Annotated in this window: 55 protein-coding genes and 2 pseudogenes; 36 read left to right on the plus strand and 21 right to left on the minus strand. The window is 73.6% G+C overall.

The window, feature by feature from the left end; genetic code table 11:
- Together Ae505Ps2_RS26570 and Ae505Ps2_RS31450 are read right to left on the minus strand one after the other, a co-directional pair.
- Positions 1-215: pseudogene (locus Ae505Ps2_RS26570) on the minus strand (IS701 family transposase); the annotation flags it as partial.
- Positions 216-242: 27 nt separating this feature from the next.
- On the minus strand, positions 243-668 hold the full coding sequence (locus tag Ae505Ps2_RS31450) for a hypothetical protein (protein ID WP_139320215.1): 426 nt from the start codon (positions 666-668) through the stop codon (positions 243-245).
- A gap of 163 nt (positions 669-831) precedes the next feature.
- Here Ae505Ps2_RS31450 and Ae505Ps2_RS26575 point away from each other — a divergent pair, with 163 nt between their 5' ends.
- Positions 832-1281 (plus strand): hypothetical protein, encoded by a 450-nt coding sequence (locus Ae505Ps2_RS26575; RefSeq protein ID WP_075311234.1) that lies wholly within the window; start codon positions 832-834, stop codon positions 1279-1281.
- A gap of 296 nt (positions 1282-1577) precedes the next feature.
- Here the strand turns inward: Ae505Ps2_RS26575 and Ae505Ps2_RS26580 are convergent, their stop codons facing one another.
- Positions 1578-3218: a long-chain fatty acid--CoA ligase gene (locus Ae505Ps2_RS26580; protein ID WP_075311232.1), complete on the minus strand. Its 1641-nt coding sequence runs from the start codon at positions 3216-3218 to the stop codon at positions 1578-1580.
- A 352-nt stretch (positions 3219-3570) separates the two neighbouring features.
- Here Ae505Ps2_RS26580 and Ae505Ps2_RS33765 point away from each other — a divergent pair, with 352 nt between their 5' ends.
- The 8 genes from Ae505Ps2_RS33765 (at position 3571) to Ae505Ps2_RS26620 (ending at position 10113) form a co-directional block, all read left to right on the plus strand.
- Positions 3571-4254, plus strand: coding sequence for an ANTAR domain-containing protein (locus Ae505Ps2_RS33765; protein ID WP_075313012.1), 684 nt, complete (start codon positions 3571-3573; stop codon positions 4252-4254).
- A gap of 88 nt (positions 4255-4342) precedes the next feature.
- The gene (locus tag Ae505Ps2_RS26590; protein ID WP_075554325.1) at positions 4343-5602 is read left to right on the plus strand and encodes a S8 family serine peptidase; all 1260 of its coding nucleotides are present in this window, start codon (positions 4343-4345) and stop codon (positions 5600-5602) included.
- The gene (locus Ae505Ps2_RS26595; protein WP_020622444.1) at positions 5599-5829 is read left to right on the plus strand and encodes a hypothetical protein; all 231 of its coding nucleotides are present in this window, start codon (positions 5599-5601) and stop codon (positions 5827-5829) included. The genes Ae505Ps2_RS26590 and Ae505Ps2_RS26595 overlap by 4 nt, the downstream gene beginning before the upstream one ends.
- 227 nt (positions 5830-6056) lie before the next feature.
- On the plus strand, positions 6057-6266 hold the full coding sequence (locus tag Ae505Ps2_RS26600; protein ID WP_075554091.1) for a hypothetical protein: 210 nt from the start codon (positions 6057-6059) through the stop codon (positions 6264-6266).
- Positions 6267-6303: 37 nt separating this feature from the next.
- Entirely contained in the window at positions 6304-7509 is a 1206-nt protein-coding gene (locus Ae505Ps2_RS26605; RefSeq protein ID WP_075313008.1) for a CoA transferase, read from the plus strand.
- Between the two features lie 9 nt (positions 7510-7518).
- The gene (locus tag Ae505Ps2_RS26610; RefSeq protein WP_075311230.1) at positions 7519-7968 is read left to right on the plus strand and encodes a VOC family protein; all 450 of its coding nucleotides are present in this window, start codon (positions 7519-7521) and stop codon (positions 7966-7968) included.
- Positions 7969-8083: 115 nt separating this feature from the next.
- Positions 8084-9415 (plus strand): DUF222 domain-containing protein, encoded by a 1332-nt coding sequence (locus Ae505Ps2_RS26615; RefSeq protein WP_075554092.1) that lies wholly within the window; start codon positions 8084-8086, stop codon positions 9413-9415.
- A complete protein-coding gene (locus Ae505Ps2_RS26620) occupies positions 9412-10113 on the plus strand; it encodes a DUF899 family protein (RefSeq protein ID WP_075554093.1) in 702 nt (233 codons plus the stop codon). The genes Ae505Ps2_RS26615 and Ae505Ps2_RS26620 overlap by 4 nt, the downstream gene beginning before the upstream one ends.
- On the opposite strand, the gene Ae505Ps2_RS26625 is transcribed toward Ae505Ps2_RS26620, so the two are convergent.
- Entirely contained in the window at positions 10098-10712 is a 615-nt protein-coding gene (locus Ae505Ps2_RS26625; RefSeq protein WP_020622439.1) for a TetR/AcrR family transcriptional regulator, read from the minus strand. The two genes, Ae505Ps2_RS26620 and Ae505Ps2_RS26625, sit on opposite strands and share 16 nt — an antisense overlap.
- Before the next feature lie 77 nt (positions 10713-10789).
- On the opposite strand from Ae505Ps2_RS26625, the gene Ae505Ps2_RS26630 reads away from it, so the two are divergent.
- Both Ae505Ps2_RS26630 and Ae505Ps2_RS26635 read left to right on the plus strand, forming a co-directional pair.
- Positions 10790-11917 carry a nitronate monooxygenase gene (locus Ae505Ps2_RS26630; RefSeq protein WP_249265357.1) on the plus strand — a complete coding sequence of 376 codons (1128 nt, stop codon included), beginning with the start codon at positions 10790-10792 and terminating at the stop codon, positions 11915-11917.
- Positions 11914-13449 (plus strand): acetyl-CoA acetyltransferase, encoded by a 1536-nt coding sequence (locus Ae505Ps2_RS26635; protein ID WP_075311224.1) that lies wholly within the window; start codon positions 11914-11916, stop codon positions 13447-13449. The genes Ae505Ps2_RS26630 and Ae505Ps2_RS26635 overlap by 4 nt, the downstream gene beginning before the upstream one ends.
- Before the next feature lie 12 nt (positions 13450-13461).
- Here Ae505Ps2_RS26635 and Ae505Ps2_RS26640 read toward each other — a convergent pair whose 3' ends face one another.
- The gene (locus Ae505Ps2_RS26640) at positions 13462-14736 is read right to left on the minus strand and encodes an aspartate aminotransferase family protein (RefSeq protein WP_075313004.1); all 1275 of its coding nucleotides are present in this window, start codon (positions 14734-14736) and stop codon (positions 13462-13464) included.
- A 184-nt stretch (positions 14737-14920) separates the two neighbouring features.
- On the opposite strand from Ae505Ps2_RS26640, the gene Ae505Ps2_RS26645 reads away from it, so the two are divergent.
- Entirely contained in the window at positions 14921-15670 is a 750-nt protein-coding gene (locus Ae505Ps2_RS26645; RefSeq protein WP_075313002.1) for a MerR family transcriptional regulator, read from the plus strand.
- Between the two features lie 10 nt (positions 15671-15680).
- Here the strand turns inward: Ae505Ps2_RS26645 and Ae505Ps2_RS30610 are convergent, their stop codons facing one another.
- The gene (locus Ae505Ps2_RS30610; RefSeq protein ID WP_084786456.1) at positions 15681-18125 is read right to left on the minus strand and encodes an FUSC family protein; all 2445 of its coding nucleotides are present in this window, start codon (positions 18123-18125) and stop codon (positions 15681-15683) included.
- Positions 18126-18216: 91 nt separating this feature from the next.
- Between Ae505Ps2_RS30610 and Ae505Ps2_RS26660 the strand changes: the two genes are divergently transcribed.
- Both Ae505Ps2_RS26660 and Ae505Ps2_RS26665 read left to right on the plus strand, forming a co-directional pair.
- A complete protein-coding gene (locus tag Ae505Ps2_RS26660; RefSeq protein ID WP_075311222.1) occupies positions 18217-19116 on the plus strand; it encodes an NADP-dependent oxidoreductase in 900 nt (299 codons plus the stop codon).
- 170 nt (positions 19117-19286) lie between these two features.
- Positions 19287-20186, plus strand: coding sequence for a zinc-binding dehydrogenase (locus Ae505Ps2_RS26665; protein WP_349289844.1), 900 nt, complete (start codon positions 19287-19289; stop codon positions 20184-20186).
- A gap of 88 nt (positions 20187-20274) precedes the next feature.
- Here Ae505Ps2_RS26665 and Ae505Ps2_RS26670 read toward each other — a convergent pair whose 3' ends face one another.
- The 4 genes from Ae505Ps2_RS26670 to Ae505Ps2_RS26685 are packed head-to-tail and all read right to left on the minus strand — an operon-like array spanning position 20275 to position 24687.
- On the minus strand, positions 20275-22167 hold the full coding sequence (locus Ae505Ps2_RS26670) for a S9 family peptidase (protein ID WP_233147615.1): 1893 nt from the start codon (positions 22165-22167) through the stop codon (positions 20275-20277).
- Positions 22164-22763, minus strand: coding sequence for a hypothetical protein (locus Ae505Ps2_RS26675; protein WP_083695132.1), 600 nt, complete (start codon positions 22761-22763; stop codon positions 22164-22166). The genes Ae505Ps2_RS26670 and Ae505Ps2_RS26675 overlap by 4 nt, the downstream gene beginning before the upstream one ends.
- Positions 22760-24055 carry an MFS transporter gene (locus Ae505Ps2_RS26680; protein ID WP_233147616.1) on the minus strand — a complete coding sequence of 432 codons (1296 nt, stop codon included), beginning with the start codon at positions 24053-24055 and terminating at the stop codon, positions 22760-22762. The genes Ae505Ps2_RS26675 and Ae505Ps2_RS26680 overlap by 4 nt, the downstream gene beginning before the upstream one ends.
- Positions 24052-24687 (minus strand): DUF3159 domain-containing protein, encoded by a 636-nt coding sequence (locus Ae505Ps2_RS26685; RefSeq protein WP_075333646.1) that lies wholly within the window; start codon positions 24685-24687, stop codon positions 24052-24054. Before Ae505Ps2_RS26685 ends, Ae505Ps2_RS26680 begins: the two co-directional genes overlap by 4 nt.
- A gap of 138 nt (positions 24688-24825) precedes the next feature.
- Here Ae505Ps2_RS26685 and Ae505Ps2_RS26690 point away from each other — a divergent pair, with 138 nt between their 5' ends.
- From Ae505Ps2_RS26690 to Ae505Ps2_RS26705, 4 genes are read left to right on the plus strand one after another with little or no spacing between them, the layout of a single operon-like run.
- Positions 24826-25551, plus strand: coding sequence for a MerR family transcriptional regulator (locus Ae505Ps2_RS26690; protein ID WP_075333647.1), 726 nt, complete (start codon positions 24826-24828; stop codon positions 25549-25551).
- 26 nt (positions 25552-25577) lie between these two features.
- Positions 25578-25760 carry a DUF4177 domain-containing protein gene (locus Ae505Ps2_RS26695; RefSeq protein ID WP_020623321.1) on the plus strand — a complete coding sequence of 61 codons (183 nt, stop codon included), beginning with the start codon at positions 25578-25580 and terminating at the stop codon, positions 25758-25760.
- A complete protein-coding gene (locus tag Ae505Ps2_RS30615) occupies positions 25757-26974 on the plus strand; it encodes a DUF1990 family protein (RefSeq protein WP_249265358.1) in 1218 nt (405 codons plus the stop codon). The genes Ae505Ps2_RS26695 and Ae505Ps2_RS30615 overlap by 4 nt, the downstream gene beginning before the upstream one ends.
- Positions 26937-27236 carry a hypothetical protein gene (locus tag Ae505Ps2_RS26705; RefSeq protein ID WP_175581828.1) on the plus strand — a complete coding sequence of 100 codons (300 nt, stop codon included), beginning with the start codon at positions 26937-26939 and terminating at the stop codon, positions 27234-27236. Before Ae505Ps2_RS30615 ends, Ae505Ps2_RS26705 begins: the two co-directional genes overlap by 38 nt.
- A 73-nt stretch (positions 27237-27309) precedes the next feature.
- On the opposite strand, the gene Ae505Ps2_RS26710 is transcribed toward Ae505Ps2_RS26705, so the two are convergent.
- Positions 27310-27777: a hypothetical protein gene (locus tag Ae505Ps2_RS26710; RefSeq protein ID WP_020623323.1), complete on the minus strand. Its 468-nt coding sequence runs from the start codon at positions 27775-27777 to the stop codon at positions 27310-27312.
- A 702-nt stretch (positions 27778-28479) separates the two neighbouring features.
- On the opposite strand from Ae505Ps2_RS26710, the gene Ae505Ps2_RS33770 reads away from it, so the two are divergent.
- Together Ae505Ps2_RS33770 and Ae505Ps2_RS33775 are read left to right on the plus strand one after the other, a co-directional pair.
- A complete protein-coding gene (locus Ae505Ps2_RS33770) occupies positions 28480-28734 on the plus strand; it encodes a hypothetical protein (RefSeq protein ID WP_249265360.1) in 255 nt (84 codons plus the stop codon).
- 86 nt (positions 28735-28820) lie between these two features.
- Complete coding sequence (locus Ae505Ps2_RS33775; RefSeq protein WP_075554327.1) at positions 28821-30191, plus strand: MFS transporter; 1371 nt, start codon at positions 28821-28823, stop codon at positions 30189-30191.
- 8 nt (positions 30192-30199) lie between these two features.
- On the opposite strand, the gene Ae505Ps2_RS26725 is transcribed toward Ae505Ps2_RS33775, so the two are convergent.
- Both Ae505Ps2_RS26725 and Ae505Ps2_RS26730 read right to left on the minus strand, forming a co-directional pair.
- Positions 30200-30796 carry a hypothetical protein gene (locus Ae505Ps2_RS26725; RefSeq protein ID WP_075311210.1) on the minus strand — a complete coding sequence of 199 codons (597 nt, stop codon included), beginning with the start codon at positions 30794-30796 and terminating at the stop codon, positions 30200-30202.
- A 131-nt stretch (positions 30797-30927) separates the two neighbouring features.
- Positions 30928-31362 (minus strand): MarR family transcriptional regulator, encoded by a 435-nt coding sequence (locus Ae505Ps2_RS26730; protein WP_170917091.1) that lies wholly within the window; start codon positions 31360-31362, stop codon positions 30928-30930.
- Positions 31363-31419: 57 nt separating this feature from the next.
- Here Ae505Ps2_RS26730 and Ae505Ps2_RS26735 point away from each other — a divergent pair, with 57 nt between their 5' ends.
- From Ae505Ps2_RS26735 to Ae505Ps2_RS26745, 3 genes are all read left to right on the plus strand, one after another.
- Positions 31420-31917, plus strand: a complete 498-nt coding sequence (locus Ae505Ps2_RS26735) for a phenolic acid decarboxylase (RefSeq protein ID WP_075311208.1) — start codon at positions 31420-31422, stop codon at positions 31915-31917.
- A gap of 10 nt (positions 31918-31927) precedes the next feature.
- The gene (locus Ae505Ps2_RS26740; protein ID WP_075333649.1) at positions 31928-32395 is read left to right on the plus strand and encodes a hypothetical protein; all 468 of its coding nucleotides are present in this window, start codon (positions 31928-31930) and stop codon (positions 32393-32395) included.
- 147 nt (positions 32396-32542) lie between these two features.
- Positions 32543-33034, plus strand: a complete 492-nt coding sequence (locus Ae505Ps2_RS26745) for an inorganic diphosphatase (RefSeq protein ID WP_020622612.1) — start codon at positions 32543-32545, stop codon at positions 33032-33034.
- A 28-nt stretch (positions 33035-33062) separates the two neighbouring features.
- Here Ae505Ps2_RS26745 and Ae505Ps2_RS26750 read toward each other — a convergent pair whose 3' ends face one another.
- Together Ae505Ps2_RS26750 and Ae505Ps2_RS26755 are read right to left on the minus strand one after the other, a co-directional pair.
- Positions 33063-34250, minus strand: coding sequence for an MmpS family transport accessory protein (locus tag Ae505Ps2_RS26750; RefSeq protein WP_139320216.1), 1188 nt, complete (start codon positions 34248-34250; stop codon positions 33063-33065).
- Positions 34251-34535: 285 nt separating this feature from the next.
- A complete protein-coding gene (locus Ae505Ps2_RS26755; RefSeq protein ID WP_063718602.1) occupies positions 34536-35021 on the minus strand; it encodes a MarR family winged helix-turn-helix transcriptional regulator in 486 nt (161 codons plus the stop codon).
- Between the two features lie 57 nt (positions 35022-35078).
- Here Ae505Ps2_RS26755 and Ae505Ps2_RS26760 point away from each other — a divergent pair, with 57 nt between their 5' ends.
- A complete protein-coding gene (locus Ae505Ps2_RS26760; protein WP_075554095.1) occupies positions 35079-35858 on the plus strand; it encodes an SDR family NAD(P)-dependent oxidoreductase in 780 nt (259 codons plus the stop codon).
- 67 nt (positions 35859-35925) lie between these two features.
- On the opposite strand, the gene Ae505Ps2_RS26765 is transcribed toward Ae505Ps2_RS26760, so the two are convergent.
- The gene (locus tag Ae505Ps2_RS26765; protein WP_075311202.1) at positions 35926-36531 is read right to left on the minus strand and encodes a TetR/AcrR family transcriptional regulator; all 606 of its coding nucleotides are present in this window, start codon (positions 36529-36531) and stop codon (positions 35926-35928) included.
- A 47-nt stretch (positions 36532-36578) separates the two neighbouring features.
- Here Ae505Ps2_RS26765 and Ae505Ps2_RS26770 point away from each other — a divergent pair, with 47 nt between their 5' ends.
- Together Ae505Ps2_RS26770 and Ae505Ps2_RS33780 are read left to right on the plus strand one after the other, a co-directional pair.
- Entirely contained in the window at positions 36579-37457 is an 879-nt protein-coding gene (locus tag Ae505Ps2_RS26770) for an SDR family NAD(P)-dependent oxidoreductase (RefSeq protein ID WP_075311200.1), read from the plus strand.
- Between the two features lie 50 nt (positions 37458-37507).
- The gene (locus tag Ae505Ps2_RS33780) at positions 37508-37795 is read left to right on the plus strand and encodes a hypothetical protein (RefSeq protein ID WP_233147618.1); all 288 of its coding nucleotides are present in this window, start codon (positions 37508-37510) and stop codon (positions 37793-37795) included.
- 79 nt (positions 37796-37874) lie between these two features.
- Here the strand turns inward: Ae505Ps2_RS33780 and Ae505Ps2_RS26780 are convergent, their stop codons facing one another.
- On the minus strand, positions 37875-38207 hold the full coding sequence (locus tag Ae505Ps2_RS26780; protein WP_083695133.1) for a Dabb family protein: 333 nt from the start codon (positions 38205-38207) through the stop codon (positions 37875-37877).
- Between the two features lie 122 nt (positions 38208-38329).
- On the opposite strand from Ae505Ps2_RS26780, the gene Ae505Ps2_RS26785 reads away from it, so the two are divergent.
- The 7 genes from Ae505Ps2_RS26785 to Ae505Ps2_RS26815 are packed head-to-tail and all read left to right on the plus strand — an operon-like array spanning position 38330 to position 45978.
- Positions 38330-39304 carry an LLM class flavin-dependent oxidoreductase gene (locus tag Ae505Ps2_RS26785; protein ID WP_075311196.1) on the plus strand — a complete coding sequence of 325 codons (975 nt, stop codon included), beginning with the start codon at positions 38330-38332 and terminating at the stop codon, positions 39302-39304.
- Between the two features lie 14 nt (positions 39305-39318).
- On the plus strand, positions 39319-40092 hold the full coding sequence (locus Ae505Ps2_RS26790; protein ID WP_075311194.1) for an enoyl-CoA hydratase-related protein: 774 nt from the start codon (positions 39319-39321) through the stop codon (positions 40090-40092).
- 2 nt (positions 40093-40094) lie between these two features.
- Positions 40095-41234 carry an acyl-CoA dehydrogenase family protein gene (locus tag Ae505Ps2_RS26795; protein ID WP_212567672.1) on the plus strand — a complete coding sequence of 380 codons (1140 nt, stop codon included), beginning with the start codon at positions 40095-40097 and terminating at the stop codon, positions 41232-41234.
- Positions 41227-42264, plus strand: coding sequence for an acyl-CoA dehydrogenase family protein (locus tag Ae505Ps2_RS26800; protein WP_075554097.1), 1038 nt, complete (start codon positions 41227-41229; stop codon positions 42262-42264). The genes Ae505Ps2_RS26795 and Ae505Ps2_RS26800 overlap by 8 nt, the downstream gene beginning before the upstream one ends.
- The gene (locus Ae505Ps2_RS26805; protein ID WP_075554098.1) at positions 42261-43853 is read left to right on the plus strand and encodes an AMP-binding protein; all 1593 of its coding nucleotides are present in this window, start codon (positions 42261-42263) and stop codon (positions 43851-43853) included. Before Ae505Ps2_RS26800 ends, Ae505Ps2_RS26805 begins: the two co-directional genes overlap by 4 nt.
- 4 nt (positions 43854-43857) lie before the next feature.
- Positions 43858-44718: an SMP-30/gluconolactonase/LRE family protein gene (locus Ae505Ps2_RS26810; RefSeq protein ID WP_075554099.1), complete on the plus strand. Its 861-nt coding sequence runs from the start codon at positions 43858-43860 to the stop codon at positions 44716-44718.
- A 54-nt stretch (positions 44719-44772) separates the two neighbouring features.
- A complete protein-coding gene (locus Ae505Ps2_RS26815; RefSeq protein ID WP_075311183.1) occupies positions 44773-45978 on the plus strand; it encodes a TetR/AcrR family transcriptional regulator in 1206 nt (401 codons plus the stop codon).
- Between the two features lie 190 nt (positions 45979-46168).
- Here Ae505Ps2_RS26815 and Ae505Ps2_RS26820 read toward each other — a convergent pair whose 3' ends face one another.
- Positions 46169-46549 carry a DUF6506 family protein gene (locus Ae505Ps2_RS26820; RefSeq protein WP_075311181.1) on the minus strand — a complete coding sequence of 127 codons (381 nt, stop codon included), beginning with the start codon at positions 46547-46549 and terminating at the stop codon, positions 46169-46171.
- A gap of 126 nt (positions 46550-46675) precedes the next feature.
- On the opposite strand from Ae505Ps2_RS26820, the gene Ae505Ps2_RS26825 reads away from it, so the two are divergent.
- Positions 46676-47149, plus strand: coding sequence for a hypothetical protein (locus Ae505Ps2_RS26825; RefSeq protein ID WP_075311179.1), 474 nt, complete (start codon positions 46676-46678; stop codon positions 47147-47149).
- 358 nt (positions 47150-47507) lie between these two features.
- Here Ae505Ps2_RS26825 and Ae505Ps2_RS26830 read toward each other — a convergent pair whose 3' ends face one another.
- The gene (locus tag Ae505Ps2_RS26830; protein ID WP_075311177.1) at positions 47508-48248 is read right to left on the minus strand and encodes an alpha/beta fold hydrolase; all 741 of its coding nucleotides are present in this window, start codon (positions 48246-48248) and stop codon (positions 47508-47510) included.
- Between the two features lie 51 nt (positions 48249-48299).
- On the opposite strand from Ae505Ps2_RS26830, the gene Ae505Ps2_RS26835 reads away from it, so the two are divergent.
- Entirely contained in the window at positions 48300-48740 is a 441-nt protein-coding gene (locus tag Ae505Ps2_RS26835) for a MarR family winged helix-turn-helix transcriptional regulator (protein ID WP_075554100.1), read from the plus strand.
- Positions 48741-49095: 355 nt separating this feature from the next.
- Here the strand turns inward: Ae505Ps2_RS26835 and Ae505Ps2_RS32195 are convergent, their stop codons facing one another.
- Both Ae505Ps2_RS32195 and Ae505Ps2_RS26840 read right to left on the minus strand, forming a co-directional pair.
- Positions 49096-49263, minus strand: coding sequence for a hypothetical protein (locus Ae505Ps2_RS32195; protein ID WP_170917006.1), 168 nt, complete (start codon positions 49261-49263; stop codon positions 49096-49098).
- Positions 49260-50459, minus strand: coding sequence for an IS701 family transposase (locus Ae505Ps2_RS26840; RefSeq protein WP_075311481.1), 1200 nt, complete (start codon positions 50457-50459; stop codon positions 49260-49262). Before Ae505Ps2_RS26840 ends, Ae505Ps2_RS32195 begins: the two co-directional genes overlap by 4 nt.
- Before the next feature lie 358 nt (positions 50460-50817).
- Between Ae505Ps2_RS26840 and Ae505Ps2_RS26845 the strand changes: the two are divergent.
- Positions 50818-51713 (plus strand): annotated as a pseudogene (locus Ae505Ps2_RS26845) (endonuclease); the annotation flags it as partial.

Below are 51713 nucleotides of genomic sequence, written 5' to 3' on the forward strand. Positions count from 1 at the left end.
TCCCAGTCCGCGGTGCGCAGCAGCCGCTGCATCCCGTCCGGCGACATCGCCCCGGCGTGTTCGGCGAGGGTCCAGCCGTTCTTCCGCTCGAGCCCCGCGAGCAGGCCTCGCAGGTAGGTTCCGACCCGCCGGCGCGGCTCGACCCTGCGGAAACGGCCAGAGATCAGCTCCACCACCGCGTCCAACGAGGCCACCCACCCGGCAAGATCAACCACGCGGTGATCATCACCGCCGAACGGCCGTCAGCCTCTCACCACACGCCGAACTGCCGTTGCAGTACTAACCGGGAGATGCGCGTAGGGGAATCCATCTGGGTCGTGGACTACGATCGTAGACTCATTGATATCCACTGCGACCACATAGTGGTCTGCACCAATCGGCCCTTCAGCACCGGGGTGATATCCGAGCATTCCCATGTCGAGCGGACCCACAATCACCAGGCCCGAGACCAGGAGTTCACGTAGGCGCAGCAGTCCGGATTCGCGCGACTCGAAACTTTCAGTCAGATAATCGAACCCGAGAATCCGAAGCGCCTGACTGATTCCCCTCAACGGGGTCCAGCCTGGAGGATTGAAAAGCGGTCGGTCGTCAACAAGCTCAAATCCAAACGCAGACCCCGATAAGACTTCAACCAGGTCGGGCGATAGCATTTCGTCAGTCGCAGCCATGCATATGGAGTTTGCATAGCAGTACGGACCAGAGCCTACGTACTTGTGCACTCGGCAAGCGTGGCATATTTCCAGAGGTAGCGGAACTAGCGATTAGCCTGCGACGAGCGGGGCCGGGAAAGATGTAGACCAGTGCGGGCTCGGTGAGGCCGTCGCCGGACCGGTGGGTGACCTCGGCGCTGCGCTCGGCTCCGGAGCGGTCGTAGAACCCGACGGCAGCGGCGTCCTTGGCCATGACGACCACGGTCCAGCCGATGAGCTGCGCGTGGTGTCGCAGGGCGAGGATCAGGAAGCCCGCGAGGCCCGCCCCGCGATGCCCCGGGTCCAGGAACAGTCGGGCCATGACGGCGATGTCGGTGACGTGGCCGCCGGTATTCTTGATCCAGGCGGGCGCCGCGTCGTCGTCCGGCTGCGCCTCGGCGACCGTGACCTGCCCGACCTGGACGTCATCGACGACGGCGTTCCAGCTCCAGATCTCCTACGGGTGCGCCAGCCACGCCAGAGGATCAGCGATCCCCTCCACCATGTACCCATCATGGGCGTAGACCCGCTCCAGCACTGCGGCGAGCACAGGAAGATCACTGTCCTGCCGTTCGCGGACGGCGCGCGCTGACTCGGTCATCGGTCCTCCACCGGCATTTCCTAGTCCAGAGCGGCGGAGTCGGCGCGCATCACGAAGCGGGTCATCTCGAACGGCTCCCGGTCGGCGTCGATAAGTGCATCGACGGCGAGCGGGCGACCCACAACGCGCGGATCGCGGCACTCCTGGACGGACCGTCTACATGAGTCACGGGGCCGACTCACTGTTCCGTCAGTGTTCCGTGGACGCCCACACACGGCACCGGTCGGCCCCGGACACCCACGGACGGGGCCGGGGCCGACGGATGGCGTTTCCGCTGGTACGCGCCGTCAGCCGGCGTCGGGTGCGGCCACCCGGTAGCCCTCGAACTTCTCCCGCAGTGTCTTCTTCGAGAACTTCCCGACGCTCGTCTTGGGCACCTCGTCGATGAACTCGACGGCGTCGGGGAGCCACCACTTGGCCACCCGGTCGGTGAGGAACGCGATGAGCTCGTCGGCGGTGAGGGTCTCGCCGTCCTTCACCACGACGCACGCCATCGGGCGCTCCACCCAGCGCTCGTGCGGGATCGCGATGACCGCGGCCTCGGCGACCTTCGGGTGCGCCATGATCTCGTTCTCCAGCTCCACCGAGCTGATCCACTCGCCACCGGACTTGACCAGGTCCTTGGTGCGGTCGACGAGCTTGACGTAGCCCAGGCCGTCGACGACGGCGACGTCACCGGTGCGCAGCCAGCCGTCGGCGGTGAACTGCGTGCCGCCGCCCTCGCCGCGGTAGTACTCCGAGGCGATCCACGGGCCCGCCACCTGCACCTCGCCGGTGCTGGTGCCGTCCCAGGGCTGCTCGGCGCCGGTCTCGGGGTCGGCGATCCGCAGGTCGACGAGCGGGACCGGCGGGCCCTGCAGCGCCCGCACGGTGGCCTTCTCGTCGTCGGAGAGGTCGTCGTGCTGGGAGCGCAGCACACCCAGGGTCGCCACCGGCGAGGTCTCGGTCATCCCCCAGCCCTGCAGGACCGGCAATCCGATTGCGGCACGGAAGCCCTCGGACAGGGACTTCGGCACCGCCGAGCCGCCGCAGAGCAGGACCCGCAGCGACGAGCAGTCGTAGTCGCCGAGCTTGGGCAGCAGGCCCATCCAGATCGTCGGGACGCCCGCCGCGACGGTGACCCGGTGATCCTGGATCAGTGACAGCAGCGCGTCCGGGGTCATCCCGGGGCCGGGCAGCACGAGCGAGGTACCGGCCAGCAGGCAGCCGTAGGGCAGGCCCCAGGCGTTGGCGTGGAACATCGGGACGACCGGCAGGACCACTTCGCGCTCGCGGAGCCCGACACCGTCGGCGAACAACGTCGCGAGCGAGTGCAGCAGCGTCGAGCGGTGCGAGTAGACGACGCCCTTGGGGTTGCCGGTGGTGCCCGAGGTGTAGCACATCGCGGCGGCGGTGTTCTCGTCGTCGACGACGAACCGGCCCGCGAAGGGCTCGGCCGCGGCCAGGAGCTCCTCGTAGAGCCGGATCCGCGGGTCGTCGGGGATCTCGGTCGGCGCGCCGTCGTCGATGACGACGACGTGGCGCACCGTGGTCATCCGGTCCACGTGCGGCCAGAACAGGCCGAGCAGGGAGCGCTCGACGAACACGACCTCGTCCTCGGCGTGGTCGGCCACGTAGACGAGCTGGTCGGGGAACAACCGCAGGTTGAGCGTGTGCAGGACCCGGCCGGTGCACGGCACCGCCAGGTACAGCTCCAGGTGCCGGTCGGTGTTCCAGCAGAACGTCCCGACCCGGCCGTCGGCGGAGACGCCGAGGGTGTCGAGCACGGTGGCCAGCCGGCGGGTCCGTACGGCCCACTCGGCGACCGTGGTGGTGCGGACCGTCCCCGCCGGGGTGGCGGTGACGATCTCCTTGTGCCCGAAGTACTGCTCGGCACGGTGGAACACGTGCGGCAGCGTCAGCGGACGGTCCTGCATCAGACCGAGCATCGTTGCTCCTGGAAAGCGGTCGGGTGGGGTCGGCGCGAGCCTACCGTAATCTCGTATATGGAATGGACTATCCGGTCACGGCATCCGGACGCAGCGGACGCGGCGTCCGGCGTAATCGGACACCCGCTGTCAGCACACGTGACGCACTGTCTTAACGTTCTCGCCGACGTCCACGAACCGTCAGGTTCCGGGCGCACGCACGCAGGGTCAAGCAACCGGCCCGGCATCCCGGGTCTCCCCCGGGAACCGTTCCCGCGCAGACACCATCTGCCGGTCGCGCCGGGCCTGGCCTCCGGTGCCGCTCGCTGCGGCATCCGCCGAACCGTCGCGTTCCGGCGCGGCGGAGGTCGAGATGTTTTCCGGGTCCTCGGACGCGCTGATCCTGCGCGCCTGCTGCGACGATCCCGCGTTCCGTGCCACACGCTCCCCCTACGCGATCCTCGACCGCGAGCTCACGATCGTGGGGGCGAACGGCGCCTTCTGCGCCGCGACCCTGCGCACGCCCGACGAGCTGGCCGGCCAGCCGCTCGCGGAGGCGCTGCCGGACGACCCGCGGCGGCCCGGCGCCGACGGCGTCGCGATGCTGACGGCGTCGTTGTCGCGGGTGCTGCGCCTCGGGCAGCGCGACCACCTGCCGGTCCGGCGCCACGACGTACCCGCGGCGACCGGCACGCCCGGTTTCGTCGAACGGCTGTGGGTCACGGTGAACTCCCCGCTGGCGGCCCCGGACGGACGAGTGGTCGGGGTGCTGCACCACGTCGAGGACGTGACCGGCCTGCTCGGCCCCGGCCCCGACGGCCGCGACCTCGCCGCCGCGGCGCTCGCCCGCGCGCTGGACACCGAGAACACGCACCTGCGGGCCCGTTTCGCCCGGCACGTCAGCATCGAGCAGGCCAAGGGGGCGCTCATGGCCCGGCGCGGCTGCTCCGCCGACGAGGCGTTCACGCTGCTGCGCCGGCTCTCGCACGAGACGAACCGGAAGCTGCACGTGGTCGCCGAGGCGCTGCTGGCGGACACCGTCGAGCCGAGATCCTGACCGGACGCGCCGGGGCGGCCGCAGACCGTGCCGGAGCGCGGTCGCTGCGGCACGATGGGTGACCGAGACGTCGATCGACGGAGGCGACATGGTGGATCCGCACGCGGCCGTTCCGGGCCGGACCGCAGGCACGCTGACCGGCCGGTACCTGCTGGTGCTCAGCGACGACCTGCTGACCGACCACGACACCACCCGCTCGGCGGTGGCGGAGCTGACCGGGCTGTCCGAGGTGACCAGCAGCCGCGACGCCGCCCCGGTGGCCCACCCGACCCTGTTCGCCCGGCTCGGCGTCGCCGTCGCCGAGCTGGACCCGGCGCGGCTGCGCACGGTGCGGGCCGACAGCCGGGTGCTGTCCGTGGAGCCCGAACGCGTGCTGCGCGCCCTGTCCGGGCCCAGCGCCGACTACCTGCGCGGGTTCGCCGACGCGGCGGGCTTCCTGGCCGAGCGCGCCGCCGCGACGGAGGCCGCGGACGCACCCGGCGCGACCCGGTTCGCCGACAACGACCAGGTCACGTGGGGTCTGCAGGCCACCGGCGCGGACGTCGCCGTCGAGACCGGCGCCGGGATCACCGTCGCCGTCCTCGACACCGGCCTCGACCTCGGCCACCCCGACTTCGCCGGCCGGCAGATCGAGTCGCGCTCGTTCGTCGACGGCCAGGAGGTCGCCGACGTGCAGGGACACGGCACGCACTGCACCGGCACCTCCTGCGGGCCGCTCGCGCCGGGTTCGGGACGCCGATACGGCATCGCCCACGAGGCGAGGATCCTGGTCGGGAAGGTGCTCGGCGACGACGGCTCCGGCACCGACGCCGGCATCCTCGAGGGCATCGAGTGGGCGATCTCCTCCGGCGCGCACATCGTGTCGATGTCGCTGGGCGCGGACCTGAACGAGGTCTCCCCCGCCTACGAGAACGCCGGGCGTCGCGCCCTCGACGCGGGCACCCTGATCGTCGCCGCGGCCGGCAACAACGCCGAGCGCTCGACCGGCAACGTCGGTTTCGTCGGCGTCCCGGCGAACAGCCCGTCGATCATGGCGGTCGGCGCGGTGGACGCCGCGCTGGCCATCGCCGACTTCTCCGCGGCCAGCTCCGCGATCGAGGGCGGGCAGATCGACATCGCCGGGCCCGGCGTGGACGTCTACTCGTCGTGGCCGATGCCCCAGCGCACCAACACGATCTCGGGTACCTCGATGGCCACCCCGCACGTCTCCGGGATCGCGGCACTCTGGTCGCAGCGCACCGGCGCCCGCGGGCGGGACCTGTGGACGCAGCTCACCCAGGCCGCCCAGCGGCTGCCGCTGCCCTCGGGCGACGTCGGCGCGGGCCTCGTCCGGGCCCCGGGCCTATGACCACGACCGGGAGGCTGCTGGTGTCGGTGGCCGACGGGCACGTCGCCGACGACGTCGCGCGGGCCTGTGCGGCCGTCGGATTGCAGGTGGAGAAGGTGCTCACGGGGGTCGGCGTGGTCGTCGGCACCTGCGCCGACCCGGACGCCCTGCGCGCGGTCACCGGGGTCGCCGCGGTGGAGCCGGACCGCGAGGTCCACCTGGACCGCGATCAGCAGGGGCCGGCGTAATCGGTCGACGCGCGAGGAGGATGTCCGATATGGTGGTGCACGTCGACCGCGCCCGGTAACACTCCGGCCGCGGCGGCCGACGAACCGCCCGGACCGTCCCCGGGAGGCGCCGACCCGGCGCCCCGGCCACGGCCGGTGCCACGACCCCGTACCGGCACCGCGCGATCCCGCGCGGTGCGGCACTCCGCCGCGTACCGGACACCACCTCAACCGAATCGACCATTCCTGTGCAGGCCTCCGTCCACCCACCCGTCACCGACCCCACCGTCCGGGGCACCGTCGACCGGCTCACCGCCGAGTTCGCCGGCCGATTCCCCCAGGACCTCGTCGACCACGTCGTACGCGGCCCGCACCGCGACCTCGACGTCGTCTCCGCCGCCGCGCTCCCCGAGATGGTCGAGCGCCTGGCCCGTCAGCGGCTGATCGACCACCTCTGAGCCGTCCGGCCGCGCACGCCCGGGCAGGATGGTCGACATGTCGCGCCCGCTCTCCGGTCTGCACGTCGTCGAGTGCGCGAGTTTCGTCGCCGGTCCCACCGGTGGCATGACGCTCGCGCAGCTCGGTGCCTCGGTCGTCCGCGTCGACCCGCTCGGCGGCGGCCCCGACCACGGTCGCTGGCCCGCCGCCGGGAACGGCACCGGCGACTCCTACTACTGGGCCTCGCTGAACAAGGGCAAGCGCTCGATCAGCATCGACATGCGCTCCGACGAGGGCCGCGAGCTCGTCCTGGCTCTGGCGACGGCGCCGGGCCGGGACCGCGGCGTCCTCGTCGACAACGTCGTGGGCCGCCGCTGGATGGCCAACGACGCGCTCGTCGCACGTCGCCCGGACCTGGTGCACGTGCGTGTGCAGGGCTACCCGGACGGCCGTCCCGCCGTCGACTACACCGTCAACGCCGAGGTCGGGATCCCGCAGATCACCGGCAGCGAGGAGGGCGCGGCCCCGGTCAACCACGTGCTGCCGGCGTGGGACCTGGTCACCGGCATGTCGGTCGCGACGGCCGTGCTCGCCGGGGTGTACCAGCGTTCCCGCACCGGCGCCGGGGTGTACTCCGAGATCGCGCTGTCCGACGTGGCGCTGGCCGGGGTCGCGAACCTGGGCTGGCTCTCCGAGGCCGCCGAGCGCGGGCACGAGCGGCCGCGGCACGGCAACCACGTCTACGGCAGCTTCGGCGTCGACTTCGCCTGTTCCGACGGGAACCGGGTGATGGTCGTCGCGCTGACCCCGGCGCAGTGGAACGCGCTGGTGTCGGTCACCGGGACCGGCGACGTGTTCGCCGCCCTGGAGCCCGCGCTCGACGCCGACCTGTCCTCGGAGACCGAACGCTACCGGCTGCGCGAGACGATCGCGGCGGTGCTGCGGCCGTGGTTCGCCGCGCGCGACTCGGCGACCGTCGAGTCCGAGCTCAACACCGCGCGGGTGCTGTGGGGCCGCTACCAGGGCATGACGCACGTGGTCGCCGAGCACCGCGCGGGTGGGCACCCGCTGCTCGCAGACCTGGCGCTGCCCGGCGGCGCCACCGGGATCACCGCGCGCTCGCCGATCCGGTGGGACGCCGACCACGGCGACGCCGGTGCCGCCCCCGAGCTGGGCCGGGAGACCGACGAGGTGCTCGCCGACGTCCTCGGTCTCGACGAGCGCACCATCGGCGGGCTGCACGACCGCGGCGTCGTCGGGTAGAGAATCCCCGTGACCGACGCACATCTGACCGAGGCGCGGTGGACCCACGTCGCGCTGCCGACCGGCGACCTCGACGCCGCCATCGACTTCTACACGACGATGACACCCCTCACGGTCGTCGAGCGCTTCTCCGACGACGCCGGGCGGAGCGCCTGGCTGTCCAACGCCGGTCAGGTCGAGACGCCGATGGTGCTGGTCCTGGTGTCGTTCGACGCCGACGAGGGCGGCGAGCTGGGGCTGCTGCGACCCTTCGCCCACCTGGGGATCGAGGTGCCGACCCGCGACGACGTCGACGCCGCAGCCGACCGCGCCCGGGACGCGGGGTGCCTGCACTGGGAACCCCGGCAGATGCCGGGACCCGTGGGGTACATCTGCGAGCTGACCGATCCGGACGGCAACGTCGTGGAGTTCTCCCACGGGCAGAAGGTCTTCACCTCGGTGCGGGAGAAATGGGGCTGAGGCCGCTCCCCCGTGCCCGCCCCGGTCGCGGCTCGCGACTGTCCTGAGACATCACAGTCGCGGCTCGCGACCACGGACTAGCGGATCGAACACATGTTCGAGTATCGTCGATGTCGTGACCGCCGTCCAGGAACCACCCACCCACTGCCCCGGTACGGGCGCGGGCGGGTTCCTGCGGGTCGACCTGCTGCTGGCCCAGATCGCCGTCCAGGACGCCGCGCACGAGGACCTGTCCGGGTGCACCGAGACCCAGCTGGTCGACCAGGTCCGCCAGATCGAGTCCCTCCAGGCCTCGCTCGCCGCGCTGCAGGCCACCCGGGTCCGGGCCTTCGCCCGTGCCCACGTCGAGAACCGCCTCGCCGACGCCGGTACCGCCGGGGACGGGGCCGACCCCGGGAAGCTCCACCGCAGTGTGGTCGCCCAGGTCCAGCTGGCCTGCCGGATCCCGACCGGCGAGGCACGGGCCCGGGTCGCGAACGCCCGTGACCTGCACGACGGGCTGCACCACGTCCGGGAGCTGCACGTGGTCGGCGAGCTCAGCGCCGCGAAGGTGGCCGCGGTCACCGTCGAGTGCCGCGGCCTGACCGGCGCCCAGCGGGCCGCGGTGGACGCCCGCCTCGCCGCGCACCGGGACCTCGCGCGGCTCGGGATCGGCCGGCTCCGCGCGCTGACCCGGCGGCTGGTCGCCGAGCTCGTCCCCGACCGGTTCCGCGCCCGCCTCCACGCCGCCAGAGCCGAACGACGGGTCACCCTCCGGCCGGCGCCGGACGCCATGAGCTACCTGACCGCCTACGTCCCCGTCGAGCAGGGTGCGGCCTGCCTCGCCGCCCTGCAGAAGGCCTTCACCGAACTCTCGGTGAGCCCCGAGCCGCTGACCCGCACCCGCGGACAGGTCGCTGCCGACACCCTGGTCGAACGCGTCACCGGGCAGAGGTCCGCGACCGCGGTCGACCTGGAGGTCCAGGTGACCGTGCCGGTGCAGGCGCTCCTCGATCCCGGGTCGCCGCTCCCGGCGGAGATCCCCGGGCTGGGGCCCGTCCCGGTCGAGCTGCTCGCCGCCTCCGACGGTGCCACGTCGGTGCGCCGGTTGCTGACCGACCAGGGCGTCGTGATCGGCGGCGACTCCCGCAAGCGCACCTTCACCGGACTGCTCGCCACCCTGGTCAGGGCCCGGGCCGGCCACCGCTGCACCGAACCGTACTGCGACGCCCCCGTCCGCCACCTCGACCACATCGAACGCGCCGCCGACGGCGGACCCACCACGTTGGAGAACGGGCGCGGGGTGTGCGAGTTCCACAACCACGTGCGCGAACAACCCGGCTGGCACGTCGCCCGCGCCCCGGACGGGACCGTGGCCACCACGACACCCACCGGGCACACCTACTACGGACCGGGCCCGCCGGCGAGCGATGAGTTCCGGAAGCGACACCGGTCACCTCTCACATGACCGAGCCGACCGCCGCCCCGCCCACCGCCCTGCCCCCTGTCGTCGACACCGCCACCTGGGAGCGCGAGCTCGCCGCACTGCGCGTCCGGGAGAAGGCCGCCACCCGCGAGCTCGACGCCATCGCCGCGGCACGTCGCCGGCTGCCGATGGTCGAGATGCCCGACTACGTCCTGCACGGTGAGGACGGCCCCGTCCGCCTCGCCGAGATCTTCGACGGCCACCCGCAGCTGATCGTCTACCACCACATGTGGCACGACGGCGCCGAGTGGCAGCGCGGCGGGTGCACCGGGTTCACCTCGCAGTTCACCCGGCTCGCCGGACTGGAGAAGTTCGACGCCCGCTTCGTGATCGTCACCCAGGGCCCGATCGACGAGGCGCTCGCTTACCGGCGTCGCGTCGGCAACACCATGACCTGGTACTCGACGGCCGACAGCAGCTTCGGCACCGACGTCGGCGCGCCACCCGGCGGCGGCTTCGCGGTCAACGTGTTCCTGCGCGACGGCGACCGCGTCTTCCGCACCTGGCACACCGACGGCCGCGGCACCGAGCAGCTCTCCCACCTGTTCGCCCTGGTCGACGTGCTGCCCTACGGCCGCCAGGAGGTCTGGCAGGACTCGCCGGAGGGCTGGCCGCAGGGGCCCACGTACCGCCGGTGGGCAGGGCCGCAGGAGATCGCCGCCGCCTACGGCGAGGGCTGAGCCCGCGCCCGTACCCCGGCCAGGACGGTGTCGACGACCGCTGCCGCGTAGCCGCGGCCGCCGTCGCGGGCGGCGAGGTGCGCGGGGGTGGTCGCGACGTGGTTGCGCACAGCCCCCGCGACCAGGTCCGCGACCAGCGCCACCGAGGTCCCGGCGGGGAGCTCGCCGCGGTCGATGCCGCGGCGCACCATCGTCCGGGCGCCGCGGACGTGCTCGGGGTAGGCGTCGTCGGCGAGCGCGGCCGCGATCTCCGGGACCCGGTGGGAGTCGACGAGCAGGCGCTCGACCAAGCGACCGTCGTCACTGGTGGCGAACGCCGTCCACTGCTCGGCGAAGGTCACCAGGTCCTCGCGCAGGGAGCCGGTGTCGATGTCGGCGACGAACCGGGCCCGGTCGCGCACCGCGGCCACCAGCAGCGCGGCCCGGGTCGGCCAGCGCAGGTACAGCGACCCCTTCCCGATCGACGACCGGCGGGCCACCTCCTCCAGCGACAGCCCTGACCAGCCGCGTTCGCCGTAGACCTCGCGGGCGGCGGCGAGCGCGCGACGGTCGACGTCCGGGTCGCGCGGACGTCCGCTGCGGCGCGGCGACGGGGGCACGGCGGCGATCCTGCCAGACGGCGTTGTGACCACCGACCCACTTCTGGACGCTGGCCGTCCGTAATAGGCTCGGCGGTGTGATCAGGACAGCGCTGACCGATCTGCTGGGCGTCGAACACCCGATTGTCGGGTTCAACCGGTCCCCGGCGGTGGTGACCGAGGTGAGCCGGGCCGGCGGGTTCGGGGTGCTCGCGGCCGTGTCGTACACCGCCGACGAGCTCGACGCGCAGCTGCACTGGATCGAGGAGCAGCTCGACGGGCGGCCCTACGGCGTCGACCTGCTCGTCCCGGAGAAGACCGCCGACCCCGGCGCCGACCGGGAGGACCTGGTCGCCGCACTGCGCGCTCAGCTCCCGGCCGAACACCTCGCGTTCGTCGACGACCTGCTGGACTGCTACGACATCCCGCGGCTGCCAGCCGACCCCGGGCGGGACGCGATCGCGGCAGGGATGAGCCGGCGCGGCGCCGAGGCCCAGCTCGACGCCGTGTTCGCGCACCGGCCCGCGCTCGTCGCGAACGCGCTCGGCACCGCGCCACCGCACCTCGTGGAGCGCGCGCACGACGCCGGGATGGCCGTCGCCGCCCTGGTCGGGACCCGGCGGCACGCCGAACGGCAGCTGGCGGCCGGGGTCGACGTGCTCGTCGCGCAGGGCACCGAGGCCGGTGGGCACACCGGCACGATCGCGACGACCGTGCTCACCCCGGAGATCGTCGGCATCGCCGGGGACCGTCCGGTGCTGGCCGCCGGCGGCATCGCCTCGGGTGACCAGATGGCCGCCGCGCTCGCGCTCGGCGCGGCCGGGGTCTGGTGCGGCTCGGTGTGGCTGTCCAGTGTGGAGGACGTGGCGCCGGAGTCGGTGAAGCGCAAGTTCCTCGCCGCGGGCAGCGGCGACACCGTCCGCTCCCCCGCCCGTACCGGCAAGCCCGCCCGGCAGCTGCGCAGCGCCTACCACGACGCCTGGGAGGCACCCGGCGCGCCGGCGCCGCTGCCGATGCCTCTGCAGCCGCTGCTGACCCTGCAGGCCTGGTCGAGCATCGACGCCGCCGCCGACGCCGGGAACGCGGGCGCGCAGGAGCTGCAGTCGTTCTTCGTCGGGCAGGTCGTCGGCGCGTTCACCGAGCTGCGCGGCGCGGGCGAGATCACCCGGGAGATGGCGCGCGGGTGCGAGCAGCGCATCGCCGCGCTCGCGGGGCTGGTCCGATGAGCCTCGACCCGCGCACACCCGTCGTCGTCGGGGTCGGGGAGGCCTCCGAGCGGATCGGCGAGCCCGGCTACGCCGCCCTGTCGCCGGTCGGGCTCGGGGCCGCCGCGGCCGCCGCGGCGCTCGCCGACACCGGCGCGGACCCGTCGGCGGTCGCGGCGGCGCTGACCGTCGTCGCCGGGGTGCGACAGTTCGAGATGTCGCTCCCGGGCGCCGTCGCGCCGCTGGGCCGGGCGGACAACTACCCGCGCGCGGTCGCCCGCCGGGTCGGCGCCGACCCGCAGCGGGCGGTGCTCGACGTCGTCGGCGGGCAGTCCCCGCAACGGCTGGTCACCGAGTTCGCCGGCGCGATCGCCCGCGGCGAAGCCGGCGCGGTGCTGCTGGTCGGGGCCGAGGCGATGTCGACGGTGCGGCACATGATGTCGCGCCCCACCGACGAGCGGCCCGACCACGGCGAGCACGTCGGCGGCACGCTGGAGGACCGCGGGTACGGCTCCGAGCTGCGCAGCCCGGTCGCCGAGGAGCACGGCGTGCGCACCCCGGCCGGGTACTACGCGCTGTGCGAGAACGCCCGCCGGGCCCGGCTCGGGCTCGACCGGGACGCCTACGCCCGCGGGATGGGCGCGCTGTTCGCGCCGTTCACCCGGGTCGCCGCCGGGCACCCGCACGCCGCCGCGCCGCGCGTCCGCACCGCCGAGGAACTCGTCACCGTCGACGACCGGAACCGGATGATCACCGACCCGTATCCGCGGTTCCTGGTCTCGCGCGACCAGGTCAACCAGGGTGCCGCGGTCGTCCTCACCTCGGTCGGCACCGCCCGGGACCTGGGAATCGCCCCGGAACGGTGGGTGTTCCTGCACGGCCACGCCGACCTCACCGAGAAGGCCGTGCTCGACCGCCCCGCCCTGGGCGCCTACCCGGCCGCCGAGGCCGCCGTACGGCACGCCCTGGAGCTGGCCGGGACCGGTGTGGACGACCTGTCCGCGATCGACCTGTACTCCTGCTTCCCGATCGCGGTGTCCAGCGTCGCCGACCCGCTCGGTCTGGCCGCCGACGACCCGCGCGGGCTCACCGTCACCGGTGGGCTGCCGTTCTTCGGCGGACCGGGGAACGACTACGCGATGCACGCGATCGCCGAGGTCGTGCGACGCCTGCGGGCCGACCCGGGCACCTACGGCCTGGTCGGGGCGAACGGCGGGTTCCTGTCGAAGTACTCCGCCGGGGTCTACTCCACCCGCCCCACCCCCTGGCGCGACGACGACAGCGCCGCGATCCAGGCCCGGCTCGACGCCGTCGCCACCGTCCCGACGACGACCGCGGCCGACGGGGCGGCGACCGTCGAGACCTGGACGGTGCGCCACCGCCGCGACGGCAGCCGGGACGCGGTCGTCGTCGGCCGGCTCGACGACGGTGGCGCGCGGTTCGTCGGGCGCGGCGACGACGACGAGCTGCTGGAGCTGCTCGACGGCGACCCGGCCGGGGCGGCGGTCCGGGCCCGGCCCGACGGTGACCGCACGCTCGTCACGGCCGGCTGACGGGTACCCGGGTCACCCGCGTCGACCCACCTCGCCCAGGGCCGCGCCCAGGATCTCCACGCCGCGGCGGATCTCGTCCTCGGTCGCGGTCAGCGGCGGCGCGATCCGGAACGTCCCGCCCATGCCGGGCAGCTGCACGATGTTCATGTGCAGCCCCAGCTCGGCGCACCGCGTGGTGACGGCCGCTCCGAGCGCGTCGGTGTCGGAGCCCGCCAGCTCCAGCCCGACCAGCAGGCCGCGGCCGCGGACGTCGCCGATCGTCCCGGACGTGCGGGCCAGGTCCCGCAGACCGTCCTGGAGCAGCGAGCCCAGCTCGCGGGCGCGCAGGTCGAGCCGGTCGCGGGTGAGCACGTCGAGCACGGTGAGCCCGACCGCCGCCGGGAGCGGGTCGTTGACGTGGGTGGTGAAGAACAGGAAGCCGCGCTCGTGCGCGACCTGCTCGATCGCGGCCGTGGTGAGGACGGCGGCCAGCGGCAGTCCCGCCCCGAGCGTCTTGGACAGGGTGAGGATGTCGGGGACCACGCCGTCGCGCTGGTGGGCGTACCAGTCGCCGGTGCGGCACAGACCGGTCTGGGCCTCGTCGAGGATCAGCAGCATCCCGCGCTCGTGGCACTTGTCGCGCAGCGCCGCCAGGTAGCCCGGCGGCAGGTCGACGACCCCGCCCGAGGACAGCACCGGCTCGACGATGCAGGCGGCGAGGCTGCCGACGGACTGGGCGTCGATCAGGGCGAACCCGAGGTCGAGCTGGCGGCGCCAGTCGAGCTCCCCGGCGTCGTCGACGAGGTCGGGGCGGTAGCGGTCGGGCACCGGCAGCGCGAAGTTGCCGGGGGCGGCGGGCCCGTAGCCGACGCGGCCGGCGACGTAGGTCGCGTTCGCCGCGGCCTGGGTCATCCCGTGCCAGGACCGGGCGAAGGACACGATCTCGTGGCGGCCGGTGACGAGCTTGGCCATCCGGATCGCGGCCTCGTTGGACTCCGCGCCGGTCGTGAGCAGCATCGCCCGGTCCAGGCCGCCGCCGACCGAGGCGCACAGCCGTTCGCACAGCTCGATCACCGGCCGCGACAGCATCCCGCTGTAGAGGTGGTCGAGCCGCCCGACCTGCTCGCGGACGGTCGCGACGATCTCCGGGTGCGCGTGCCCGAGGATCGCGCTCATCTGACCGGAGGTGAAGTCGAGCAGCTCGCGGCCGTCCTCGAAGGTGACGGTGCTGCCGTGGGCCCCGGCGACGACGCCGGGGGTGAACCCGCCGCGGCCGGAGTAGCGGATGAGGTGCTCGGTCACAGCCAGGTCCTCTCGCGGGTACGGACGGACCGGGCGACGGTGTCGTCGACCGGGGTCGGAGCGGGCCCGACACGCCGACCTCCCCCCCCGGCGCAGTCTGACATCCAGGCCGGACCCGGGTCTGCCCGCCGACGGGACGACGGATGCGGCAAGGTGGAGGGCGGAGCAGGAACCGGACGAGGGGGACGTCGTGACCTGGAGCACCCGTGAGGTCGCCGAGCTGGCGGGGACCAGCCTGCGGGCGGTGCGGCACTACCACGAGATCGGCCTGCTGGCCGAGCCCGATCGGCGCGCGAACGGCTACAAGCAGTACGGGGTGGCGCACCTGGTGCGGCTGCTGCGGATCAAGCGGCTCGTCGACCTCGGGTTCTCGCTGGCCCAGATCTCGGAGATGAACGACGCCGACGCCCACCCGGAGGAGGCCGCCCGCGCACTGGACGCCGAGCTGGCCGCCACCATCGAGCGGCTGCAGCAGGCCCGCGCCGAGCTCGCGCTGATCCTGGACCGCGCCGCACCGACCGACCTGCCCGCCGAGTTCGCCGCGGCCGCGGACCAGCCGATGTCCGACGCCGACCGGTCGCTCACCCTCGTCCTGCCGCGAGTGCTGGGCTCGGAGCGGTTGCAGGCCGTCGCGGACATGCTGGCCGAGGCCCGCCCCGACCCGGCGCAGGAGCGGTTCGACACGCTCCCCGCCGACGCCGACGAGGCCACCCGCCAGGAGCTCGCCGACCGGATGGTGCCGTACATGCGAGCGCTGTACGAGACCCATCCCGGTCTGGTCGCGCCGAACACCGACGCGCCGATCGGCGAGCAGCGGGCCGAGCAGACCCTCGGCCGTGCGATGCGCGAGCTGTACAACACCGCCCAGCTCGACGTGCTCGTCCGCGCCGGGAAGGCGCTCGCCGCGGAGCGCGACGGTGAGCCGGCCCCACCGACCTGAGCGCCCGTCCTCAGGCGTGACCGACGCACGCACGCCCGACCGCCCGTGCCGGTCCGCGCAGCGGGACCCTGCCCCCGGCAGGCACGGGCGCCGGACGGGTGAGGGGCGCGGCCAGCACCACGTCCGGCAGCACCGTCCCCGGCGCGAGGTGCACGTGCTCACCGTGCGGCACGGGCCCGGCGACGGCCGGGGCCGCGACGAGCAGGTGCGTCCCGGCCGGCACGCGGACGGCGAACCCGCCGTCGTCGCCGGTGGTGACGCGGTCCAGCTGGCGGCCCGCCCCGTCGACGACGGTGACCGTCGCCGCGGCGGGGGCGCCGTCGGGGCCGCGGACCCGCCCGACCGTGGCCGGGGCGGGCCCGTCGTCGACGGTCTCCAGCAGCGCCGGGAGCTCGGCGGCCAGCAGCCCCGCCTCACGGGCGGGCGCGGCGCCGCGCCCGGTCCCGCCGGCCGGGCCGATCAGCAGGTCGAGCACGCCCGCGCAGCTGCCCGCGGGGACCGGTCGCCCGGCGACGGCGTCCGCGGTGAGCTGCGCGAGCCGGGCGCAGGCCGCGGTCAGTGCCGGGGTCCCGGACACCCCTTCGGCGGAGCGGGCCAGGCGCCGCGCGTGCTCGGCGACGGCGGTGCAGGCGGTCAGCTCGTGCACGACGTCGCGGTGGGTGGAGCCCAGCCAGGTCCGTGCCAGCGGGCGCCCCAGCAGCAGCGTCTGGTGCAGCGCGGCGTCGAGTGTGCGCGCCACGGCACGCAGGTCCTCGCACGGGCCGGGGCGGCGCAGCGCACGGTCGACCGTGCCCAGCAGCTCGGCCAGCGCGTCGAGCAGTCCGCGCCGGGCCTCCTCCGCGGCGGACCGGGTCCGGGTGGGCAGCACGAGCACCGACACCGCGCAGCCGACGAGGCCGCCGGCCACGGTCTCCTCCAGCCGCAGCACCATCAGGTCCACCGTGAAGGTCCCGAGCAGCGCGTAGAGCTCGCCGAGCATCAGCGTGATGAAGAAGATCATCAGCGCGTAGGAGAGCCGGAACAGGTAGAGCGCGCCGAACATGCTGAGCAGGATCACCGGAAGCACCACGGCGACGTCGGGTCCCAGCACCGGCACGAGCGCGATCGCGCCGACCAGGCCGATCATGGTGCCGACGATGCGGTGTGCCGCCTTGCGCACCGTCTCGGCGACGGTCGCGGTGCCGGTGAACGCGATGAACGCCGCCAGCACCGCCCAGTAGTAGCGCTGCTCGGACAGCGCGTCGCCCACCGCGATCGCGAGGGCGGTGGCGACCGCGACCTGCACCGCCTGGCGGGTGGTCAGCGACAGCCGTGAGGCGGGGCGGCCGGGGTCCGGCGGGCGGTGCAACCGGGTCACCGTGCCCGCCGAGCCGGGCAGGTTGCCCCCGAACAGCTGAACGGCGGGGGCGAACGCGGTGTCGCGGGCGCCCTCCTCCCGCACCGCGTCGAGGGCGTCGGTCCACTCGGCGCGGGCGTCGGCGAGCACCGTCGCGTCGACGGCGAGCCGGCGCGGCGCCGGGGCCGCCACCCGGTCGGCGACCCGTCCGGCCCGTTCGCGCACCGCGTCCCAGCGGCCGCCGTGCAGGGCGGTGAGGACCGCACGGGCGTCGTCGCAGTCGAGGGCGTCGGGCCCGACCCGGGTCAGTGCGGTCACGGCCAGCTCGGCGTCGAACACCGCCCGGCGGACGATCCGGGCGGCGTCGTCGTCGGCGACGGCGGCCGGGGTCCCCAGCTGCCCGTCGATGACCAGCGCGGCCTCGTTCACGCGGACCAGCAGACTCGCCAGCCGGGCCTCGACGCGGGCCCGCCCGACGGTACCCGGGGCGTGCTCGGCCAGGGCCAGCACGGTCCCGGCGAGACCGGCGAGCCGCGCCTCGAACGAGCGCAGCATCCGGCGGAGCACCCGGTCGTTGCGGACCGGGAGCAGCACCAGCGTCAGCAGCATCACCCAGGCGATCGCGACCGCGACGACGAACGCCACCCCGGGCAGCATCTCCGGGCGCAGGCTCAGGAACAGGGCGAAGAAGTAGCCCATGAACCCGCCCATGCCGCAGACGAAGAACCGCAGCCCGAAGCGCCGCACCCAGACCGCGACGAACACGACCACGACGAACGCGGTCAGCGACGCGAGCCGGTTCCGGTCGACGAGCAGCGCCACGCCCATCCCGGCGAGCATCGACAGTCCCAGGAAGCACAGCGTCACCGCCTGCCCGGCGCGGGTGGCGTCGACGACCCCGAACGAGGACAGCATCGCCACCACCGCCCCGAGCATCATCGGCACCAGCGGCGGGGTGCCCGTCGCCGTCGCGACGAGGTACTCCACGCCCAGCGCGGTGGCGATGGCCAGCACGGCCCGGACCGCCGAGACGAGGCGGACGAGGCCGGGGTCGGAGGCGACGAACCGGTCACGGATCCGGAGGAGGCGTTCGGACGCGGTCGGGACAGTCCGTTGCATATGCTAACGATATACCGGATCGTGATCTTCGCACAGCCCGGGCCCGCCGGACGTAGCGTGGGCCCCCAAGGAACGATCACGGAGGTGGCGGGTGCGCGGGTACGGGTTCGTGGCGGCGGGTGGCCCGGAGCAGCAGGCGTTCGTCGAGGTCGAGGAGCCGCGACCCGGGCCGGGTGAGCTGCTCGTGCGGGTCCGGGCGGCCGGGGTCAACCCGGGCGACTGGCGGATGCGCGACGGTGACTACGGCGTCGCCGGGCCCGCGGTGCTCGGCCGCGAGGTCGCCGGGACCGTGCTGGAGGTCGGCGACGGCGTCACCGGGTTCGCCCCCGGCGACGAGGTGTTCGGCGGCTGCCCGGACATGCAGGGCGGGTGGGCGCCGCGGGCGCGGGTCATCGCCGGCTTCGCCGCGCACCGCCCACCCGGGGTCTCCCCCGAACAGGCGGCGGTGCTGCCGGTCGCCGCGGGCACCGCCTGGGACACCCTCACCAACCTCGACCTCCCCGCCGGGGCGACGCTGCTGGTCAACGGGGCGGGCGGCGGGGTCGGTCTGCCGCTGGTGCAGCTGGCCCGCCGCCGCGGTCTGACCGTCGTCGGCACGGCGAGCCCCGGCAAGCACGCCCTGCTCGCCGGGTTCGGCGCCGTACCGGTGGCCTACGGCGACGGCGTCGCCGACCGGATCCGCGCGGCAGCACCGGGCGGGATCGACGGCGCCCTGGACCTCGTCGGCGGCGACGCGCTGCGTGCGGTGGCCGGGCTCGTCCCACCCGCGACGCTGTACTCGATCGCGGACAAGCCGCTGGTCGCGCAGCTGGGCGGGCGCGACGTCACCCGCGACCGCAGCACCGCCGTGCTCGACGCGCTGGCCCGGCTCGTCGCCGAGAACGAGCTCGACACGATGGTGCGCGAGGTCCGCCCGCTGGACGAGGCCGGGGCCGCGCTGGCGCTCGTCGAGGACGGCCACGTCACCGGCAAGGTCGTCCTCATCCCCTAGGGAGTGGAGGTGCTCGGGAACGGCGACCACGCCGTGATCCATCCCGACACCCCGGCCGGGACGACCGTCACGGTGGCACCGCACGGGGAGGACCTTGACGTGACGTCGAGTTGAGGTCGGACCCTGCTCGCATGCGTGCGATCAGGGTGGACGAATTCGGTGGACCGTCGGTGCTGCGTCCCGTGGAGCTGCCGACGCCGGTGCCGGGGCCGGGCGAGGTGCTGGTGGGGGTCGAGGTGGCCGGGGTGTTGTTCCTGGACACCCTGATCCGGCGGGGCGCCGCGCCGGCATTCGGCACCACCCCGCCCTACGTCCCCGGCCGCGGCGCCGCGGGCCGGGTCCTGGCGGTCGGGCCCGGGGTAGCGCCCTCGTGGGTCGGGCGACGGGTGCTCGTCGACGGGCCGGACACCTACGCCGCGGAGGTCGCGGCGCCGGTCCCGTCGCTGGTCCCGGTGCCCGACGGGCTCGACCTCGCCGACGCGATGGCCCTCCTGCACGACGGCGGCACGGCACTCGCACTCGTCGAGGCGGTGGGGGTGCGCCCGGGCGAGACGGTGCTGGTCCTGCCCGCGGCGGGCGGGGCCGGTTCGGTTCTCGTGCAGCTCGCGCGCCGGGCGGGGGCGCGGGTGATCGGGGCCGCGCGCGGACCCAAGCTCGGCCTGGTCCGCTCCCTCGGGGCAGACCTGGCGGTCGACTACGGCGAGCCCGGCTGGGCGGACGCGCTCCGGCGCCGGGTCGGCCAGATCGACGTGGTGGTCGACGGTGTCGGCGGAACCCTGGGCGCCGAGGCGTTCGGGCTGGTCGCCGAGGGCGGCCGGTACTCCGGCTACGGCAACGCGGGCGGGACGCCCGTCACCCGCTCCGCCCCCGGCGTGGAGGTCCGCGGCGTGGCACAGCTCGCCGACTTCGCCGACGGCCGCCGCGCCCGCCAGGAACGCGTCCTCGCCGAGGCCGCCGCCGGGCACCTGCACCCGGTGGTGGGCAGGGAGTTCGCCCTCGACAAGGCCGCCGACGCCCACACCGCCCTGGAGAACCGCGAGATCGCAGGCAAAGCCCTGCTCCGTCCCTGAGGGCCCACCACACCGAGCCCGCGGGACGACCACCCCGAGCGGACGGGTCGGGTCCGGCTCGGGCGATGCGGACGTCCGGGAGACCGGCTCACCGCTCCCGGTCGGCTCCCAGGTGGGTGGCAAGGAACCGGTCGGCCGTCTCGAACATCGTCACCAGGTTCTCCGGGTTGACGATGGCGTGGCCCTCGTCGTCGAACACCAGGTACTCCACGTCCACCCCGCGCCCACGCAGCGCCGCCACGAGGTTGTCGGACTCGGCGCGCACCACGCGGACGTCGTTGGCGCCCTGCACCACCATCAGCGGGGTGCGGACGTCGTCGACCCGGGTGATCGGTGAGCGGGCCAGCATGTCCGCCTCCTGGGCGGGGTCGGCCGGGTCGCCGACGTAGCGGAACCAGTTGTTGACCAGGCCGGGGCGGGTGAACTCCGGGACGGTGCGCAGGAAGTTCGCCAGGTTGGAGATGCCGACGTACTCCACCGCCGCGGCGAAGCGGTCCGGGGTGAACGCGATCCCGACCAGGGTGGCGTAGCCGCCGTAGGAGCCGCCGAACATCGCGACCCGGTCCGGGTCGGCGTACCCGCGGGCGACGGCCCAGTCGACGGCGTCGATCAGGTCGTCGTGCATGGCGCCGGCGAACTCCCCGACCGCGGCCTCCATGTGGGCGCGGCCGAACCCGTAGGACCCCCGGAACTGCGGCTGCAGCACCGCGTAGCCGCGGTTGGCCCACAGCTGCACACTCGGGTCGAAGCCCCACCAGTCCCGCGCCCACGGTCCGCCGTGCGGCATCAGCACCAGTGGCAGCCGCTCGGGCGCCACACCGACCGGCAGCGTCAGGTAGGCGAGCATCTCCCGGCCGTCGCGGGCGGTGATCGTGACCGGCTCCACCGGCGCGAGCTGCCCCGGGTCGAGGTCGGCGCGCTGGCGGAACAGCAGCCGCGACTCCCCCGTGGCGCGGTCGTGGAACCAGGTCTGCGGGTCGCGGTCGTGGACGAACGTCGCCACCCACCGACGGCCCTCGACGTCGCCGGAGACCGCGCTCAGGTCGCCGTCGCACAGGTCGCGCAACGCGGCGAGCACCTCGGCGAAGTCCGGGTCGAAGGCCCGGATCTCCTGCCGCCCACCGAGGTAGCGGACGCCGAGCAGCTCACCGGTGCCGCGGTGGCGGATCAGCGCCGACGGCAGGCTGGGGAAGATCTGGGCACGGATGTCGATGTCGTGCTCGGGGTGCCGGTCGACCACGGTGACCTCACCGGTGGCGGTGTCGAGCCGGCCGAGGTGCAGGCGGTCGCCGTCGCCGTAGGTGCCGACCCAGATGCCGGTGCCGTCCGGGGTCGGTTCGTAGGGGTACACGCCGAGCGGGTGGGCGTCGCCGTCGAAGGTCGCGACCAGGTCGTCGCCGCGCCACACCCGTCCGACGCCGTCCGCGGTGAGGGTCTCGCGCAGCAGCTCGTCGCCGACGAGGGTCCAGCCGTCCCCGCCGCCCGGACTCTGCGCGAGCACCGTCAGCTCCCCGGTCGCGACGTCGAGCTCGCACAGGTCGAACTCGACGGGGTTGCGGGCGTTGCTCTGCAACAGCAGCTTCCCGGGGCGTTCCGGGCGCTGCTCGACACCGAACGCCGTCGCGCCCTCGAACGGCGTGAGGTCGACCGCGGGCGCGTCCGGCGCGGTCAGGTCGACACGGAACACGTGCCAGTTCTCGTCACCACCGGTGTCCTGCAGGTAGAGCAGGTAACGGGGGTCGTCGGTCCAGAAGTAGCGCAGCACGGTGCGGGTCTCGTCGGCGGTGACGCATCGCTCGCCAGCACCGTCCACGTCGGACACCCACACGTTCAGGCGCCCCTTCCACGGGGCCAGGAAGGCGATGCGGGTGCCGTCCGGGGAGAGGGTCGCGGCGGTGCGGTCGGGCATCCGCAGCAGGTCACGGGCGGGGATCCGGTCGGGCAGGGCCATGGTGGTCTCCAGGGTCGGGTCGGCGGTCACAACGCGGTCCAGATCGTCTCGGCGTCGACGACGCGGTGGCGGCGCCAGGTCAGCGCGCGCTCGGCCGCGGCGACGACACCGGCGACCAAGAGGCCCGTGTTCAGCCAGCCGGGAAGGGTGATCGGCGAGGTGTAGGTCCCGAACCTGGCGGCGACGGCGTCGATGCCGGTGAGCAGCTCCAGCGCCACCGGGACGGCCAGGACGAGGTTGACCAGCAGTACGGCGACGGCGACCGCCGCGATCGTGCGGCTCACGGCGGGCGAGCGACGGGCGAGCTGCGCGCGGCGGTGCTCGAGCGTCCCGGGCACCGGGGGCAGCCGCCGCTCCCCGCCGTCGTCGGTGACCAGGTGCATCCGGGTGATGCCGTAGAGGCCGGCGTCGACCTCGATCCGGCCGCCCGGCACCGGCAGCGACGCCGGCATCCCGGCCCGCCCGACCTCCTCTCCGTCGCGGTAGAGGCGGGCATCCCAGTCGCGGGACATGTCGACCTCGACGGTCCACTGCGCACCGGGGCCGCCGGTCTCGGGGAGCTGGGTCGCGTACAGCGAACGGTGCAGGATCTCGTGGCGACGCAGCGGCCGCAGCCGCCGGCTCACCGGACACCTGCCGTCACCGGCGGGGCGAGGGCGTCGGCCGCACCCGGCTCGCCGGGTTCTCCGGGCTCACCGAGGTCACGGAACGCGGGCGTCACCAGCGCGACGAGCGCGGTGCCGACCGCGACCGCGGCGAGTGCGATCCCGGCCCCGCCGAGGCCGGAGGTCGAGGCCAGCGCCGCGACCGGCGCCGCGGTCAGTGCCGGCGCGGCGAGCAGCAGGGTGTTCTGCGCGCCCAGGACCCGGCCACGCAGGGCGTCCGGGGTGGCCTCGATCGTGAGCACCCCGAGCACCGCGCCGACCGGGGCGTTGGTGAATCCGACGAGCGCGGCGGCACCGAGCACGAGCCACGGCGAGGCGAGGCTCCCGACCAGCGCGAAGCCGGCTCCGAAGCCGAGCATCCCGAACACGAACCAGGTCCGGCGCCGCACCCGGTTCACCAGCGCCGCGTACAGCACGGAGCCGGCCAGGCCGCCCGCGGCGAGTGCGCTGAGCGTCAGCCCGGCGAGCGCGGGCAGCTCCAGAGCCGTGAAGTAGGCCGGCATCAGCGTCGTCTGCAGGGCCGCGATGACCGCGACCAGCACCGCCGACACCAGCGTCGCCCCGAGCACCAGCCGTTGCCCGGCCAGGAACACCCACGACTCCGCGAGATCCCGCACGGCCCTGCGCACCGCACCCCCCGGAGCGGTGCGCAGCACCCCTTCGACCCGACCGGCCCGTGGGTCGAGCAGTGCCGCGGTCAGCGCCGCGAGCAGGCTCGTCGCCGCGGTCACCACGAGCACCGTCGACGCCGGGCCGGCGAACGCGACCAGCAGGCCGCCGACGGCCGGACCGGCCAGCAGCAGGACGTTGGCCAGGTTCTCCCGCAGCGCGACGAGCCGGTCGAGACGGCCCGGGCGCGGGTCGAGCCGGACCAGTGCCGGGAGCAGGACCTCCTGCGCGGTCATCGCGGGCACCCGCACGACCGCACCCAGCACACCGAGCACCAGGAAGGCGGTCATGCCCAGCCCCCACAACGCGTCGACGACCGGCAGCGCCGCGACCACCGCGGCCCCGAGCACCCCGGCGACGACGGTGACCAGCCTGCGGTCGACCCGGTCGACCACCAGACCCGACAGCAGCCCGGTCAGCGCGGACGCCGTCGTCGTCACCGTCGCCAGCACGCCCGCGGCCAGCACGTCCCCGGTGCGCTGCAGGACCAGCAGCGGCAGGACCGCCGCCATGATCCCGCCACCGAGCAGGGTCAGCCCGTAGGCGGTGAGCCACAGTGCCGGGCTGCGTCGCAGCGCCCTCACCGGACGAGGGCCTTCGTGCTGCGGCGGAACGCCCAGACGACCACCAGCGCGGCCAGCACGGTCAGCGGGGTGCCCATGGCGACCCGGGCGATGCCCAGCCCGCCGGTGGACTCGGCGACGTAGAGCCACTGCTGGATCCCGAACCGCGCGCCGAACACCAGCGCGGCGGCTGCCGTGGCGAGGTCGTGGGCGCGCAGGACCGCGGGCGTCGAGCGCCAGGGGTGCCTACCGCCGTGCATCGCGTTCCAGATCACGCCGGTGAGCGGCCTGCGGACCAGCAGCGAGCCGGCGGTGACGACGAACCCGGCCAGCGCGGCCCAGATGCCGATCGCGAAGAAGTCGCGCGCCGACCCGGTCCAGGCGACGACCCCGGCCGCCAGCGCGACGCCCAGCAGGCTGCCGACCGCCGAGCTGAACCTCTCTCCCTGCAGCAGCCGGTACCCGAACAGGGCCAGACCGGTCGCGACGGCGATGCCGATGGTCAGAGGCAGGGACAGGAAGGCGTTCGCCGTCACGAACACGATCACCGGGATCGTCGAGTAGACGAACCCCGCGGTCCCGCCCATCTGGTCGAGCAGGCTCGGGGTGGCGCGGTCGCGGGTCTCGTCCTGCTGCGGCTCGGTCATGGTCATGCCGTCCTCCCTCGTCGTGGTGTGCTGCGACGAGGGAAGTCCGTGCCGCTGCGGCACACTCAAGCCGAAGGCCCTGGTGTGTGGTCCAGGTCACTGCTGGCTTGACCATGCCGCGACGGCACGGTGTGGGCTCCTCCCATGACGTGGAGCACCCGGGAGGTCGCCGAGCTGGCCGGCACGAGCCTGCGGGCGGTGCGGCACTACCACCAGGTGGGGCTGCTGGCCGAGCCCGAGCGACGATCCAACGGCTACAAGCAGTACGGGGTCGAGCACCTCGTGCGGCTGCTGCGCATCAAGCGGCTGGCCGATCTCGGGTTCTCGCTGCCGCAGATCGCGGACACCCTCGACGAGGGCGACCACCCCGAGCAGGCACTGCGCACGCTCGACGCCGAGCTCGCGGCCACGATCGAACGGCTGCAGCGGGCCCGCCTCGAGCTCGCCACCATCATCGACCGCCGGGCTCCGGCGGACCTGCCGGTGGCCATGGCGCCGGCGCAGGCGGCCGCGCTGACCGAGTCCGACCGGTCGGTGGTGCTGCTCATGAGCCGGTTCATGGGGCCGCGCAAGCTGACCGCCTACGGCGAGCTGCTGCGTGACCTGCCGGCCGACCCGACCGACGGCGAGTTCGACCACCTGCCCGCCGACGCCGACACCGAAGCCCGCGCCGACCTCGCCGAACGGATGGCGCCGTACGTGCGGCGAATCCAGGAGGCCCATCCGGACCTGGCCGGCCCGGACGACGACGCCCCGCGCGGCGCGCGGGTCCTCGCGGAGACGACGAGCGCGGCGATGCGGGAGCTCTACAACCCGGCCCAGGTGGACGTCCTCGTCCGCCTCTCGGCACTGCTGCGGGCCACCGACTGACCACCCGTTCACGGAGAGGACGTCCGATGTTCGAACACAAGGTGCTGAAGTACAAGCTCGGCTGGAAGGGCTTCGACTATCCCGGCATGGAGCAGGAGCTCAACGAGCTCGGCTCCCAGGGATGGGAGACGGTCGGGACGATCGTGCCCGCGGTCGGAGCGGGGCAGACCATCGAGATCGGGGTGATCCTCAAGCGGGCACGGGGGTGACCCGGACGGGCCGCGCCGCGTCGATCGGCGCGCAGCGGGTACCCGCGGGCGTGCCCGACTCCGACGCGTCGCCGCGACACCACCCGTTCGACCTCGATCCGCGCTTCGGCGCGGCGCTGCTGCCGTTCGGGGTGGGCGATCAGTCCGACGCCCACGTCGACCTCGACGACGACGGCCTGCGGGTCCGCTTCGGGTTCTTCTCGCTCGCCACACCGGTCCGGAACCTGGCGGGTGCCCAGCTCACCGGCCCGTTCCGCGCGGTGAAGGCGCTCGGCGCTCGGCTGTCGCTCGCCGACCGGGGCGTGACGTTCGGCAGCGCCACCGAGCGGGGTGTGTGCATCCGGTTCCACCGCCCCGTCCCGGCACTCGACCCGTTCGGCGCGCTGCGACACCCCGGGATCACCGTGACCGTCGCCGACCCGGAACGGCTGGTGGCGGCGGTGGAGCGCTACGCGGAACGGACCCGGCTGACCACGGCACGGCGCACGGAACCGACGCCCCAGCCGGGCCCGGTGCGCCGCGCCGGAGCGGTGTTGCGCTATCCCGCGGGACTCGCCCTCACCGCCACGCGCTACCTGCGCCGCCTGCCGCACATCGACCGCGCCGAGGCGGTCGGCGATGCCTCCGACCTGCCGCCGGCGCCGCCGGAGGAGCTGGTCGACGCGCACGTGAAGGCGGTCGAGGAGGGGTCCGGACCGCTGCTGCACCGCGTCTTCACCGTCGACGTGCGCGACAGCGGTCTCGACGCGGCCGCCCTGATGGAGCGGGTGTGCGCCGACCTCGACCGCCTCGCCCCGTCCGAGGTCGTCACCTTCCGCAAGACGCGCGGGCGGCTCGGTGAGCTCGTCGTGGGTGACGAGTACGTGGTGCTCATGCCGGCACCGTGGAACGGGCCGGTCCGGGTGGTGCACCGCGACGCGACGTCGTTCCGGTTCGCGACACTGGCCGGTCATCTGGAGGCCGGGCAGATCGAGTTCTCCGCGAGCGACGACGACCGGGGAATCGGGTTCCGCATCGAGACCTGGTCGCGGCCCGGGGACCGGGCGGCGGCGCTGGCGTTCGACGTGCTGCGGATCGGCAAGGAGATCCAGTTGCACATGTGGACGCACTTCTGCCTGCGCGCCGGGGACCTGTCGGGCGGCCGCGTCCCCGACGGGGTGCGGGTGCGGACCTGGCGTGCGTCCTGGCCGCCGCGGGGTGGCCCGCGGTCGTGAGCCGCGGGGCCCGGCGGGACACGGCCTCTCCGGAGAGGGGACGGGGCGCCGCTACCTCGGCCACGCCGACCAGGGCAGCCACGTGGTGCTGTTCGTCCGGGACTCCCCCGGCGACGACATCGGCCCCGGCGCACCGTTCCTGTGCCTAGGCGCCTGCACCTACGTGTCCCACGAGGGCCGCAAGCCGATCGCGATCACCTGGAAGGTGCGCCGCGCCATGCCGGGTGAGACGTTCCGGGCGGCGAGCGTCGTGGCGTCCTGACCCGGATCGGGCATCGTGCCGGACGCGGCGCCGCCGGCCGGGGACAGATCCGTCCGAACACTCGCCCACCGGTTCAGCCTCCCCCACTCGACGCTGCGGCCGCGTTCTGCTGCTCCCACACCGAGAGCACGACCGCGACGACGAACAGCTGCGCCGGCAGGCTCAGGCCCGGCAAGGTCGCCTCGGCCCCGCCTCGCCACCAGCTCGACTTCCGGATCGTCCCGACGGTCCTGTCGCCCTCGACGAGGTGCTGCTCGGAGCTCCACACCGAGGCCCGGCGGAAGCGGTAGGACCGGCCGTCGGCGGTGACGGTCCAGTGCTTGCGACCAGCCCGCTCCGCCGTGGCGACGACGTTCCCCGCGGAGTCGGTCATCGTGTAGGTCCTGCCCCAGACGGTCGATACGATCCGGTACTCGCGGCCCTCGACCTGGATCTGCCCGCCGGAGCGCCACCAGTGCGAGCTGAAGGTGCTGACCGGCGCACCGTCCTGTGTGAACTCGTAGTCGCGGCGCCATACGCTCGTCCGCTCGGCACGCAGCATGGGGTGATCGAACCATCCGGGTCCTCGGCACACCGCGCAGGCCGGGTGGGCGGGGACTCGGCCAGGCTGTCGGCGGCACGCATCCCATGCGGTCCCGTCAGCGTTCTGTCAGGTCTGCGACCCACGAGGCTCACCGGGTCGGAGGTGAGCTGACCATTGCCCACCACTTAGCGTCGCGTTAGGCCGAACGGCCGAATGCTGCCGCCGTGCTCTCAACAGATCATGACTCCCGGACGGCACGGATCTTCGCAGCGGTACCGCTGCTGCTGGCCGCGGCGGCAGGCGCCCTGGACGGGGCCTCGTTCACGGCGTTCCACGACGTGGTCGTCAGCGCCATGACCGGCAGCTTCGTGGCGATCGGCCGCGGGCTGGGGTCGGCCCCGGCGCTCGCTCCCGCGGCCTGGGCGCTGGGCGGCTACGTGCTGGGCGTGGTCGCCGGCACCGTGACGGCCGGTCTGGCCGAGCGGAGGCTGCCGGCCCGGGGCGCCGTCGGTGTCACGCTCGGCCTGGAGCTCGCGGTCCTGTCCGCGTTCGGCCTCGCGTGGCTGCTCGGCGGGCCCGGACACACCTTCCCCGTCGAGCCGATGATCGGGACGGCGACCCTGGCCATGGGCCTGCAGGGGGCGGCGCTGCGCCGGGTCGGCCCGGCCGGCACCCCCACCAAACTACTTCACCGGGGTCGTCACGAACTGGGTGTCGGGCATGGTCGACCCGGCCGGGCGCAGCTGGAACCCCGGCGCCGGCGCCCGCATCGCGGTCTTCGTCGTCGCCGTCGCGGCGACGGGCTCGCTGCACCGGGTCCTCCCGGTCGGGGTCGTCGCGGTGCCGGTGACCCTGGTCGCGGCCGCGACGGCACTCGCCGCGGCCGCGGCGCGCTCCCGGCGACCGGTCGGGCTGCGCCCGGACGACCGCCCCGCGGACCGTGCCCGGTCGATGGTGGCCACGGGCAGGGCGTGAACGTGGACGGTGACGCAATCGTCCCCGTCGGGCAGTCTGTCCCGGGTGGCCGCAACGGCGCGGCCGCGCCGAGGACCGGGGGCCACATGACGACCGAACGCGCACGATTCCTGCCCACCGAGCAGGGCGCACAGGCCCCCAACGCCGGCCGGGTGCTGGCGCTGCTGTTCGCCGCCAACACGTTCAACTTCTACGACCGGGCCGTCCCGGCGATCGTCGCCGAGCCGATCAAACTGGAGTTCGGGCTCTCCGACCTGCAGATCGGCGTCCTGGCGGCGGCGTTCACCGTCGTCTACGCGGTCTGCGGGCTCCCCCTCGGGCGGCTCGCCGACCACCGCTCGCGGGCCCGGATCATGGGCTGGGGCATCGTGGCGTGGAGCCTGCTGACCGCCGCGAGCGGCGCGGCCTGGAACTACGTCTCCCTGCTGCTGATGCGCGTCGGCGTCGGTGTCGGTGAGGCCAGCTACGCGCCCGCCGCGAACTCGACGATCGCCGACCTCTACCCGGCGGGGAAGCGGGCGCGGGCGTTCGGGCTGTTCCAGCTCGGGCTGCCGGTCGGGCTCGTCCTCGCCTACTTCTCGGTCGGCGCGATCGCCGAGGCGTTCGGGACGTGGCGGGCGCCGTTCGTGCTGGCCGCGATCCCGGGGCTGCTGATCGCGGCCGGGTTCTTCCTGGTGCGCGAGCCCCGCCGCGGCGCGTCCGAACCGGCGTCGAGGACCGCGGCCGCGTCGGCGTCGGCCTCCACGCCGCCGCCGACGCCGGTCGACCGGCCGTTCCGCCGGGTCCTTGCCGTCCCGACCATGTGGTTCCTGATCATCGCCGGGATCGGCGCGAACCTCGCCTCGTACTCGGTCAACACCTTCACCGTGCCGCTGTTCCAGCGCTACTTCGGGGCGTCCCTGACCGGGGCGGCGGTGCTGACCGGTGTCGTCGTCGGCGTGACGGGGCTGGTCGGGCTGCTCGTCGGCGGCTGGGTCTCCGACCGGGCCGCCCGCCGTTCGACGGGTGCTCGGGTGCTGGTCGGTGCGGTGGCGACGCTGGTGTCGGCCCCGCTGACCTGGTTCGCGCTGTCCGTGGGGCCGGAGGCGACGGGCACGTTCGTCGTGCTGTTCGGCGCCGGGTGGCTGTTGCAGTACCTCTACTACACCTCGGCCTACCCGGCCGTCGCCGACGTCGTCGGGCCACGGCTGCGGTCCACGGCGACGGCGGTGTTCTTCGCCGCTTTCTACCTGCTCGGCGGCGCCGTCGGGCCGGTGATCGCCGGCGCGCTGTCGGACGCGTTCGCCGCGGACGCGCTGGCCGCGGGCGCGAGCGCGGCCGAGGCCGCGGCGAGCGGGCTGCGACAGGCCCTCGCGGTGATCGTGCCGCTGTCGATGGCGATCGCGTCGGTGGGGCTGTTCCTCGCGGCGCGCTCGGTGCGCCGGGACAACGAGCGGATGACCGCGGCCGCCGGCTGACCGGGAGCTCAGCCGGGCAGCCGGGTCCAGTCGCGGTCGTCGACGTCGGTGCCGAACGCGTCGAGGGTCACCGTGGTCGAGTCCTGCCGCTGCTCGGGGAGCCGGATCCGGCGCACGTGGGCGCCGTCGAGCCACACCTCGCCCGGCTCGCCGTCGGCGGTGGTGACGGTCAGCCGTCGCCACCGCTCGCCGCGGTCGGGGACGACGCCGTGGTCGACGGCCTCGGTGACCTCGGCGAGCCGGTCGAAGGCCGCGAGCGGGGTGACGATCCGGCCGGGGTCGGTGAGGCCCAGCGTGTCGAGCCTGCGCCCCGGCCGTCCGCTCCAGACCTGGTCATCGATCTGCAGGAACGCGATGTGGTCGTGGCCGGCCATGGCGCGGCGCCGGGCGAGGTCGAGGACGCCGCGGGTCACCACCTGCCGGGGCACCCGGCGCAGGACGGCCCGGGCCAGGGCCGGCAGCGGGCGCCGTCGTCGCGGGAGCGCCTCCCCCATGGCGCGGGTCCCCGACAGGTCCATCAGCAGGGTGGCGCGGGCGGTACCGGCCGCGACCGTGCGGCCGATGGCGTCGCTCAGGCGGACCATGGCCGGGCACTCGGTCGTCATCGTGGGGCCTTTCGCAGGTGGCTCGGGGACGTCTCCGAGCCTGCCCGTCGGCGCGCTCCGGCGAATCGGTCCACAGGACGATTCGCGCCTCCACCGCAGGGAGGAGGCGAGGTCCGGACAACAGTGCCGCGTCAGCCCGCGTCGAGGGCCGCGGTGAGCCGGGCCAGCACCGGGGCGGCGACGGCGAGCGCCGCGCGGTCGGCCGGGGCGAGCCGGTCCAGCGCCACACCGAGCAGGGTCTCGGCCGCCGCGTCGTAGCGACCCAGTGCCTCGGTCGCCCGCGGCGCGACGGCGACGAGCACGGTGCGCCGGTCGGCGCCGTCGCGTCGCTGCACGAACTCGTCGGCGGTGAGCGTGCGCAACAGGTTGCTGACGGTGGAGCGGGCCAGACGCAGCCTCGCAGCCAGCTCGCTCGGGGCGAGCGGCCCGGCCGCGGCCAGCGTGCGGAGCAGCTCGATCTGCGCTTCGGAGAGATCCGGCAGGTCGGCGGCGGTCCTGGCGCGGCGCAGCAGGGTCCGCCGCAGCGGACCGAGCTCACGGACGAGCAGCGCGGCGGTCGTCGTCACCGGCACAGTGTCGCACGTCGCATTGCCACAAAACAGTTTTGAAGCAAAACTATCTACATGGACGAGAACGATCTGACCGCCGTCGTCGGCCACCGGTTCATCTACACCTACGAGAACGGCTGGCAGTACGAGATGTACGTGAAGAACGACCACACCATCGACTACCGGATCCACAGCGGCCACGTCGGCGGGCGCTGGGTGAAGGACCAGGAGGTGGACCTGGTCCGGCTCGACGAGGGCGTCTACAAGGTGTCCTGGAACGAGCCGACCGGCACCTCGGTCGTCGTCTGCGTGATGCCGGTCCGCCGGCGTCTGCACGGCACCATCTTCTTCCCGCGCTGGGTCGCCGACGACGGCAGGGAGACCGTCTGCTTCCAGAACGCGCACCTCGACCGCATGCGCGAGCTGCGCGACGCCGGGCCGACCTACCCCATCGAGACGATCCCGGAGTTCGCCGAGATCACGCTGTTCGAGCACGTCGGCGTCGACGACGAGTCGGTCATCGCCGTCGGCCCGGAAGAGCTGCCCGCCGGCTTCGCCGACCGGAGGAACTAGCCTGCGCTCCGTGGAGTTCGCCGAGGCCGAGGCCACCTACCGCGCCCTCGTCGAGGACCTGCTGGCCGGCCGGGCCACCGTCGCCGACGCCGTCACCCGGTTCGCCGGGCCGCTGCGGGCGGCCTGGGTCGACGACCGCGCCGACGACGAGGTCGAGGGCCTGGCCTGGGCCGCGGGCGGTGCGGTGGCCACCGCCGCGACCGACCCGGCGCACCACGAGCTGCTCGCCGAGCTGCTCGCCGCGGTCCGGGCGCTCGGACCGCTCGTCCGCGCACCCGGTGGCCAGGCCTGCACGGTGTGGGGGCTGACGGTGTTCACCGACCTGCCCTGCGTCGGCGCGCAGCTGCGTGAGGCCCTCGACGTCCACCCGACCGCGGCACCGGCGCTGTTCGCGTTCGCCGATCGGCTCGACCGAGCCGGGACCCTGGACTTCTCCGGCTGGGCCGGCTGGGCCGACGGGGTCACCGACGGCCGATGACCCTGAGCGCGGCCGTGCCGGGCGGGCACCGCCCGCCGCCGACGGGCACCGCCGAGCGCGCCACGCGGTCCCCGCCCCTCCGCGGGGTGCGCCCCGACGGGCGAGCGTGTATGCCCTTGTCCTGACGCCAACGCGTCGGAGGAGCCCGTGGAGTTCGACATGCTGGTCGAGGTGCCGAAGGGCAGCCGCAACAAGTACGAGGTGGACCACGAGTCCGGGCGCATCCGGCTCGACCGCACCCTGTTCACCGCCACCCAGTACCCGGGCGACTACGGCTTCGTCGAGGAGACGCTCGGGGAGGACGGCGACCCCCTCGACGCACTCCTCGTCACCACCGGCGAGCCGTTGTTCCCCGGCGTCCTCGTGCTCGTGCGCACCATCGGCATGTTCCGGATGACCGACGAGGCGGGTGGCGACGACAAGCTCCTCTGCGTCCCGGCCCACGACCCGCGGCTGGAGAACCTGCGCGACATCCACCACCTGCCCGAGTTCCACCGCCGGGAGATCCAGCACTTCTTCGAGATCTACAAGGACCTGGAGCCGGGCAAGAGTGTGGAGGGCGCCGACTGGGCGAACCGGGCGGCGGCCGAGGCCGAGCTGGAGGAGTCACGGAAGCGGTTCCGGGAGGCCGGACACTGACCGCGGCACCACCCGCCGGGGTCGCCGGTCAGTGCCGGGCGACGCAGGACACCGCGGAGTAACCGCTCCCGGCCGTCTCCTCGGAGATGACGGCACCGTCGACGAGGATCCGGCACGAGATCTCGCCGTCCCCGCCGGAGGCGATCACCGAGTACTCGGCGGGCTCGTCCGAGGCCGTGACGGCCCGCCGCCAGGGCAGCGGGACCTCGGAGGCCTGGCCGACCGACGACCCACCGCCGAAGGTGATCATCCGTGACGTGCCGGAGCCGTTCACCTCGAAGGTGACCTCACCCGGCGCGCCCCCGGCGGCGTCGGGAGCCGGCGCGCCGTGGGGCGCGGTGTCCGCCTCCGGGGTGTCGGCGGCCGGGACGACGCCGGGCTGGCCGCCGCCGGTCGACGCCCCGAACGCGACCGACCCCTCCCGCCACGCGGCCGGGGTCTGGTCCCCGGTGCCGCCGAACACGGCGAACCCGATCGGCACGGCCGCGGCAGCCGCCGCGGCGACGCCGACGACCCACGGCCATCGGCGTCGACGGGGCTCCGCCCGCACCGCCCGTCGGCGTCCGCGCCGCGGCGGGTCCTCCGGGCGGTCGTCGGGCTCCACCCCGATGTCGTCGGCGTCGGTGTCGAGGTCGGCGCCACGGTCGAGGTCGGTGTCGAGGTCGAGGTCGAGGTCGAGGTCGCGCGGGTCGTACCCGAGGTCGTGCGGGTCGGCCGGCCGGGCCTCGACGAGCGGCAGTCCGCGCGCGTCCCACGCCGTCTCCGGGGCCCGGTCGACGCGTCGGGGGCGGGCGGCACGGAGGTCGGGCACCGGTCCGGTCTCCGGACCGTCCCACGGGTCCGGGTCGTCCCCGGGGCCGGCGGTCGCGAACCCGCCGAGGCCGTACCGACTCCCGTCGCGGTCCTCGGCCCGCCGGCGGCCGCCGTGGCGGGGACGACCACTGTGGTCGTGCCCGGGCGGGGACACGACCGCCGGCGGCCGGCGCACTGGGTGCGGCCGGGGCCGCACCGTCGCGCTCTGACGCGCTCCTTCGGCGTACGGGTCCTCGGGGTACGGGTCCTCGGGGTAGGGCTCCTCGGTCGGTGATCCCCCGGGAGTCCGGTCGGACGAGGGCGCGCCCGGTCCGGCGCTCTCCGGTGCACGGCGACGCCCGCGCCGGGAGCCGTGGTCGATCCGGCCCGCTCCTCGCCGGGCGAGATCGTCACGCTCCGTCATCGACCCGGGACGACCCCGCGTCCCGACCGATCGACCCCCGGGTTCCCCTGCGGGCGGGAAGACGATCCCGGCGACGAGGTCCTCGGGCGAGAGATCACGGGCCGGGCGCTCCACATCGCCGCCCGACCGGTCCATCACCTCGACCGACCGGCGTCGTCCGCGGCGGGCCACCGGGGACGACTCGTCCCCGAGCACCCAGCGACCCGAGTCCGGGTCCCATCTCGGTCCTGACACGACGCCCCCCTGCGGTAGCCGTCCCGATTCAACGAATCGGAGGCGCACCGGTTACGGACCGCGGTCGCCATCACCCCGTTCGGCCCCACCACCGCGGGGGTCCTCCCGGTCGGCGAGCCGGACGAGCGTGGCCCAGAACTCGTCGCCCCTCGGGCTGGAGGTGGGGGCGAGCAAGACCCGGCGGACGGCGTCGGCGTGCGCGGGCCGGGCTGCCCGCAGCGAGCGCAGGCCCGATTCGGTGACGACGACCCGACGCCGCCGGTCGGCGTCGGTGTCGCGGTCGACCAGCCCCCGTTCGGCCATCCGTCCCAGGTGGCGCGACAGCCGCGCCCGCTGCCATCCGAGCATGTCCCCGAGCTCCTGCTGGGCCATCCGTCCGCCCCCGTGCTCGACGACCCGCGACAGCACCGAGAAGTCCGCGACCGACAGCCCCGACGCGTCGCCGATCGCGGTGGCGACCGCAGCGTTCACGGCATCGTTCGCGCGCTTCCACGCGACCCACCGGGCGGTCTCGGCCTCGTCCAGCGGCGGTGTCATGCAGATCATCCTACCGGCCGGTTGTCATGTAAACCCAGCAGGTCCACCATTATTTACATGACAACACCTGACACACGCTCGGTCCTGATCACCGGAGGCAGCGCGGGCATAGGTCTCGGGCTCGCGAGGCGTTACCGGCGAGCGGGACACCGGGTCCTGGTCACCGGGCGGGACGCCGGGCGGCTCGCCGCGGGCGCCGCCGGCGAACCGGGTGTCGAGACCTTCGCCGGTGACCTGGCCGATCCCACGGAGCGTGAACGGCTGGCCGAGCACGTCCGCCGGGTACTGCCCGCGCTCGACGTCCTGGTCAACAACGCGGGTATCCAACGGCGGGTGGGGATCGCCGCGGACGACGCCCCGTGGTCGGAGGTCCAGAACGAGATCGACGTGCTCCTGTCCGCTCCGCTGCACCTGTCCCGGCTGCTCGTCCCGATGATGCTGGACCGGGGCGGGCCCGCTCTCGTGGTCAACGTCAGCTCGGGTGGCGCCTTCGTCCCACAGACGTTCGCCCCCGTCTACAGCGCGGCGAAGGCGGCGGTGCACAGCTACACCGTGACCCTCCGGGAGGCGCTGGACGGAACCCGCTGCCAGGTCGTCGAGCTGATCCCGCCCGCCGTGGCGACGGGCCTCGCCGGACCGGGCGCGGCCCACGGCGCCGACCCGGACGAGTTCTGTGACGCCGTGTTCCCCCTGCTGGACGGGTCCCGGCCGGAGGTCGGGTTCGGCCCGACCGCCGAGCCCGGCATCACCGCACGGATCGATGCGGAACGCCGGGCGTTCCTCGGGTCGGCCGCGCGGGCGGGCGTTCCCGGGTTCGCTCCGGCGTCGCGGCACTGATCGGCTCCACGGTCACCGAGGCACCGGAGTCGACCGGTCGCCCGCGCGGCGGGGCGCATCCGGGCGCTCAGGGCGCGAGCGCCCGGCACGCGCGCCGCACGACGGCGTCGCCGTAGGCGTGGTCGAGCACCCCGGTCCGCAGCTGCCACCGGTGGAAGACCGGCGCGACGACCAGCTCGAACGCCTCGACGTCGCCCACGGAGCCGTCGATCTGACCGGCGGCCCTCGCCGTCGCGAACCGGTCGGCGAACAGGGCGATCTGCGGGGCGAAGACCTGTTCCAGCACCTGCGCCCCGATGCCGGTGTCGACGAGCGCCTCGACGCACAGCGCCCGCAGGAGCGCGTCCCATCCGGGGTCCGCGAGCTCGTCGACGACCGACCGCAGCACCGCGGTCAGGTCGGCGACCAGGTCACCGGTGTCCGGTATCCCGCCGCCGGCGGCGGCCGCCGCGTTGCGGTGGGCCACGGCGTCGACCAGCAGGGCACCCCGGTGCGGCCACCGCCGGTAGAGGGTCGCCTTGCCGACACCGGCACGCGCGGCGATCGCCTCCATCGTCACCTGCGGATACGGCAGCTCCGTCGCCAGGGCCAGCGCCGCGGAGAGCGCGGCCGTCCGTGCCCGTTCGGAGCGACCGACCGGTGCCGACGGGCGGTCACGGCTGTCGTCGTCCACCCGGCCACGATATCAATCGATACGGAACGTTCCGTATCGTTGTGGGCATGAGCGCCCGCCCCGCCGAGGAGAGCCCCGTGACCGAACGACCTGTCTGGTTCGTGACCGGCGCCGGCCGCGGCCTCGGCCGGGCGCTGACCCGGGCCGCGCTCGACGCCGGGGAACGGGTGGTGGCCACCGTCCGCCGCGCCGACGCACTCGCCGACCTGGACCGGGAGTTCCCGTCGACGCTGCACGTGGCGGTCGCCGACGTCCGCGAGCGGGACGCGGTCCGAGCCGCGGTCGCCTCCGGCATTGCGCGTTTCGGCCGGCTCGACATCGTGGTCAACAACGCCGGGTACGGCCTCGTCGGCGCGATCGAGGAGGTCGACGAGACCGAGGCGCGCGGCATCGTGGACACGAACCTGCTCGGCCCGCTGTGGGTCGCGCAGGCGGTGCTCCCCCATCTGCGCGCCCGGGGCGCCGGGCACATCGTCCAGATCTCCACGACCGGCGCGGTCGGCGCCATGCCCACCCTCGGTCTCTACAACGCGGGCAAGTGGGGGTTGGAGGGCTTCTCCCAGGCGCTCGCCGGTGAGGTTTCGCGCTTCGGCGTCCGCGTCACCGTGGCCCAGCTCGGCGGGTTCGACACGGACTGGGCGGGCTCGGGGATGCACTTCGCGAGCCCGTCGGCGGACTACGACGACCTGCGGCGCGAGCTGTTCGGCACGGCCGAGGTGCCGTGGCGGACCGAAGGCCCGCTCGGTGCGCCCGTGGCGGAGGCGGTCGAGGCCCTGCGCCAGCACGTCCACGCACCCGACGGCCCGTTCCGGCTCCTGGTCGGGGCGGACGCCCCCGACCAGGTCACCGCAGCGCTGCAGGCCCGGTGCGAGGACTACGCCGCGGACGACCGCTTCGTCTGGCCGGCTCCGGCCGCCACGACCTGACCCACCGGGACCGGCCTCATGCCGTCCCGGCCCGCACTGCGCAGCTCGCGATGCCCGACGAACGGCAGGGCCATCCCGATCAGCGGGGCCTCCCGGGCCGCCGGATCGTGCTCGACCGCGCGCTGCCGCACCACCGCGCCGATCCGGTACCCGTGCTCGTCCGGGCCCGCCGAGGTCAGCTCGGGCACGGCCGGGAGGAGTGGGCCGAGCCGCGCATGATCACCATCGAACTGGGGCTGGAGATGGAGCACGCGGCCCTGCGGTTCTGGAACGCGCTGGCCACCGACGACCTCGACCGGCTCCGTCGCGAGCGGGCCGAACGCGACCCGCGCAGCTGACCGGCCCGCCACGCCACGGGCCCGACGGCGCCCGGTGCGCGCAACGACGGGTCAGCACCGGAGCCCGGGCCACCGAGGCTCAGTCCGGTTCGACGACGTGGAACTGGACGCTGTGCACGGACCGGACGTGGTCCCGGGGCACCGCGAGATGGGCCGGGTGGGCGAGGTAGGTCCGGAAGTCCTCGACGCTCGCGAACTCGGAGACGACCGCGTAGTCGGCGTTCGTCGGACGCTCACCGAGGTCGGAACCCTGCCGGGTGCGCAGGGGGACGCCGACCTGGCCGGGCAGCCGCGCGATCGCGTCCCGGAACGCCTCGACGTCGGCCGTGGTCGCGGACTCCGTGAACGTGAGCGTCAGACAGTGCACCAGCATCTCGACCTCCATGTCGACCCAGTGAGCAGTGATGGACATTCGCGCATCGACGACTGCTGATCGATCTGTTCGCCCATGCTATCCAGTTATCGCTGATTGACAAGCTATGTCCATCGGCCCTAACTTCCGACTCCCGACCCCTTCGACCGGGAGACCCGACAATGAAGCTGGGATGCTCGTTCGCCACGTCGCTGGAGACTCCGGAGCACATCCGCATCGCGGAGGAGCTCGGCTACGAGAGGGCGCTGTGCTACGACTCGCCCGCGCTGTACCCGGACGTCTGGATGGTGCTGAACCAGGCCGCGGAGCGGACCGACCGGATCGTGCTGGGGCCGGGGGTGCTGATCCCGAGTCTGCGCCACCCGATGGTCACCGCCTCGGCGATCACCACGCTGGTGCACACGGCCGGGCCGGACCGCGTCCTCATCGGGATCGGGAGCGGTTTCACCGGCCGCCTCGCCATGGGCAGACCACCGGTGCCGTGGGCGCGGGTCGAGCACTACACCGAGGTCGTGCGGGCCCTGCTGCGCGGCGAGCAGGTGGAGTGGGAGGGCGCGACCATGCAGCTCATCCAGCCCGACGCCCGCTTCGGCCCGGCCCTGCCGATCTCGGTCCCCTGGGGGGTCGCGGGCGAAGGCCCGAAGGGCACGGGGGTCGCCCGGTCCCTGGGCGCGGAGCTGTTCCGGATCACCGCGCCCGAGCCGGGCTTCGGGCCGCAGATGATGATGCTCATCGGCACCGTGCTCGACGAGGGCGAGGACCCGGGCTCCGAGCGCGTGATCGACGCCGCGGGCCACGGCGCGGGGCTGTTCCTGCACTGGGCCGTCGAGCACGGGGTGATCGACGAGCTGCTCGGCGAGAGCGGCCACGCGTGGGCCGCGGCCTACGACCACATCCCCGAGGGCGTCCGTCACATCGCCCTGCACGACCGGCACGTGGTCGGGGTCAACGAGATCGACCGGCCTTTCGTGACCGGCGAGGTGATCACCGCGGCCGGGCTCGCGCTGACCCGTGACCAGTGGCGGGACCGGTTCGCCGAGCTGGAGAAGGCCGGCTGCGACTGGCTCCACTTCCAGCCCGCGGGCAGCGACGTCCCGCGCGAGCTCGAGGCGTTCGCCGCCGCCTACCACCGTTGAGGAGAGGACACCCCGTGAGCGATCTGCAGTTCCTGAAGTGGGAGACCGAGGGCCCGGTGGCCACCGTGTGGCTCGACCGCCCGCCGGTGAACGCGGTCGACCAGCAGTTCTACCGTGAGATCCGCGCGTTCTTCGGCGACGTCGAGCGTCACCTCCCCGAAGCACGCGTCGTCGTGCTCGCCGGGCGGGGGAAGCACTTCTGCGCGGGCAACGACCTCGACGCGTTCCGGACCCTGGACCCCGACAACGCCCCGGAGCAGCTCGAGCAGGCCCGGGAGGCGTTCTGGGCGATCTACGACTCCGCCTACCCGGTGATCGCGGCGGTCCACGGGGCCGCCGTGGGGACGGGTCTGGCGATCGCGGCATCGTGCGACCTCGTCGTCGCGGCGGAGGGTGCCCGGTTCGCCACCCCCGAGGTCACCGTCGGGGTGCTGGGCGGCGCGAAGCACCTGTCCCGGCTCGTGCCGCAGGGCGTGGTCCGGCTGATGCACTACACCGGCGACCTCTACCCCGCCGAGACGCTGCTGCCCTACGGCGGCATCGTCGAGATCGTCCCGGAGGAGCAGCTCCTCGCGAAGGCCCGGGAGCTGGCGCGATCCATCGCCCGGCACAGCCCCGTCACGCTGCGGCTGGCCAAGCGCAGCCTCAACGGCATCGAGTACCGCGACCTCAGGTCCGGCTACGAGTTCGAGCAGGACCGGACCCGTGAGCTGTCCGGCTACGAGGACTCCAAGGAGGCCGTGAACGCGTTCCTCGAACGCCGCGAACCGGTCTACACGGGACGGTGACCGTGGAATCCCTGGAGGACTTCCGGGCCCGGGCCCGGGCCTGGCTCGCCGCGACCGGGGCCCCCGAGGTCCCGTCGGACCCCGACGCCCGGTTCGCGGTGCTGAGCCGCTGGCAGAAGACCCTGTCCGACGCCGGCTGGCTGGGCCTCGCCTGGTCGCGGGAGGCGGGCGGTGGCGGGCTCACCCATGCCCACCAGCTGGTGTTCGTCGAGGAGCTCGTGCGGGCCCGTGCCCCCCAGCCCGTCGGCCTGATCGGTCTGGAGGTCGTCGGGCCGTCCATCGACCGCTACGGCACCGACCGGCAGCGTCGCGAGCTGCTGCCCCGCATGCTCTCCGGCGAGGACATCTGGTGCCAGGGCTTCTCCGAGCCCGACGCCGGGTCCGACCTCGCCTCCCTGCGCACCCGCGCGGTCGCCGACGGCGAGGACTACGTGGTCAGCGGCCAGAAGATCTGGACCAGCTGGGCGCACGAGGCGCAGTGGTGTGCGCTGCTGGTCCGTACCGACCCGACCGTGCGCAAGCAGGCAGGCATCAGCTACCTGCTCGTCGACATGACGAGCCCCGGCATCGCCGCCCGGCCCATCCGGCAGATGACCGGCGACCGGGAGTTCTGCGAGGTCTTCCTGGACGAGGTCCGGGTACCGCGGCGGAACCTGCTCGGGGACGAGAACGACGGCTGGACGATCGCCACCCACACGCTGGGCAGCGAGCGCGGGGCGGCCACCCTGCGCCGCCGGGTGGAGCTCGAGGTCGCGCTGGAGGACGCCGTCGGCGAGCTCCGCGCGCACGGTGTCGCCGGGGCCCGGGCCCGGGCCGCCGTCGGGCGGGCACAGGTCGCCATGCGGGTCCTCGACGCGCAGACCCGGCAGACCACCGCCCGGCTCGTCGCCGACGCCGGCCCGACACCGCTGGACTCCGTCGACAAGCTCGTGCTCAACGACGTCGAGCAGACCGTGTTCGCCGAGATCGCGGGGCTGCTGGGCGCACTGCGCGCGGTGCCCGGCGCCCGGCCCGGCGGCCTGCGGTCCGACCGCTGGGCCCGTGAGCACCTCTACTCGCGGGCCGCGTCCATCTACGGCGGCTCCGCCCAGATCCAGCGCACCATCGTCGCCGAACGACTCCTGGGGCTGCCCCGTGGCTGATCACGACGACTTCGCGTCCGCCGTGGACGACTACCTCACCCGGTCCCACACCGGTGAACGGCGGCGTGCGCTCCTGGACGGCGGGGACTGGGACGCGGGCCTGGCATCCGAGCTCGCCGGACTGGGCTGGTACTCCCTGGCCGTGCCGCAGGACCGGGGCGGGATCGGCGCACCACCGGCCGCTCTCGGCCATGTGTTCCTGGAGTACGGACGGCACCTGCTTCCCGGGCCGCTGCTGGAGAACAGTCTGCTGCCGGCGCTGGTCGAACAGATCGTCCCGGCCGCCGACGGGACACCGCCCGCGCTCGTCGACCCCGGGGCGTCGGTCCCGGGCGACCTCGGGTCGGTCGCGGTCACCGGGCGGGAGGTCGTCGGGTCCGTCGCCGCCGTCCGGTTCGCCGCGCAGGCGGGGGTGCTCGTCGTCGTCGACGGTACGACGGTCTGCCTGGTCGACCCGGACGCTCCCGGGGTGCGCGTCGAGCCCCTGGCCAGTGCCGATCCGGGGGTCGCGTTCGCGTCCGTCTCCTTCGACGGCGCGGTGGCCCACACCCTGGTCACCGACGACGGGCTCGGGGACCGGATCCGGTCGTGGGGCCGGTTGCTGCTCGCCTGCGAGCTCGGCGGTCTCGCCCGCGGCGCGCTGGACCGCACCGTGGCCCACGTCGGGCAGCGCGAGCAGTTCGGCCGGCCGATCGGCGGCTTCCAGGCCGTCAAGCACCTCGTCGCCGACATGTCCGCGCGGTCGACCGGCCTGCACAACCTCTGCCTGGCCGCCCTCGCCGACGCCGGCGGGGCGTCGCCTCCGGAGCTGGACCTGATCGCCTCGACGGCCAAGGCACACGCTGCGGACGCCGCCGTCCGGGTCTGCGAGGACGCGATCCAGCTGCACGGCGGCATGGGCTTCACCACCGAGACCGACGTCAGCTGGTACTACCGGCGCGCCCTGGCGCTGCGCGGCTGGTACGGCGACGAGACCGAGCTGCGGCACCACGTCGGCGCGGCGCTCCTGGACCCCGAGAGGCAGTCATGAGAGCGACCAGGACCGACGACGAGCAGGCCCGGCGCAACGTCGAGGCCGGTCACTGGGCGGGGAACCTCGTCGACGGCCACCTGGCCACGGCCGCGGCGCGCAGCCCCGAGGCGACCGCCGTCGTCGACCGGGGGCGGCGCTGGACCTACCGCGCGCTCGACGAGGCGGTGAACCGGTTCGCCTCGGCGCTGCACGGGCGCGGGGTCGGCCCCGGCGACGTCGTGTCCTGGCTGCTCCCCAACCGGGCCGAGGCGGTCGTCGTGCACCTCGGGGCGATCCGGCTCGGCGCGGTCAGCAACCCGATCATCCCGATCTACCGACACCGCGAGACGGCGTTCATCCTGCGCCAGGCCGGCTCGAAGGTCGCCGTGGTCCCGCGGCTGTTCCGCGACTTCGACTACCCGGCCATGCTCGACGAGATCCGCGACGAGGTCCCCGAGCTGGAGACCGTCGTCGTGGTGGACGGCGGGGACGGCACGCTGAGCTTCGACGCTCTCCTCGGCGAGGGCCGGGCGGACGGTGTCCGGACGCCCCGGGCCCCGGACGACATCGCCCTGCTGCTCTACACCTCCGGTACGACCTCGGCGCCCAAGGGCGCGTTGCACAGCCACGACACCCTGGACCACGAGAACCGCAGCATCATCGACTTCTTCGGGCTCTCCGCGACCGACGTCGTCTTCATGCCCTCGCCGGTCGGCCACATCATCGGTGTCCTCTACGGACTGCAGCTGCCGTTCATGCTGGGCAGCGCGGTCGTCCTGCTCGACGTGTGGGAGCCCGGTCGGGGTCTGGAGCTCATCGAGGAGCACCGGTGCACGTTCACGGTCGCGGCCACGCCGTTCCTGCACGGGCTCGTCCACCACCCCTCGCTGGCCGAACGCGACGTGAGCTCGCTGCGCGTCTTCGCGTGCGGCGGCGCCGACGTCCCGCCGGAGCTGGTCCGGGCCGCGACCACGGCGCTGGGCTGCACCGTCAGCCGGGGCTACGGGTCCACCGAGTACCCGACGGCCACGGCCTGCAACGCCGACGATCCCGTGGACAAGCGCGCGCGGACCGACGGCAGGCCGATCGGCGCCACCGAGGTACGGCTCGCCCCGGACGGTGAGCTGCAGGTGCGCGGGCCCGAGCTGTTCCTCGGCTACCTCGACGCCTCGCTCAACGCCGCGGCCTTCACCGACGACGGCTGGCTGCGTACCGGCGACCTCGCCCACATCGACGACGACGGCTACGTCGAGATCACCGGGCGCCAGAAGGACATCATCATCCGCGGCGGGGAGAACATCAGCGCCAAGGAGATCGAGGACCACCTCTTCGAACACCCCGCGGTCGCCGACGTCGCCGTCGTCTCCTCCCCCGACCCGGTGCTCGGGGAACGGGTCTGCGCCGTCGTCGTCGCGCAGACCGGTCGCGAGGTGACCCTGCCGGCGCTCGTCGAGTGGCTGACCGCGCGGCGGATGGCCCGCCAGAAGCTCCCCGAGCGCCTGCTCCTGGTCGACGACCTGCCCCGCAACCCCAGCGGCAAGATCCAGAAGTTCCGGCTCCGCGAGCTGGCGCGCGAGCACACGACCCTCGAATCGACACGGAAGTGACGCGATGAAGCTCCACACCCCGACCGGGTTCTCCACCGGACACCAGTTCCTCGAAGGCCTGCGCTGGCACGACGGCGCGCTCTGGGCCAGCGACTTCTTCGCCGGCACGGTGCTGACCTTCGCCCCCGACGGGGACGCCGCCACGGTCGCCCGGGTTCCGGGCGCACCGTCGGGCCTGGGGTTCCTGCCGGACGGCACCCCCCTGGTGGTCTCCCAGACCGACGCGACGATCCAGCGGATCGGGACGGACGGCGCGCTGAGCACCTACGCCGACTTCAGCGACATCGCCGGTGGCCCCGGGAACGACATGCTCGTGACGTCCGACGGGCACGCCTACGCCGGCAACTTCGGGTTCGCCGTCGGAACCGAGGACCCGCGGCCAACGGCGTTGGCGCACGTCGACCCCCACGGCACCGTCCGGCGTGTCGAGGGCGACGTGCTGTTCCCCAACGGCATGGCGCTCACGTCCGACGGGCGCCTCCTGCTCGCGGAGACCTTCCTGCACCGGATCACCGCCTACCACCGCGCGCCCGACGGGACCTTGTCGGACCCGCACGTCTGGGCACAGCTGCCCGAGACGTTCATGCCGGACGGCATCGCCCTCGACACCGACGGAGGGGTGTGGTTCGGCAATGCGCTCACCACCGGGGACGACGCCGGCTTCTACCGGGTGGTCGAGGGCGGTGAGCTGACCGACAAGGTCCCCGTGACCGGAGCGCAGGCGGTCGCGTGCGCGTTCGGCGGCGAGGACCTCGCCACGCTGTACATGAGCTGTAACGCCACCACGGTCGAGGAGTTCGTCCGTGGGCAGTCGACGGGGGCCGTCGCCACCGCGTCGGTGGGGCGGCGGGGCACGCCCACCTGAGATCGGGCCGTGGTCTCCCTCGCTAGGATCGGGACGGCGAGAGGAGACCACGGCATGGACGCGGCGAGCGCGCCACCGCGGTCCCGGCCCCGCAACCGGCGGGCCGAGATCGCCCGCAACGCAGGGGAGCTCTTCAGCCTCCGCGGGTTCCACGCCGTCCGGATGGACGACATCGCCGAGGCCAGCGGGATCACCGCGCGGGCCCTCTACCGCCACTACGCCAACAAGCGGGCCCTGCTCTCGCACGTCGTGCTCGAGGACCAGCAGCACGTCGTCGACACGATCACGACGCTGGCCGCGCTGCCGCCCGGTGAGCGCGGCCTCGACACCACGCTCGGCGCGCTCACCGAGGCCGCGCTGGACAGCCGCCGGCTCTCCCTGTTGTGGCAGCGCGAGGCCCGCCACCTCGACGCCCAGGACTTCCAGCTTGTCCGCGACAGGACCCGCTGGATCGGCAGGCAGCTCGACGAGCTCCTCCTCTCCCCCTCCCGCGGCGACCTGTCCCCCGAGGTGACCGACCTCCGCAGCTGGGTCATCGTCAGCATCATCTCCGGAGCGGGCTTCTACGACACCCCGCTCCCCCGCGCCCGGCTCGCCCAGCAGCTGGCCGAGGCGAGCAGGCGGGTGATCGCCGCCCCCGCGGCCACCGTCGCGGACGGCTCGGTGGGGACCTCCGACCGGGCGCCGTCCTCCCGCCGCGAGCAGCTCGTCGGGGCCGCTGCGCGGGAGTTCCGCGCGAAGGGCTTCGCCGGGGTGAGCATCGACGACATCGGCGGCCGGGTCGGCGTCGTCGGGCCCGCCCTCTACCGGTACTTCGACACCAAGGCCGACATCCTGGTCGCCGCCGTCACCCGGCTGCACGAGTGGCTCGCGCTGGAGACGACACGCGCACTACGCACCCCCGGCCCGGACGAAGCGGTCCTCGGCCTGCTCGTAGCGGGCTACGTGCGCGTCGCGCTCGAGGCGACCGACCTGCTCGCCGTCCGGCTGACCGAACGGCTCTACCTCCCCGACGCCGCCCGCGAGCGCATCGACCGCATCCAGGCCGACGAGGTGGCGGAGTGGCAGCGATGGCTCTCGGCGGCCCGCCCCGACCTGCCCGACGCCGACGCCGCGACGCTGGTCAGGACCGCGAGGACGATCGTCGACGACTGCGCACGGATCCCCCACCTCCGGCGCTACCCGGTGGCGGCGGGCGAGCTGACGGGCGCCGCCCTCGCCGCGCTCGGTCTTCCCCCTCCCGCGGAGCACCGGGCCTAGGTGTGTCTCCTCGCCCGTCCGGTCGCTGATCACCGTCGGGTGGTCGAGGTCCCCTGGCACACCGACCCCGCCGAAGCCGCGACGGGGCCCGCGGCGAGCGCGCCCCTCCCCCGCGGCCGGCTCCGCCGTGCGCATCTCGCCGACGAGCCGGCTGCGCACGGGGTGAACGCACGCCGTGGACCAGGCGGCGCTATCGGCGACCGGGTGCCGGTGAGGACGCCGCGTCGGGGGTGGAGGCGGCGGCCGACAGCGCCGCGGTGGCCGCCGTCGCATAGGCCGCGGCAGCCGGGATCTGGTCCACCCCGAACACGACGTGCCCGACGGCTGCGTGCTCGCCGACGGCGGCGGCGACCGCGGCCACGTCACCGCTGCCGAAGCCGCCGCACAGCTCGATCAGCGTGACCTGTTCGTCGCGGACGAGGCCGGCGGCGACGGCGGGGGCGTCCGCCGTCGAGGCGACGGCGACGATCAGCGAGCGCTGCCCCCCGGAGTCGAGGACGAGGCGGTCACGCGCGGGATCGGCGCCGGGGTGCTCGAACAGGTAGGCCCAACAGGCCGTCGAGGTGCTCATGCGGTGAGCTTCGGGGCTGACCCCGGCTTCAGGTCAAGACCTGGGCGGAATCCCCCGCTGACACGGGGTCCGCGCTCGCCGGAAAACCGCTCCCGAGCGGCCGTGGCAGTCCGGTAGTTGTGCGGCATGAGTCTCGACGAACAGTGGCCCACACCGGAGCTGATCCAGGCGGCGGTGGACCGGTTCACCGCCCGGATGCCCGGCTGGACCCCGACGGCCGCCTACGGGGTCGCGTTCGTCCCGACGGACGACGGCACCGGGTGGTCGTTCCCGGTGGTCAACGTCGGCTGGCTGCACCGCCTCCCCGCGCTGGTCCTCGGGATCGTCACCGGCCGACGGACGGGCACGGGAACCTACGACCTGACGCCCGCCGCTCTGCAGAGCGCGGTGGATCTCCTGGCCCCGGCCGAGGCCGCGCTCATGTACCGACACCCGAACCTCGCCGCGTGGCGAGCGATGCTCGGGCGCATCGCGGCAGGTCAGGACGGGCGGATAGTGGCGGTGTTCGTCGATTCGCTCGACGACGAGCCGAGCAGCCCGCTCGACGCCGTGTTCCGCGCGCAGATCGCCCGGGGCGAGTGCTCGGAGCTGCACGTGTGACCGGTCGGCCACTCGCCCCGGGGCTCCCGTAGCGTCGCCGCAGTGCCTCGTTCCGAGCCGTCGGGTCGTCCGCGGGAGGATGGGTCGAGCGACTCGCTGGCCCTGACGTTGACCTCGGTGTTCAACTCCGTCGCCGGTCTGCTGGGGTTCCTGATCCTGGCATGGGTAGAGCCGCAGCGCCTTGCGGGGCAGACCGGTGGCGCGGGCGAACCCGCCGGTCGTGAACTCGTCCACGTCGCCTCCTTCGTCAACCGAGCCACATGCCCGGCAACGACGACGCTCCGGGTGGCCCCGAGGGCCGGGTCAAGCGGCTCGACGCCAGGATCTCGCGACCGGTGAGGTGCCGGTTCGGCCGGTCTCAGAGCCGAGCGAGGAAGGGGTCGATAACGGCCCACGTCGCGGCAGGCGCTTCGAGGTGGGGAAGGTGCCCGGCAGCGGGGACCTCGGCGAAGGACGCGCCCGGGATCGCCGCCGCGACCGCGCGACCGTATGCAGGCGTGACGATCCGGTCGCTGGCGCCGTACACGACCAGCGTCGGTACTGCGATCGCCCCCAGTCGGCCGAGGAGGGTCGCATCGCTCAGTGTCGGTCCGGCCAGGGCGGCCATCGCCCGTCCGTTGGACTGCTGGACGGCGCGCTGCTCGTCCGTCAGTGAAGCCGGGTCCCGGTAGCCACGCTCGGGGTCATGCCAGGCCGCTTCGGCGAGCCCCCGCGCATCGAGGGCGAAGAAGTCGGCACCTGGCTCGCCTTCGACGACCGCACCTGTCCCGTTGATGTCGAGCACTGCGCCCACCGTGCCGGCGAACCGGTCGTCGGCCGCGGCCTGCAGCGCCATCTCGAGTGCCACCCAGCCGCCGATGGACGAGCCGACGACGATGACGCCGCACTCGCCCTGTTCACGAAGTCGTGCGAGGTAGTGCGTCGCGAGATCGGCGATGGAAGCGACGCTGTCCACTCCGGGGGTGCCGTCCCAGCCGGGGTGGGTGGGGGCGATGACGCGCATCGACGCGGAGAGGTGCTCGACGAGCGGCGCGACGGTGCCAGGACCACCCCCTCCATGGAGGACGAGCGCGGTGCGGGTGGTGTCGGGGCGAGCCATGGTCACTCCTGTATCAACATATTGATCTAAGTATGTTGATACAGTAGCACCGTGGCAACGGATCTCGAACTGCTCGGCCAGATGATCAAGCGGGCGCAGTACCGCAACCACCGGGCGTTGGATGCCGCCCTGCAGGAGGCCGGCGTGACACTCGTGCAGTGGGATGCCCTTCGCGCGATCGACCGGATGCCGGGAGCATCCGGGCACACGCTCGCGACGGCGACCTTCCAGAGCGATCAGGCGTTCGGCACGCTCGCGAATCGGATGCTCGGTCGCGGGTTGATCGAGCGCACGGCGGGGCGGGGTCGACGCCTCGAGCACACCCTCACCGAGACCGGGCGGGCCGCCCTGGCCGAGGGGCACCGCATCGCCGCCGGAGTGCTGGACAGCCTGTTCGCGGCGCTCGACGAACCGACGCGAGCGACGCTGGCCCGGGTCCTGGGCGACTTGGTCGCTCAGGACCCGGGGCCTGAACCGCCCTGGGTGCCGTAGAGACTCTTTCTCGGAAACGAAGATGAGGTCCTGCCCTCAGATCGATCCCCTGGGAGCCGACCACACGGCCATACGCCGAGGAGGAGACGGCCCGGGGCAGGTACAGATGGTCCGCACCCTGCCTGCTGAACTGGGCCACGCTCACGGCACGGTTCGGCAGGTCACAGTCTGACTCGGCCAGCGGGGCGTTGCCGTGGCCCACCAAGGACCTTCTGTGGTTGTAAGCATGGGCGCCTTTGACAGCTCCACACCCTCCGCAGGAGGTCCTCGCCATTCAAGATCAGTAAGGTCGTGTCGTCACATGACCTCGACCGACGTCTCTGGTCAGTACACCTAGTACTGCAACGGCAGTTGATCAGCTCGGGGGTCGTTCGCCGCGTCGGCGGTAGTGGCAGTCGCGGGCCTGTTGTTGGCGTTCACGGCGCCAGGTCGACCAGTGCATGACGTGGTCGATGCAGGTGAGCGGGGTGAAGGCGAGCGCGGCGAGGAGACGGCGGATCTCGTTGCCCGACAGCTGAATCAATGCGCGCCGGCTGGCTGAGGATCCCCCTTTTCGGCCTCGCGTGCGTGTTCGGCGGCGCGGGTGACGGCGAGGTAGGCCGCGGTGAGCATGGCCAGGGTGATGTGGGCGTGCCAGGCTCGGTAGGAGCGGACTTGGTAGTGGTCGAGGCCGGCCTCGTTCTTCGCGGTCTGGAAGCATTCCTCAATCGCCCACCGCGCCCCGGCGACTCGAACGAGGTCGCGCAGCGGCGTGTTCGCCGGGGCGGCGCAGCGGTAGAACGCCAGCTCACGGATGGTCTTGCCCTCTGCGGGCTCGGTCTGGCGGCGCACCAGCAGCCAGTGCCCCCAACCCGCCGGGAGGCCGTCGATGGCCAGCGCAACCGCGGTCCAGTCATAGACCCGCATCCCGTGCGCGCCCGGCCCGATCGCGCGGCGCTCCCACCCGTCGTGCCCGGTGTCGAGATCACGCGCCCCGGCGATCGTGGCCAGGGCCTTGGCCGGGCGACGATTCCCGTCCGGGCTGGTGAGCATGTCGTCATTGCGGGTGGCCAACACGAACGGGATCTCCCGCTCGGTGAGCCAGTCGCGAAAGCCCGGGTTCTGCCCGTAGACCTCGTCCGCGGTCACCCACGACCCGGACGTGAGTGCCCCAGCGGCGTACGTGCGGGCCAGCATCGCCGTCCCCAGCTGCGGTTTCGTGGCGAACTCGACGTCATCGGGGACATCCGCGCGCTCGCAGCGTTCGCGGTCCTCGGTCCACGAGGTCGGCAGGTAGAGCTCCCGGTCGATCAACGCCCGCCCCCGCTTCGAGGCGTAGGCCAGGAACACACCGAGCTGACAGTTGTCGATCTTCCCGCTGGTGCCGGTGTACTGGCGCTGCACCCCGGCCGAACGCAGGCCCTTCTTGATGAACCCGGTCTCGTCCACGATGAACACCCCCGACGCGGTGTCGGTGAGATGTTGCAGGACGTAGCCGCGCAGGTCGTCGCGGACCCCGTCGACGTCCCAGTCCGCGGTGCGCAGCAGCCGCTGCATCCCGTCCGGCGACATCGCCCCGGCGTGTTCGGCGAGGGTCCAGCCGTTCTTCCGCTCGAGCCCCGCGAGCAGGCCTCGCAGGTAGGTTCCGACCCGCCGGCGCGGCTCGACCCTGCGGAAACGGCCAGAGATCAGCTCCACCACCGCGTCCAACGAGGCCACCCACCCGGCAAGATCAACCACGCGGTGATCATCACCGCCGAACGGCCGTCAGCCTCTCACCACACGCCGAACTGCCGTTGCAGTACTAGATGCCACTCTCAGCGTGAACGGAACTCGAGGGACCGTGACCCGCAGGATCACCGCCACCAGAGAGCCCACCATCGTAGGCAGGAGCAACAGGTGGTCACCCGCACGAGTGGTCCAGTAACACTCCGCTGCTCTTGGCTGATTACTCTCTCGAACATCCGAAGGGGACACGTGGGGGTAACCGGGTGGCTGACGGACTGTCGGAGAAGCAGATCGAGCGGGCCTACCAGGTCTTCTTGAAGCACTGCGAGACGAGCTCACCGGCGGACGCCGTCAAGGAGCTCGAGACCTGATGGTCCCGGCCCCTCTGATCAAGGCCGTGCGGGAGAAGCACGAAGGCGAGACCGTCAGAATTCGCAATCTCGACCAGCCGCCGTCGGTCTGGCGGGATGGACGAACCACCTGGTACACGGGCCCGAAGGACTCCGACCGCAACTGGCCTGCCGTCGTCAAGTCGCTGCAGGCCAAGAACTTCGGTGCCGACAACATCGCGTCGGTCGACGAAGCGTCGACCAAGATCCTCTCCTTGCTCGACCACCCCAAGCAGGACAAGTTCAGCACCCGTGGCCTCGTCGTGGGGTTCGTGCAGTCCGGCAAGACAACGAACTTCACCGCAGTCATGGCCAAGGCAGCGGATCGCGGCTACCGACTCTTCATCGTGCTGTCCGGCATCCACAACACGCTGCGTCGACAGACCCAGATCCGGCTCGCCGGCGACCTCGTGCACGCCAACCCAGACCTCTGGCACGAGGTCACCACCGAGTTGAAGGACTTCACCCCGCCGGGCGGCAACCCGCAGGTCTTCTTCGCAACCAAGGGCCATCACATGCTGCTGGTGGTCAAGAAGAACGCCGCGGTCCTCCGCAAGCTCCGCGACTGGCTGGACAAGGGCGGCGACTACCTCGCTAGGACCCCGACCCTGATCATCGACGACGAAGCCGACCAGTCCACCGTCGCCACGGCGAAGATCAACCCGCTACTTCACCAGGTCATGAGTAAGTTCCCGAAGGTCGGCTACATCGGTTACACGGCCACCCCGTTCGCAAACCTGCTGATCAACCCGGCGGACACGACCGACTTCTACCCTCGCGACTTCATCGTCAACCTGCCGCAGCCCATCGGCTACCAGGGCACCGAGATCCTCTTCGGGCGTGAGCTACTGCCCGGCGAGGACCCGGCCGACCTACC

The sequence above is a fragment of the Pseudonocardia sp. Ae505_Ps2 genome (genome assembly GCF_001932425.1).
Classification (GTDB): domain Bacteria; phylum Actinomycetota; class Actinomycetes; order Mycobacteriales; family Pseudonocardiaceae; genus Pseudonocardia.

Coding starts and splice junctions, on each gene's coding strand:
- Ae505Ps2_RS26805 (WP_075554098.1), top strand. CDS start 42,261: ATGAGAGCGACCAGGACCGACGACGAGCAGGCCCGGCGCAACGTCGAG.
- Ae505Ps2_RS26595 (WP_020622444.1), top strand. CDS start 5,599: ATGACCACGACCGGGAGGCTGCTGGTGTCGGTGGCCGACGGGCACGTC.
- Ae505Ps2_RS26770 (WP_075311200.1), top strand. CDS start 36,579: ATGAGCGCCCGCCCCGCCGAGGAGAGCCCCGTGACCGAACGACCTGTC.
- Ae505Ps2_RS26825 (WP_075311179.1), top strand. CDS start 46,676: ATGAGTCTCGACGAACAGTGGCCCACACCGGAGCTGATCCAGGCGGCG.
- Ae505Ps2_RS26695 (WP_020623321.1), top strand. CDS start 25,578: ATGTTCGAACACAAGGTGCTGAAGTACAAGCTCGGCTGGAAGGGCTTC.
- Ae505Ps2_RS33765 (WP_075313012.1), top strand. CDS start 3,571: ATGTTTTCCGGGTCCTCGGACGCGCTGATCCTGCGCGCCTGCTGCGAC.
- Ae505Ps2_RS26690 (WP_075333647.1), top strand. CDS start 24,826: ATGACGTGGAGCACCCGGGAGGTCGCCGAGCTGGCCGGCACGAGCCTG.
- Ae505Ps2_RS31450 (WP_139320215.1), bottom strand. CDS start 668: ATGGCTGCGACTGACGAAATGCTATCGCCCGACCTGGTTGAAGTCTTA.
- Ae505Ps2_RS33770 (WP_249265360.1), top strand. CDS start 28,480: ATGGTCGACCCGGCCGGGCGCAGCTGGAACCCCGGCGCCGGCGCCCGC.
- Ae505Ps2_RS26580 (WP_075311232.1), bottom strand. CDS start 3,218: ATGCTCGGTCTGATGCAGGACCGTCCGCTGACGCTGCCGCACGTGTTC.
- Ae505Ps2_RS26735 (WP_075311208.1), top strand. CDS start 31,420: ATGGACGAGAACGATCTGACCGCCGTCGTCGGCCACCGGTTCATCTAC.
- Ae505Ps2_RS26635 (WP_075311224.1), top strand. CDS start 11,914: ATGAGCCTCGACCCGCGCACACCCGTCGTCGTCGGGGTCGGGGAGGCC.
- Ae505Ps2_RS26590 (WP_075554325.1), top strand. CDS start 4,343: ATGGTGGATCCGCACGCGGCCGTTCCGGGCCGGACCGCAGGCACGCTG.
- Ae505Ps2_RS26780 (WP_083695133.1), bottom strand. CDS start 38,207: ATGTCCATCACTGCTCACTGGGTCGACATGGAGGTCGAGATGCTGGTG.
- Ae505Ps2_RS26710 (WP_020623323.1), bottom strand. CDS start 27,777: ATGCTGCGTGCCGAGCGGACGAGCGTATGGCGCCGCGACTACGAGTTC.
- Ae505Ps2_RS26750 (WP_139320216.1), bottom strand. CDS start 34,250: ATGACGGAGCGTGACGATCTCGCCCGGCGAGGAGCGGGCCGGATCGAC.
- Ae505Ps2_RS26605 (WP_075313008.1), top strand. CDS start 6,304: ATGTCGCGCCCGCTCTCCGGTCTGCACGTCGTCGAGTGCGCGAGTTTC.
- Ae505Ps2_RS30610 (WP_084786456.1), bottom strand. CDS start 18,125: ATGCAACGGACTGTCCCGACCGCGTCCGAACGCCTCCTCCGGATCCGT.
- Ae505Ps2_RS26815 (WP_075311183.1), top strand. CDS start 44,773: ATGGACGCGGCGAGCGCGCCACCGCGGTCCCGGCCCCGCAACCGGCGG.
- Ae505Ps2_RS26755 (WP_063718602.1), bottom strand. CDS start 35,021: ATGACACCGCCGCTGGACGAGGCCGAGACCGCCCGGTGGGTCGCGTGG.
- Ae505Ps2_RS26725 (WP_075311210.1), bottom strand. CDS start 30,796: ATGACGACCGAGTGCCCGGCCATGGTCCGCCTGAGCGACGCCATCGGC.
- Ae505Ps2_RS33780 (WP_233147618.1), top strand. CDS start 37,508: ATGCCCGACGAACGGCAGGGCCATCCCGATCAGCGGGGCCTCCCGGGC.
- Ae505Ps2_RS33775 (WP_075554327.1), top strand. CDS start 28,821: ATGACGACCGAACGCGCACGATTCCTGCCCACCGAGCAGGGCGCACAG.
- Ae505Ps2_RS26620 (WP_075554093.1), top strand. CDS start 9,412: ATGACCGAGCCGACCGCCGCCCCGCCCACCGCCCTGCCCCCTGTCGTC.
- Ae505Ps2_RS26785 (WP_075311196.1), top strand. CDS start 38,330: ATGAAGCTGGGATGCTCGTTCGCCACGTCGCTGGAGACTCCGGAGCAC.
- Ae505Ps2_RS26820 (WP_075311181.1), bottom strand. CDS start 46,549: ATGAGCACCTCGACGGCCTGTTGGGCCTACCTGTTCGAGCACCCCGGC.
- Ae505Ps2_RS26685 (WP_075333646.1), bottom strand. CDS start 24,687: ATGACCATGACCGAGCCGCAGCAGGACGAGACCCGCGACCGCGCCACC.
- Ae505Ps2_RS26760 (WP_075554095.1), top strand. CDS start 35,079: ATGACAACACCTGACACACGCTCGGTCCTGATCACCGGAGGCAGCGCG.
- Ae505Ps2_RS26830 (WP_075311177.1), bottom strand. CDS start 48,248: ATGGCTCGCCCCGACACCACCCGCACCGCGCTCGTCCTCCATGGAGGG.
- Ae505Ps2_RS26810 (WP_075554099.1), top strand. CDS start 43,858: ATGAAGCTCCACACCCCGACCGGGTTCTCCACCGGACACCAGTTCCTC.